Genomic DNA, 41,886 nt, shown 5'->3' on the forward strand with positions numbered 1-41,886 from the left:
TTGCATTTTGGTGCACGTATAAGCATTTGAACGGCGGTCCCGGTTCCGTCGGAGGGCTGTTCATTCACGAAAAGCAGTTTGGCAAAGCGCCAGGCCTAGCCGGATGGTTCGGTTCGAAAAAGGCATCACAATTCGATATGGCACATACAATGGATGCGGCTACAGATGTCGGTGCTTATCAAATTGGTACCCCTCACGTATTGAGTTTAGCTCCCGTGATCGGTTCGCTTGAAATGTTCGAGGAAATTGGCATTGAAGCAATCCGTGAAAAATCATTGAAACTGACAAACTTTATGCTTGCGTTAGTAGAACAAGAGCTAGCAGGTGCAGGTTTTACGATTGGTAATCCTGTTGATGAATCTCGCGGTGGACATCTTTTACTGGAACATGCAGAAGCAGCGCGGATTTGCAAAGCGTTAAAGCAAGATGGCGTTATCCCGGATTTCCGAGCTCCAAACGGCATCCGGCTAGCACCCGTTGCACTGTATAACACATTCGAAGACGTCTGGTATACCGTTCAAAAATTGAAAGTCATCATGGATGAGAAACGCTATGAACAATTTGAAAATAAAAGAGGTGTCGTCGCATGACGGGAAAGTGGATCGATATTTCACAGCCGTTGCATAACGGCATTGCAGAATGGCCAGGGGATACGCCATTTACGTATGAAGTCGCTTTTCCGAAAGCAGTAACCGGTTCGGTCAATATCGGAAAACTGACAACGAGTACGCATATGGGGACGCACATTGATGCGCCGTTTCATTATGATGATCAGGGAAAGAAAGTACATGAATTGCCGCTTGACGTCTATATCGGTCGAGCCAAAATCATTGATGTGACGGGCCTTGAGAGCGTCGGTCGTTCCGATTTGGAAGCGCACGATTTCGGTGGAGCACAACGAATTTTATTAAAAACAGGAAGTCGACCAGATCCAACTATATTTCCAGAAACATTTACAGTGCTACGAGCAGATATTGGTCCGTTTTTGAAAGAACGCGGTGTAAAACTGATTGGTGTAGATACGCCATCCGTTGACCCTGAATCGAGCAAGACACTAGACGCGCATCATGCCCTCCATGACAATGGAGTGCTCATTTTGGAAAATATCGTACTCGATACAATCCACCCAGGCTTTTATGAATTAATCGCATTACCATTGCCAATTGCGGGAGCGGATGGAAGTCCAGTGCGCGCTGTTATAAGGAGACTAGACGATGAGTGAAAAAGGAATTCATACAGATTTTAGAGAGAACATGACATACGGCGAGTACTTGCGCCTGGATAAAGTCTTATCGAGCCAAGAACGGTTATCGGGTCATCATGACGAAATGCTGTTCATCGTCATTCACCAAGTGAGCGAGTTGTGGATGAAGCTCATTTTGCACGAATTAAATACGGCAATTGAGTTGATTGAAGAAGATGAACTACCAGAAGCGTTCAAAATGCTCGCCCGTGTTTCAAAAGTGCAATCACAAATCATCCAGGCATGGGATGTCCTTGCGACAATGACGCCAGCTGAATACATGGAATTCCGTGATAGCCTCGGCCGTGCATCAGGTTTTCAATCGTACCAAAACCGTCTCATCGAATTTGCGTTAGGGTATAAACAGCCACATATCTTGAAAATTTACGAGAAAGACCCTGCGCTCGCACGCGAATTAACAGCAGCCTATGAAGCACCCGGGATTTATGATGTTGCCATTCGTGCCCTCTCACGAGCAGGCTTTGCCATCAATCCAGACTTGTTGAACCGGGATTTCTCGGTTACTTACAAAGGGGATCCAACGGTTGCGGCAGCATGGCTCGACGTCTACCGTGATGTCGACACATACTGGGATTTGTATCAACTCGCCGAAAAACTCGTCGATATCGAAGACAGCCACCAGCAATGGCGCTTCCGCCACATGAAGACGGTGGAGCGTATCATCGGATTCAAAGCCGGCACAGGCGGCTCCTCAGGCGTCAATTATTTGAAGTCTGTACTGGATCATCAGTTTTTCCCTGAACTATGGGACGTACGAACAAAATTATGAGTATCTCAAAGAAGCTGCCGACGTCATCTCGGCAGCTTCTGTTATGTAAGCCTAACAGATAATGATGACAAGGAGATTTCTGTGTTAGAAATTGCGTTGAAATAAAGAGAAGTACAGCATTTGCGTTCTATCGATCACTATGCCAGTTCTATCAATCACTTTCACAATTCTAATAAACAATTTGTTACGAACGGCCTATCCCTCGGAAGCAACCCGTTAAAGTGTGAAAGGCATTTAGCGCGACAATAACAATTTGGTAGAAGCAATTACCCGCGAAACAAGCAAATTTCATCAAGCTAAGCATAACTCTTTATAACGCCGCAAATTTCTTTCAAACGGCTCAAATATCACCGAAACGCGGCATATTTCCCCAGAACTCCGCATAACTCCCCGAAACACCGCAAACTTCTCCAGAACGCCGCATATCCCAGCCAAACGCCGCATACCCCACCAAACAAAAAAACTCCACCAACTCACTCCGTTGGCAGAGCCTCGTCTCTTAACACAATTGTATTACTAAAGATAGCGCAGTTCGCTGTGTGGGCGCTACGAATTACCAATCTACAGAACCACAGCCGGATTGGCCAAAACCTCCATTTTCAGTTTAGTTAGCAATGAACCCGTCGAAATGATTTCTCATCGACTGTAGGAACCCCTCCCCGAACCGTTGTGACTCATTGCCCCAACCTTGGATTGCCCACTATGCACAAAGCCTGCTCGCTCGCACTTACTTCACAAAAAGCAAGGCGAACAATGGACTGCGCCAGTTTGCGGATAAATTCCAACCAGTCTTACTAAATGAGCGTTCCCTACAACCATCTATCAAAAATAAATTGGTCCTCATCACAATATAGTATCGTTTCACCATTATGATGACTGGAAATACTAAATCACCACCATCATTGACGTTGTATACTTAGAATATTCTGCATGCGGCAAGGTGGTGTGTGCACTTAGACTGCATGCCTAGCAATGAAAATCTTCAGTAAATCTTCAGAAATAAGATGCATAAATCTTCATCTTCATTGTAGACAATAAAAACACTACGAAAAAGGTGGGATTCTATGAAAAAACGAGCACTCATTTTAGTAGCCGTTGTGGGAGCGGCATTGTTTTTCTTGAACGATAAAACGTCGAAAAAGGAAGCAGTTCCTTTAAGTTACGATGCAAAGGCTGCAATTGTTATGAATGAATCAGGAAAGGTATTGTATGAAAAAAACAGCAAACAAGCACTTCCTATCGCAAGCATGTCAAAACTGATGACACAATATATTATTTTAGAGGCACTCGCCAATAACGATCTATCTTGGGATGACAAGTACGAGCCATCCGCAGTAGCAATGAACCAAGACCGGCATGCCGTGAAATTAGGGATGGACACAAACTCCACATACACCGTGAGAGAATTATTCACAGCAATGACGGTCATTTCCGCAAATGACGCAACAATAGCACTCGCTGAAATGGTTAGCGGCTCTGAAGAAGCATTTGTCGCTGAGATGAACAAGCGTGCCAAGCAGTTAGGTTTAAAACACACACACTTCGTCAATGCGACAGGGTTGGATGCAGACGAGACCAATCAAGCTACTGCACGAGATGTCGCTGCTATTGCCCGAACAGTACTCAACGAGCATCCGGAGATTCTGGAATTCACACGTATGACCGATTTCACAACTGATGAAGGTGTGAAGAGATGGTCTACAAACCTCATGCTTCCTGGGATGCCTGAAGCAATGCCGGGTTTGGATGGACTTAAAACAGGTTACACGGAAATTGCCGAATCGTGCTTTGCGAGTACCGGAATATTTAATGGAGAGCGCATTATTACCGTCGTCATCGGTGTCGAAGCGGATGGTAAAGACACGACGACACCCCGATTTGATTTAACACGTGAATTAATTGATTCGTATGTGTTGAATAAATAAAAAGTTCGCCGCTGCATGCTATACTGAAACAAATCATTCACATAGCAAAGGGGTCTATAACATGCTACAAACCGAACAATGGATTAAGAAATTGCCGCTTCTTCAACAAATCGTCGATAAAAAGGAAGTCCTTTGGGTAAACCCTTTAAACGGAAACAGTGCGAACGGTATTGAGCAATCCGGCATTTCAATCAAAGACGTCAAAGATGCAAGTGATCGTTTACAACGGTTTGCCCCGTACATACAAGCGATTTTTCCTGAAACAACTGAAGCGAAGGGCATTATTGAATCTCCGTTAACAGAAATTGCAGATATGAAGCAAGCGCTTGCTCGTGCATATAACACAGAAGTACCAGGTACATTACTATTAAAACAAGACAACGCACTACCAATTTCAGGATCCATCAAAGCGCGTGGTGGAATCTACGAAGTATTAAAACATGCTGAAACACTTGCCATAGAATATGGACTGATCACACCGGAAGACGATTACACAAAATTCGCAGAACCCGCATTCCGTAATGTCTTTGCCAAACATAAAATTGCCGTTGGTTCGACAGGTAACCTTGGATTGAGCATCGGTATCATGAGTGCGCAGCTCGGCTTCAATGTCACCGTGCATATGTCCGCAGATGCAAAACAATGGAAGAAGGACTTATTGCGTGAAAAAGGAGTTACAGTTGTTGAATACGCAGACGATTACAGTAAAGCGGTTGAGGAAGGTAGACGCCAAGCGGAATCGGATTCTTTATGTCATTTCGTCGATGATGAGAACTCGCTCGACTTGTTCCTTGGATACGCTGTTGCGGGGGAACGGGTAGCTGCGCAATTAAAAGAACAAGGAAGAGTTGTAGATGCGGATCATCCACTATTCGTCTACTTGCCATGTGGAGTTGGTGGAGGACCTGGCGGCGTTGCCTTCGGATTAAAAGTGCAATTTGGAGACAATGTCCACTGCTTCTTTGCTGAGCCGACAAACGCGCCATGCATGACAATCGGAATGATGACACAGCTTCACGATAAAGTTTCTGTCGCAGATTTCGGATTAGACAATCATACTGCAGCGGATGGACTCGCTGTTGGCACACCGTCAGGATTTGTCGGTAAAAAGATGGAACCGCTTCTTGCAGGATGCTACACCATTTCAGACGACACGATGTTCAAACTTCTGACAATGACGGCAGACACAGAGGGAATCCGCCTAGAACCTTCTGCATTAGCGGGCATGACAGGCCCCATTCACACAATACAAAACGACATACAAAATGCTGCTTCATCATCAGCGACTCACCTTGTGTGGGCAACAGGCGGAAGCATGGTCCCAGAAACCGAAATGGATATATACTACGGAATTGGCAGGAAATAATCGCTATTTCCCGGGAAATCGACAAGATAAGGGAAATAATTTACGGAAAACAAAAATTATTGTCTAACAGTGCCATCAGAAGCTTAACTTTCATCTCTTCCAGCAACGTAAAGAATCTGTAACGAAATTCCGCAATCATTCGTCTACTCATTAAGTACGTATGCTGGAGGTGCTCGTGTGAAAAATGATGTCTTAGCCATACTTTTGTTAAGCTTATGTCTCTTGTCAGCATGTTCAGATGCAAAAACACAAAAGCTAGAAGCGTTCTTTAAAGACGCAAATATCGAACACGTCGATAAAGTCATCATCCAAGACGGTTCGACGGGCTACTCAAAAGAAATGGTTGACGAACAGCAAATTGATGATTTCTTATCCCGAGTAAAATATATTGAGTATTCACCTCAAGAAAACCAAGAAGGCAGCGTTGGCTGGCGTTATGCGATTACGCTTATTGACGGTCAAACAGAATTCAAATTTACTTTACATCAAATTGGGGACACCTACTATGACACCAATCCAGACATTCATCCAATCGTAGACACTTACTACAAAGAGTTGGAACGTGAAGAGAAATAAACGCTGAAAGGACCTCTGCTTTGGGTCCTTTTTAAATGGATTCAAAACGTTTACTTCAATCTGGATAGGGAATAACAGTATGGAGAGAAAAATAGATGTGGAGGATGAAACGATGAGCTCCCCAGTGGAAGATAAATCAGCAACCCAATGCAACACAGAGTATGATGCATTAAAGCGAGTGATCATATGCCAACCAAAATACATGGCAATAGAAGACGTCATCAATGACGTACAAGAAAAGTACAAAGACGAAAACATTGACGTCGAAATTGCGATGAAACAACATAAAGAATTTGAAAAACTGTTACGGGAGCATGGCGTGGAAGTCATTACACTGCCCGCATCCGAAAAATTCCCGGAACAAGTATTCACGCGTGATATCGGATTCACAGTGGGTGATGAAGTGTTCGTTGCCGAGATGGCAAGTGACATCCGAAAAGGCGAAGAGGAAGCGTTAGAAGAGTTTCTGGAAGAAGAAAATATTGACTACCAAACAACAGTCGATCGGGTAGAAGGTGGTGATGTGATTGTTGATGGCGACAAGGTGTACGTAGGTATTAGCAGTCGTACATCTGACCAAGCTGTCCGCAATCTACAACGCGATTTGCCCAATCACCAAATTATCCGCGTACCATTTGATGAAAAATACTTGCATCTGGATTGCGTGTTCAACATTCTATCACCAACGACAGCACTCATTTTCCCTGAAGCCTTGCCAGCAGAAATGGTCGAGATGCTTACGGAGAAATACACATGCATCGAAGTGTCAAAAGAGGAACAGTTTACACTCGGTACAAATGTATTATCCATCGGGGACGGCAAAGTATTTAGCCAACCTCAAAACAAAGAAGTAAACAAAGCGATGCGCACTCACGGATTTGAAGTCATCGAAATTGACTTCTCCGAAATCATCAAATCCGGAGGCTCTTTCCGTTGTTGCTCAATGCCGTTAGAACGGGAATGACAAATGAATCAAATTGTAACCCGCGGAAAGTTGTAGCTTCGCGCGGGTTACAGTATGATGGCGATTATTGATTTACTGCGGAAATGCGTTCGGTATCTTCACAAGTACATAATCACTCGTCCACATTTGAGTCGTGGCGATTAAGCGTTCATCGTCTTTCGTAAAAAATAGACCGCTGCCACCTTTCTCAACGAATTCCCAACCATCTCTTTCAAGCAACGCCTTCACCTCTGCATCGACACCGGCCGTTCCGTTATATCCATTTCGTGTCATATACCAAAAATTAGCTTCATCCTCACCGACCTTCACCAATTGATCTTCAGAGCGTTCAAGTACTTCAATAACCTCTTTTCCTTTCGCTCCTTCAAAAGGGAGAGCTGGAAACCGATTCATATACACAACAACACCAATGACGACGGTTATCAGTGCTAACAATAGTACAATTTTTCTCACGATCAGTCACTCCTTTCATTCACGATCCATTGCATCTAACTGTTCTTTCGCTTTCTCGACAATCCTTCTAATGAGTTCATCTTCCGTCAACTTCTCACTATTATCCCCATAACGGTAATCATCTATGAGTTCGCTCAACGCAAACCAAGTAGCAGAATCAGCATCAGGAAAATCATCACGCAAGACTTGATAGAGCGTGGATGCGTGGTCAAATGCTTTCTCGTTTTCTTCAACAATTTTTGATAATAAACAACGCGTAACCTGAATATTGCATGCTTCAATGGTGGGGCGCTGTATCGCTAATTCACGAACGGCCCGATGAAAGTAGTTTTCCACTTCAAACGGATTAATTCGTGTACGTAAAGAAGCGAGCATAAGTAAAGAGGGAGAAGTTTGGTTGTTTTCAAGCAGACCAATTGCCCAACAAACATAATCATTCGGTTCTGCCGTCATTTTATGTATTTTATAAAAAAGTAGGTCTGTATGTATTTTTCTCACGCCTTCTAAAGGGATTGTCTAATAATTAAAACGATTGCTGCTTGAAAAATGTTTCATTGGAAAGCGTGATTGGGAACTTTCTAGTCGTTTAGTTGCAATGAAGTACTGTAGGAAGAGGAGCGGGAAAGTTGGTGTAAATGTTCGAATCGGTGGTAAAGGGCGGAGAAACGGTGGTAACAGCATCCGAATCGGTGGTAAACGACCAAAAAGGTGATAACTGTATCCGTACCTGTGATGCGAAAAACGAAACATCGACTTTTCTTGTTGATCAACAAAAAAGGGCTACAAACTGATAGCCCTTGCTCATTAAACATCCGATTCCACAATATGATTCGTCTCATGCATGGAACTTTCATAGGCGATTAATGTTACGCCCAATTCATCCTCAAAATCACTCAACAATTTCAACTGCTCAGCATTTAACTCTGCAAGCGGCACACGGTCCGGCATCATCATCCACCACTCTTATCCTGTTTACGGTTAGCGTGTCCAGGACGGTATGGACTATACAAGCTCAAGCAAATAAAATACGCTTTAACTCAATTTTTAAATCAGGGAAAAGGAAGGAACGTAATGTATCCGAATGTCCGAAAACTGCACGCTCACGATAACGGCGTTCAGACAGACCATATACTTCAACTGTTTGATTGTGCGCATCGACTATCCAAAACTCTTGGACACCACTACGTTCAAACAACTTGAATTTTTGATTTCGATCTTTGAGCGCCGTAGAAGGTGAAAGAACTTCAACAAGTAGATCAGGACATCCAATTGCCCGATGCTCACAAATTAGTTCCCTCCTGCAAAATACAGATACATCAGGTTGTACGATTGTATAATCATCTGATTTATCCAATTGTACATCAAAAGGAGCGATAAATACTGCGCATCCATCTGTACCGAAATAACTTCGCAAAGCAAAAAACAACTCGCCCACAATCCGTTGATGTGTCGCTGATGGTGCTGGTGTCATATTGAACGGAACACCATCAATCAGTTCCCATTGTCCATCCCAGTGACTGACTTCCTTAATCATGAATTTATGTGTAGAGTCCGTCTCCGTCATCCAATTCACCACCTCAAGTTTGCCTCCATTTTACCACAAACCAAGCAACCTTTCTGAAATAAACAAAAAATCCACAGGAACAAACGAATGCTCCGTGGATTTCCAATAGCTTGTCCAATCAACCAACTTGCCAAGGCCGATTCATCTTTTTCTTCTTTTTAGGCTGCTTAGGGCCTAACTCGTTCCGTGTCATTCGTTGGGGCTCCATTCCTTTTTCAATTCTAGAACTGACGGCTCTAGAAAGTTTGTGGAGATTTGGTGCGAGAAATACGCGTGTCCCAACAGCATGACAATGAGGGCATTCAGCCGTTTCTTTATTGCCAGACATGGATTTAAAGAATAATGTAAAGTCTCCACAGTCCTCGCATCGGAATGTATAACTAGGCAAGGCTAACCCTCCTCATTCAATCACTTAGGTCGAATGTCTTTATCGAAAATTTGTGTAGGAATCGCAATTGTACAGCACGCATTTGGAATATCCACAATCCCATTAATGCGCCCCTCAACAGGTGCGGTACTCAACAACATGTACGCCTGTTCGCCCGTGTACCCGAGCGTTTTTAAATACTCAATGGCGTTTAAACAAGCATTTCGATAAGCAAGATTGGCATCTAAATAATGTTGGCTGCCATCGCGGTCATCTACAGAAATTCCTTGGAAGACAAGGAAATCATTATAATTTGGTTCAACAGGACCAGGCTGGAATACAGGATTCTCTTCAATCTTGTACTTTTCCATGCCGCCCTTAATAATATCTACTTTTAGCTCAATCCAACCGGACATCTCGATTCCGCCACAGAACGTAATTTCCCCGTCCCCTTGTGAGAAATGAAGATCTCCAACAGATAACTTGGCTCCTTCAACGAAAGTCGGGAAGTAAATTCTCGAACCTTTTGATAGGTTTTTAATATCACAGTTTCCACCGTTTTCCCGTGGTGGCACTGTCCGAGCACCTTCTTTTGCAATTCGATCAAATTCAGCGCCTTTTAAATTTCCGAGTACGACACTTTCAGAAGTAGGTGCGTTTGCTAGAGCAGGAACACGGTTTGGATCTGTATCAATTAACTTCTGCTCGCGATCATTCCATTTCTGCAATAGTTCCATAGAAGGCGCAACTCCAATGAGTCCTGGGTGAATCAACCCTGCAAATTTAACGCCAGGCACATGACGGGAAGTCGTATAAATCCCTTCAAAATCCCAAATCGATTTAGCCGCCTCTGGATAATGATCGACTAAGAAACTACCACCATTCTCCTTTGCGAAAATCCCATTAAAACCCCACTCATACCCCTGATGTGCTCCAATATCCAAAATATCAACAACGAGCAAATCACCAGGCTCTGCACCATTCACATACACCGGACCACTTAATACATGGACACGCGTCAAATTAACGGTTCGTACATCTTCCGCACTATCGTTATTTTGAATTTGTCCATCGGTCCATTCCTTGCAATCCATCCTAAAAGACGTTCCAGGGTCTACAGAAAAAGCTGCGGGTATATCCGGATGCCACCGATTGTGTCCCGGATGTGCCTGCTCCTCCATCGGCTTACTCAAATCCAACGCATACATCGTTTTTGCCATAATCCTTCCCCCAATCCTAGTTTTGAATGCGCTTTCATCCTACCAATAACATAGTAATAAGTCAAATAGATAGGAATTTTCCATAATGTCTAAATAAGGATTTTGGTATATTGAGTTGAATCTTCAAAAGTGCTTAATAAATGATATAAATATTTAGTTAAAGGGATTATATTTCATAAAAATTCAATTGCTTAGAAGTAATGTCAAATGAGTATTCTATTAATCTCAGGTTACTCCATTCTAAAGATTGTGCGGGTCTTGTCCCTTTAGTGAATTTACGTTTACCGAAGATATTTTTGAAGTCTTTTACTTCGTCTGGGAAGTGATTGGCAACAACAAAGGCTTCTATCATATTATAGTCACCGTAACTATATTCTTGGTTGACCCAATCTACATACTTCATCAGTTGGCTTACAGTTTCTTTATCAGCTACTCCTCTTTTTATTTCAATAACAAGATACTTGGATATCGTATTAAAACCTTTGATAAATCTATACCCAAAGACGTCCATTTTGTCCATGTAGTCAATAGGTTTAAACGGCGATGCAATGACTTGATGGGTTAAATAATCCCATTCACCAAAAACACTTGTTTTTTTGTTGTAAATATAATCCAAAACACCAGCTTCTAAAGCCATCTCATGTCCGATACTTCCATCAGAGTTAACACAGCAATTTAGTATATTTTCAGAACGAACAAAATAATTATCATTTACAATATTTATTATTCGGTTTTTTAATGTATCGGTTTCGTGATATATATTGTTGGAGGTTATTAGATTCTCTTCGTTATTTTTAAGTATTATATCGAGCAAAGCTTTATTTTCTTTATGGTCAATTTTAATGAATGAGCGTTTCCAGAATGCTCTAAGCATCTTAAAGCTATCAGGATTTGATGATAGTACTTCATCCATATCTACACCTTTCTTAAAAAAATGAGGGGATCCCTTAAAGGTGCATAACATTCTATTTTTAATGTTCTCGTCAGAGTTACTTAAAATCATCTTGTTGCGTAAAACACTATAGTCAAAGTCAGTAGGTAAATCGGATGAGGGGAAATTAAGGAATTTACTATTTCCTTTTATGTTTATTAGTTCTCCTATGCCATAAATTTTCCTTTGGAAAAAGAAATAAACATTATCTCCTTCTGACATAGTCATGTAATCAGCGAATGTTCCTTCGTGGTTGACTCGCCAGTATGCGGTATCTGGTAATTTCATCAACGTACTATAAACTCCATTCTGCATACTGTATTCCAATGAACTTTCATTGTTTAAGTTGAAAATATAACCAGCCATATACTACACCTCATCGACTTTTAAAATACTAGCTACCCATTCTCTATCTAGCCAAAAGGATTGCTTTGCAATCATTCTCCCGTCAGGAAGAGGGACCCTATCGTTACCGTTTCTCCCTTTTGGTCGAATATGACATAATCCATTCGATTTTGGCTTTGGAAGATTATTAGCTATGATTATTCTTTTACGTTGAATTTTTGGTTCTAGATGTATTCCATTATTAATCAAAATTTGAACGTCTGACCAAAATGTTTTCAAACGCCCATTGATCTCACCTGGAGGCATGTTCCATAGTTTTATACCATTAAAGTAAAGTTTTCGATTCGGGTTTTGCTTTTTTGTTTCTTTATACTGAAAGACAACAAACAATATTTTTGTTTCAGAAAAGTAGTTGTATAACCAGCTGTTTTCCCAATCTTCAACTGCCCATTTCATTAAATCGATATTTTTAAATGACATATGTTGCTCGGGTCTGCCGTTGGGTTCAAGGCGTACAGTCTTCAATTGGATATTAGCTTTTACAAATTCATCAATTTCATCAAGTTTAGTGCCCTTGATACCAAGAAGGTTGCTGACAAATATTTGTAGAAAACTTTTTGATTTATAATTTATACTAATCCCTTGACTATAAGAAAGTTCATTTAGATTTTTACCAATAAAAGGTTTAAATTTATCCTTAAGTATCTGGAGTAATGTTCTCTGTTTTAATTCATGAGGAGATGCAATGGAAATTAATTCTTTATTTAAAATAATTTTTCTAACTAAAGCAGTCATATAACTCTGTTTTAGTGAGTAGGCTCGTTGCATGGCGGGCACTTCGCTAAAAGGCTGTTCTCGTAATGAGCTCCGATTTGCTCCTTTTGTGCAAGCTGCAAGGTAGTTCGTATCCGCTTCAGATAGTTCATGTGCAAGCCCTTTTCTAATCTTCTCATTAATTAGTTGCCAGTCCTGTTTTATGATTTCCAAGTCTTCTTCAGCATATCTATGAAGATAACTTTTAATAATCCTATAATCAGCTCTTCTTATTTCTGGAATCCATTCATAAAACATTAACAATAACTCTTTGTTTTTTCTCCAAAAGCTAGAAGTTTCAAAGGTGGTAGTGGATTCCTCCATATAGTTGATAATGTTCAAAACTAATCTCTCTTTTGCAGACAGAGTCCCATTTTTATTTTTCCTGATTGGGGTGACTTTCAACTCAATACCTAAATCTGCAAAATCAGCTTCGCTATTAGAGTTTACCTGATATCCAAAGAAGCTTTCCTCGATAATCTGACCTAAGTGTCCTTTAGAACGTTCATTTTGAACTCTCCCGCTCTTATCTATTTCACCAAATGTTTTTCCTTCGGCTTGCTGAGCCTTATATAACAATTCTTTTTCACTTTGATATAACAATTCTCATCCCCCCTGTGCTTCTTACCAGTATTCTACCATAAAGAAAAAGCTGATACAGATGTATCAGCTGAAAGAAAAGTTTAATTGTATATCAGTCGGTTGACTTGCTCTTTCAATTTCTTCAATTCGTTGTCCCATAATTTTAATTAAATCTACGACAAGGGCATTCCCCATACAGAAATATCTCATACGATCAGACATTCCGGCGGTCCAATTGTCTGGGAATCCATTCAGCCTTTCGCATTCGATTGGTGTTAGGAAGCGTTTCTTGCCGTTCACTTCGACAATGTGAGTACTTCTATTGATAGAGCCTTCACTTGTTAACATTGTTCTTCCGGGCTTGTCCAAATCATCAGTAGGAGACATTCCACCTTCGGAGAAGTTATATTTATGACCATCTGCAGACGTTCGCTCAATTTTCTTTGGTCCTCTTAAATACTTGAACTTTTCTTCTTCGGCTGGTGTCAGATAATACTTTTCCTCTACAAGTTCTTCATCAATCAAGATATCCCTCAGCACAGTGGGTTTCTTTTGCATGGGTGCGACATGAGCAGTAAATATCTTGCCATCTCTCATGATTCCGGCTGTATGGAAATTGAATGAAAACTCATCAGAGATTTCAATAATATCTTCTGGAAGGAAGTCTGCAGAAATGCGTTCTTTGTAAGGTTCCACTTCCACTGGGAATGACTTTGCGAAAAATCCTTCCTTGAAAATTATTTCATTTTTGTCCAATTCACGTTGGTTGATGTCAAAAGGGATACCATTTTTATAGGCAAAAATGAAAACTCTTCTTCTTCTTTGTGCTAAACCATATTCAGCTGCATTAATTACTCGCCATTCCACGACATATCCTAAATCACGGAATGTTGCAAGCATGACAGCAAAATCTCTTCCTCGTTGTGAAGATGGAGATTTGAGCAGTCTATCAACGTTTTCCAGAAGTACATATTTAGGATTTCCGTTTTCCAGTATTCTTTTGATTTCCCAAAAGAGTACTCCTTTTTTACCTTGTATTCCTTTTTCTCCAGATAATGTTCTGGCTACAGAGTAGTCTTGGCAAGGAAACCCTCCGACAACTAAATCAGGAGAAACGTCTTGAAAAAATTCATTTGGTACTGTTGCTATATCTTGATTGCTGTGTTCACCACTAGAGAAGTTGCCAGCATAACAATTAAATGCATCTTGTGCTTTACGGGAAGGTTCCCATTGATTACCCCAAACGACGTCGAAAAGACGGGAGTTGGCTTGCTCTAATCCTTTTCGAAACCCGCCTACGCCAGCGAATAATTCAATTACCTTTAGAGAATTACTGTCAGACATTTTCGAACACCCTTTCGGTTATTTTCTTTATTATAACCTATTTAGATGAAAAGATCAAGATCTAAATGAAAATATTCCAGATTAAATTGAGTTATTTTCTTGGGATTTTACTGCGTTTATGAATTCCATAGTATTCTGAACTGCTTTATCGATATTTCCTCTAATCTCATGTTCCCATACTCTTTTTACATGCCAGTTCATACTCGAATAATAATCCGAAATTTCCGAATCCCTTTCGACGTTTCGTTTGAATTTCTTGTCCCAAAACTCCTCATTGCTTTTAGGGCGCTTGAAATGTTCTGGACAAACGTGCCAGAAGCAAGAATCGACGAATATGACAATTTTGTATTTCTTTATAGCTATATCGGGTGTTCCTTTCAAAGACCTGACATTACGGCGGAAACGTAGGCCTTTTCTCCATAAGGCACTTGCAAACATATCCTCAAGTTTGGATTTTGCTTTGATTTTACTCATCGTCTTGCTCCGCTGCTCTTTGGACATGATGTCAGCCATGATTTTCATCCTTTTTCAATTAGGATTCCCGATATGGAAGAAAGCAAACAATATGAAGTTCGAATATTTACAAATAATAGAAGTTATTTGGAACTAAAAATACAATACTGTTATAATAAAATTGCACTGGTTAATAAGTATCTAAACTAGCGAATATAAATAGAGACATAACCTGTAAGGGGGATTTTTATATGAATTCATTTTGGAATTTTCCTGCTACTTCAGGGGGATTAATTAATTCAATCAACAATGCGGGTATTGAAACATTTCGTGGTAATGAACTTGATTCATTAACTCGTGAGATATGTCAAAATTCATTGGATGCATTAAAGGATGAAACAAAGCCTGTAATTATTGAATTCAAATCTTTTGATATTCCTTCTGAGATGTTTCCGCAGCAGACGGAGTTAGTCGAAGTATATAAAAAATGTGAGCGAACGTGGACTGGTAAAAATGATAAAAGTGAACAATTTATCAAACAAGCACAACAAATTATGGAACAGCCTGAGATTCAATTTTTACGAATTAGTGATTTCAATACAAAAGGATTGGAAGGAGCAAGGCGAGGAGAATTAGGATCGCCTTGGAGCTCACTGATTCGCGAGGCGGGTTCATCCAATAAAGGTGATAGTTCTGGTGGTAGTTTTGGAATTGGAAAATCTGCTCCATTCGCAAATTCAAAGCTTCGCACCCTTTTCTACGAATCTTTAGATTCGACAAACTACAAATCACATATTGGTGTTGCAAACATCATGTCGTTTGAGAAAGAACCGGGGCTAACAACCATAGGTTCCGGCTATTACACAAACGACGAAAACTCCAAAGCAATTCCTGGGTTCTTAAATCTAGACCCAAATTATGAGCGAACAGAAACTGGGACAGATATATATATTGCAGGATTTAAACCAAAACCTAATTGGGTAAATGAGATTCGAAATTCAGTGTTATTTAATTTCTTCATTACTATTCATCAGAAGAAATTGGTTGTAAGAATCGAGGATGAGGTAATCTCTCATGAAAATCTTGGGGAGTTAATTCAATCGCTTGATGAGACAAAGGAAGAATATCGTCACGTGAAATCCTATTATGAGGTTCTTATTTCTAATAAGTCATTAAAAACACCTTCGCCCAAAAGGGAATACAAAACTATTGGGACATTTGAAGAAGGAGAGGCTACCCTTTACATAATGAAAGGTGACGATTTGAATCGACGTGTTCTTATGACTAGAAAAGTGGGAATGCGTCTATTCGAACAAAACCGGATTAGTGGAAGCATTTCATTCACAGGAATTTTAATTATTACCGGTCGACATATGAATCAGGTATTCAAGAAAATGGAAAACCCAGCACATACATTATGGGAACCAAACCGCTATGAACCAAGCCCTAAAGAAGCGGAAAGGGCATTCAGTGATTTGCGAAAGTTCGTGCGGGAAACGGTCCAGCAAACGTTTCAAGTTGAAACTACAGACACAATGGATGCTATTGGCTTAAGCGACTTTTTACCGGATTCACCTATTTTAGGAGAAGGTGAAGAGAAGCGGGAATCACTTACGGTGAAGATTAAAGAATTGAAACAAAAGAAAAAAGCAAAGCAGAAGAAAAAAACAATGAAAAGAACCGGAGGAGAGAGTTTCTTAGACGAATTAGTATCTGCAGGACTATCTACTGAAGGTGATGAATCAGGTCATTCCCCTGAAATCAAAGGAGACGGCACTGGTCAAGGTGGAGGCTCTGGAAATAACAATGGCCAGCAAGGAAGTGTTGATGAGGGAACCGGTACGGAAAAAGAAGGTAAGGAAAAGAAAGAGAAGAACAGGCCTATTGAAATAGAAACGCGATACATTTGTTTGGATAAAGAAGAGGGTTTATATAGGATAAATGTTAAACCGAAGAAAAAATTCGATAGAGGAAGGCTCGAATTTAAAGTGTTAGGGGAGCAAGGCGAGTTTAAACTACCAGTTAAAGACATTGAATCATCCCAAATTGATAACATCACTATCTCGGGCAATATGGTCCGTTTCAAGAATAAAGTCGGCAAAAAGGACATTTTTGTTATGGTGAAAGTTGATTATGAACACTACTGTGTATTGGAGGTGGATTTGTATGAGGTTTAACAGTAACCTTCCATATCCAGTGCTAAATAAAGAAAATGATAACTATCTAGCTTCTCGATTCGAAGTGGAGGTTAAAGCCGAAAAGTCCTTCGGCCAGGTCAAGCTTGAAATGTTTTGCACATTAGAAAACGAAGGTATCAAAAAGCTGATAGAAGAGGGAAATGCGGCATTTGTAATGCATATTGAATGTCCTCAAACGAGTTATCGTTCTATTGTTAAATCAAATATGCCGAGTTTATCTGCACACATTGACGATCAACGACTGCGGGGGAAGATGGAAATTCGTCCGTTTATCATTGCAACCACTACTATTGAAAACTATACAAATATCCAGCTGAATGACTTTTATCGTGACTTACCATTAACATTTGAAAAGGGTAATATGTTGGCAATTGCAGAAGCGATAGATATTATTTTGCACGAAGAGTCTACAGAGACTCAAAATTTACCATCAATAATAACTGTTCGCCGTGTGGAGAAATCGGAACATATGAACATTCAAATGAGCTCTGATCAAATTCTGATAGAATTGCCAAAAGGAATATATGACAAGTATGCTGAATATGCGGGTTCGAGATTAAAAGACACAATTTTAGCTACTGTCTTCACGCCTTGTTTAGTAGATGTCTTTCACACATTGAAAGAGGATACGTCAGGATATGAAGACTATAAGTGGTACCAAGTTCTTGTGCAGATTTTTGATAATAATAATATACCGTTTTCACAAGTGTTAGACGGAACCGTCCCTGTTATCCAGGCGGTACAACTTGTCCTAAGAAATCCTCTCGAAAAATCATTTAAAGAAATTGAAAAACTAATCAAAGAGGAGGACTAGTTGATGAAAATTAAATTCTTATCCGAAAATACATTACAAGACTTACGTGTCAATTATGATACTTATAAGGAACATTACTATAGTAAAGATAACACATGGTTTAATGGTTATTTTGCTCAAGAAGGCGCTACTTTTGAGTCTGATATTGACTACAAGCAACCAAATTTCAATTTTAATAGCGATTATTTGGTGAGCGACTTTGAGAATGTGAAGATTGTATACGAAGCTTTACAGCACTTGACTGTGGCAGAAGCTACTCATGAACGTTTGTGGGCTGGATTAGCTCATATGCAAATGCGGGAATTTAGCTATTACCGCCTATCTATGGACTTGGAAAAGAAGAATGACAAACGAATTCAATCGGCGCTCTTCTTTACCCATGGTGCAAAACGATCTCTATATGTTCATTTGTTAGCACGCCTATGGTGGGTAGGTTATATGACTGATGATGAAGCAAATAAAGAGGATCCGTACTGGCTAACAGAGTTTTTCTCATCGGCGGATTTTTCAGCTAGGTGTGTTGTCTTTTTCTCTAGTAACTTCACTTCAAATCGTAATATTACAAAAGGAGTTTTACGTGCCCTTATAACACTTAAAAACGAAGGCTTTCAAATCAAACGAGAGCATTTTGTAGAGGCGAACCGGTACCTTAACATCTTAGGCGGTGCAATGATTCTTGATATGCTGAAGGAAGATGAAGTATTAGAGATAATTATGGCTAGAATTAAGAAAGTTTATAATCTTGATAAGGTCGCAGTCTTGATTTGAATAGAAAAAAACAGAATATATCAGCCGGCTTCTGTTCGGTTCAAATAACATGAACGGCAGAGCACGAATCATTGGGGCCCTGCCGTTCATTAAGATCTTATATTAAAAAGGAATTTCCTTAAGTATGAATGTTGTTAAAGACTTACTTGCTCGTATTTCTGCATGTCTTTGAATAACTAATGTCGTATTTACATTCAGAGCAAGGAAGACAGTCTAAGAGATCGACGTCCTGTCGCAACGACAGCATAACCTACTTAGTGCAGGCTTCCTTATTGTCATTCAACCATAAAAAATAACCCATCCTTGAGTTAGCGGCTCAGTTAGGATAGGTTATTTCCTCATCTGCCGATCCCCTTTTGGGAACCTGCTATTACATTGACCGTTCAATGTAACAGCATTGGACGGTCTCTTTTATTTTATTCAATACCTATTCTTAGTATACAGGGGCAAACGTGATTATTCAAGTCGTTGGAAAGAACTTGTAGTCTCAGGATAGTTGTATTTCAATATAGCTAGTTGTTATATATACATACAACGGCATGAGTTTTCCTGTAAAGAACTATCCAACTTTGAGGATCGACCCGTCTCTCTCAGTTCATACATTTTCCCCTTTTTCCAACAAACTCTCTCCCTGATTCCCCGCAGCATCCACAACCGTTACCCTTACACTTTCCGGCACATCCAACTCAACTTCAAACGTACCATCTTCATTCAACAAAAACGGTACAGGCTTACCAGGTTTGCCATCCTTCATCAATTGATAAGACGCATTCAACTTTTCATTCACATCAAATCCTTCATTGAGTTCATCCATCAATTTCGCAAAATCAATATACTGGTCGGTTACTTGTCCAGTAACTGTCGCCCCTTGGATTGCTCCAGTGATTACAGGCTTTGTCGATTTCACGAAAATCGGCCCGATGCTTGCGGTTAGTGGCTCGGCGTTTGCCATTCCGGTGAAGTCGATGGAATAGATGCCGTCCGCTAGCGTTGCTTCTTCGTTTGTCCAACTGGACGTGTACTTGTGAAGAAGTGGGAATTTGCGTGTGCCTAGGCTTAATCCGTTGTCATAGAACAAGCTGTCTACTGGTGCTTTTGACAAGTAGTCGGTAATTTCTAGGGTTGGGTAGGACAAGTCACTGTTAATGGACAATGTGATTTCAGTTGGAGGTGCTTGTTCTTCATTGCCAAACGATAGATCTTTTTGAGTTATGCTCAGTTCCTCAATGGCTGGCGTGACGGTTGCGCCGTTGCTAAAGTCTGCGGCAAAGGGCAGTGATACGTCCACCGATTGCTCGCGGTCCGTAATATGGATATAGCCTAGAATCTCATCTCGGTATTTCGTCTGTTCGTTTTTGGCAGCTGTTAAGGTGACATGGAGCAGTTGCTCGCCGTCTAGTGTGAATGAAGGCGGTTCGACAGTTATTGTTGCACCGTCAAACGGTTGCGTGACGTGTACGGTGACGTCGTAATGCCCACCAGTTCCTTTTATATCCTTCACAAGCATAGGTTTTGTAAGGGTGATCGCCTCTGATAATGTTACAGCTCCGAACGTCACAGCCCCTTTTTGATTCTCAACGAGTTCTCCCTCGCCGGTTGCATCGATTTCCTCAAGGGCATAAGCGAGAATGGTAGGGTGAACCGCTGCATATGGTCGAATACGGCCAGCCCCTTGATCAAATACGTTGTACACAGTCGTATCGAGTACTTTTGCAGTGTTTGCCATGGCCACTTTAATATCAAATGGCGTCCAATCAGGATGGGCTTGTTTTAAGAGTGCAGCGACGCCTGTGATATAGGGTGCTGCTTGGGATGTACCTGTCTCGCGTTTAAACGCGTCTGTATAATCGTCAGCTTGACGGTATCTTGGCATCGTGGAAAGGATGTCTGTTCCAGGTGCTAAAATATCAGGCTTAATGTCAAAATTCGGTCGTGAAGGTCCTCGTGAGCTGGAGCTGTCAATTTCGTCATGGATGGTTGAGTTGCCGACAGCAATTCCGAGACGGGCAGTTCCTGGCGCACGGACGGACCCACGAACTGATCCGGTATTGCCGGCTGTACTAATGACAACGACGCCAGCGAGGACTGCGTTGTTTACGGCAATCGACAATGCGTGGTTTTCCATGTCGCTATTATCGCTTAATGAAAGATTAATTATATCCATTCTTTGTGCGACTGCTTCTTCAATTGCTCGTAAGATGGTTGATGTGTCACCGCTCGTGTAGGATCCAAAAATACGGTAGGCGTACAAGTCGATTTTCGGTGCAACCCCTTTTACGCCAAATGCATTTTTACCTGCAATAATGCCTGCAATGTGCGTTCCGTGATACGTCTCAAAGCGTGCGCCAGACGTCGATGCTTTTTCAGGAGCGCCTGTAGGACGTTCGTCTGGGAATGTTTCGGAAGGGTCATTTTCATCTCTCGTTCGTGCGTATTTTTCAGGATCTGATTGATCAACAAAGTTCATCCCGCCACGATAGGCATGTTGAATGGCAGGATGGTGTCTGTCAATCCCTGAATCCAGCACAGCCACTTTGACCCCTTGTCCTTCTATCCCTTCCGCCCAAAGTGCTTTTACTTCTGAATAAATGGCGTCCATTTCATGTTCCGAGGATGCCTCAACGTCTGTCGAAGTCGCACCTGATGCCAAAACCTTGAAGTTTGATTCAATCAATTGGATGTCTTGTATGTTACAAAGTTTCTTTACATCTTTTGATGGAATGGTTGTCGCAATTGCATTTAACAAGGTGTTAAATGAATGGAACTTTTTAAAGGGAATGTTCATAGACTTCATTGCGTTGAACACTTGCTGTTGTTGGACGTGCACAGTAGCTTCAATTTGCATTGCGTTTTCCGTTGTGAAAGGGGTGCCGTTCATTTCCGCCATCCGTTTTTGTACAACTACGGGTTCTTCCGTTAAGTGAAGAATGATGTCAATTTCTTCGTTATCCAATGCCGTTTCATATAAGTTGTGCATAATCCGCTCTCCTTTTATTCCCGAGACATGGTAATTCGCTACTTGTAACATACGTACTTTTCACATAATTTTCAATGGGATGTGACAATCATGGAGGTTTTTGTGTCTTGGTGGTCAAGAGGATGTAGGGAATGGAGAAATTAGCTTGTTCTGGCGGATAGAGTCGATTGCTTCAATACTAAATGTTGTGCGGATTCACTTGCTTGTTTTTTCGTTGTCTAGTACACTACATTCAAACGGCCGTTTGAATGTAGTGTTTATCTAAAATTGGGGGAATAACATATGGAAATATATGATGTAGTCATCATAGGAGCAGGTCAGGCGGGGATTGCGGCGGGGTATTATGTAAAACAGACCGGACTTTCATTTGTTTTGATTGATGGGCACAAAGAGATTGGGATGTCGTGGAGAAATCGCTATGATTCGTTAGTGTTATTTACACCTAGAAAGTATAGTGCGTTGCCTGGTTTGAGGATGAATGGACGGCCGAAAGGGTTTCCTACGAAGAGCGAAATGGCTACCTATTTACAGCAATACGTCAATCAAAATGACTTACCGATTAAGTTGAATACGACAGTTAGCAGTGTGAGTAAACGTCGAGGTATCTACCTAATTGAAACGAATCAAGGAATCATCCAAGCGAAACGAGTTGTCATTGCTTCGGGTGCTTTCCAAAAACCGTTTATACCGCCAGTCGTTGTGCGTGCAGAAGACAAACCGTTTCAACTGCATTCATCAACTTATCGCTCTCCAGATCAATTACCAGAAGGCCCGGTGTTAGTTGTAGGTGGCGGGAATTCAGGTGCTCAAATAGCGGTTGAACTAGCTGGTGAGAGAGAGGTGACGCTCGCAGTCAGTCAGCCGCTGAAATTTATGCCGATTCAATTTCTAGGTAGACCGATATTTCACTGGCTCGATGTAATCGGGTTGCTGCATGCTGGAAGAGATACCGTAAAAGGTAGATGGTTTAGAAAGCGCAAGGACCCGATTTTTGGGAAGGAATTAAAGGTGTTCATTGATAATAAGAGAGTGGATCTTAAACCTAGAGTAGTTAAAGTTGTAGGCGATAAGGTGCTTTTTAGTGACAACAGTGAACGCAATTTTGAAACCATTGTTTGGTGTACAGGTTTTGTTCCTGCCTACGATTGGATTCAAATTGAAGGTGCACTTTCGTCGAATGGATCTCCTCTGCATGATAGGGGAGTGAGTCCGATTGCAGGATTGTATTACATTGGGTTACCGTGGCAGCATCAGCGGGGTTCTGCTTTGGTTTGTGGCGTTGGTATGGATGCAGCTTATATCGTTTCACATATGAATGAGAGTGGTTCGTGAAGTGAAGATGTGTTATTAATTCTAAAAATTCAATTGAATTCCGTTGTGTTGTTGGATAAGATTGTATGAAGTGGTATTTCGTGTGGTGAGTCTAAGTAGAGTGATAGAGAGAAAATATGGGGGTATGTCGGTGAATTCATTCAATTTGATTGCCTTGATAGCAAGTTGTATTGGTTGGCTTGCCATTTTGTCCATCGCGCTTCGCGTATATAAGCGACAGGTGGAGAAGCCTAAACGCTGGTACGTTGTATTATTCATATTAGGAGGTCTTTTATCGTTCTCATTCAACGTGGTTTTATGGGGAGAGTTGGTGAGGTTCGCGTTTTTACCCCTTGGTGTGTGGATTTTGTATGCTTTTTTGCGGCGAAAGGAAGGGCGTTGGAAGCTGTATCGGCCCTATGCTTGGCTAGGGTTTTGGGGGAATTATATTTTTCTGGTGACTACGTTGCTCGCCATTCCGATTCACGCTGCAATTTACCCTGCAGATGATCCGTCCACGTATATTTCAAATGTGAAGAATGCATCACTTATTCACTTGCATCCTTCTGCTCGTGGAGAGGGGATTCAGAAAGAGCATCTGTTAAGTCAATTGGAGTCGATGAAGCCGGAGATGTTTTTTACGGAAGAGTGGTATGAGGCGACGTATTTGAATCGAGAGGAGAATGAGCGTGAAAGAATGCCTTATCAACTTATTGGAGTAGCGCCCAAATGGGGAAGTGGACGAAGCGCGGTACTATTCATTGAAGAGGATGGAAAAGGAATCCTGCTAACGACTGAGGAAAAGCAGTATTACTATCGGCTAGATGCTTCTGTTATTGAGGGGGTGGAGAGACATGATGAAAGGAAGACGCAAAATCTTTACAATAGTGGGCTCGTTTCTCGTCGTGTCCTTTGCGCTCGTCATCTATCTGGTTTATTTTTCTAAACCGGGAGTTCTACCGAATGAAAAGCAAATGGTTGAGTTGATACAGAAGGACGTTCCACGAGTAGGTATTAAAACCGTTCAAGATACGCTTACGTTGGATGAACGGCACGTAGTCGTTCCTTTTATTACAAATAAGGATGAGTATTGGCTAAGTTACTGGGAGTGGAAGCGTAATAAATGGACGGTATTGGCTGCGGATACAGGGAACGAACCGAAGTTATGGAAAATCGATAAGAACGATCCATCGTCGTATTGGTTCGTGTGGAATTTCAGACCTGAAAACGATGCAACTTCCCTTTCCTTTTATTTGCTGAATCAGAGAAGATACGGGCAATCGAATGGAGAGGAATATTATTATCCTCAGGTGCAACTTGAGGAGAGCGTTGTACTGACAACGAGTCCCTTTGGCGTAATGCAAATACCTAAAGAGTGGCAACAGCATCACACAGAACTTCAACGCATACAGCCTAAATCCCACACTCCTATGTATTATCCATTTTCTAATATAGGATACGAGTTGAATTTAGGATGGATTGCCTATGATGAAGCGCATGAAGAAATCTTTTTATCGAATGGTTCGAGCGGAAATACCTCTTACATCAATCACAACGTGAACGTTGAGTATATCTGGCGGTTGTCTGCAGACCAACTTGAACGAGGGGAGTAAGGCATGGATATCCAAACGTTGAAAGAAGAACTTGCTGCGCTAACAGAGACGATTTATTTTGACGAACAGAATTTTTTACGTGAGCATTCCTCTGATCCGTTACAGTTGCGTCGTGTCATCGACCTTGCAGAACAAGCGGTAAAGTCGAATGAAGACGAACGCTTTTTTCTATACGGGACACTAGGAAACTTATATCGGATACTTGGAGAGCCGAAGATGTCTATTCATTATTTGAAATTGAATCTACTGGATGCTGAGAATTCTCGATCTGCTCCTAGAGAAATTGTCACGTTAATTCGCCTTGGAGAGGCTTTGAAATACGATGGGCGGCATGAGGAAGCAATGGAAATGTTCAATCGTGCATCGTTACGATGTGAAGAAACGGATGATACGATTTATAGGGATTTTGTTTTGCAACATAAAGGCAAGTGCTTGTTGGAAATGCATAAGGTTGACGAAGCGATGGAGTGCTTTCGGCGAGCGTTGACGTTAAGGATGGAGAAAGGGGATGTGGCTTTGATTCATTCGACGGAGCGGGCATTGGTGTTTGCAAGAAAGTTACTAGCGAGTGATGGGAATGAATAAAGGTAACCATACTGCGCTTCAGCGATTCATTCACTATGGAACAATCATTGGTATTTTTGCATTGATCATTCCTGCTACTTTTAATAATGCGTTTTTCTATCTTATATTCTTGCTCATGGGTGTGAACTTGTTTAATAGTTTTGTTCGGATGGTGAAAGGAAAGTGGATGGTCGTTGGATTAGTTGCTGTAAGTGTGTTGCCGTTAGGTTTGTATTTGTTGATTAGTGGGATGAACTAACGTGTGTAGTTTCCGAGGAAATGAAGTTGATAAGGAGGGGTTCTCGTGGCGACAATGCTGACATTAGGTGTACTCATCGTAATTAATTTCATCTTATGTAGCTTTATAAGTTTCCTCTTTCGTAAAAGACGTAAGGTGGATTGGGGCATTGCCTTCGTATTCAGTTTTGTCATTGCACTTTTTTCGATTTGGTTGTTGGACGGGTGACGGAAGTTAAACTGAGCAAGGCCAATTTTTAGTGTATAAACGAAAAATAACCCATCGGAGAGTAGCTCTGATGGGTTATTCCGATTACCTCTATTTCTTTTATCCGCTGCCCCTTAGGGAAGCTAAACCGTAAATCTACTCATATCACTTTGCAAGTTCTCGGCCAATTGAGAGAGCGTTTGTGCATTTGAAGAAATTTCTTCATTTGCCGCAAGTTGTTCTTCAGTAGCTGCGCTCGTAGATTGAGCTTCCGATGCAGCTTGTATAGCAAGTTCTTGCACTTGTTTAGCACCACCGGATACCTCGTCAGTCATCACGCGAATCTGTTCAATCGCGGCAGAAACTGTTGTCACTTTCGTACTCACTTCAGTGGAGGCGCATTCGATTTTCTCAAATACATCTCTCGTCTGTTCTGTCACGACACGACCTGCTTCTACACGTTCATTGCCATCTGTCGTACTTGTAACGACTTTTCCTACGTTTTGAATCATCATGTCAATCACTTGGCCAATTTCGACGGCTGATTGTTTAGATTGCTCTGCAAGGTTCCGAACTTCTTCAGCAACAACTGCAAATCCTTTTCCGTGTTCACCTGCGCGTGCAGCTTCAATTGCCGCATTCAATGCTAGTAAATTCGTTTGTTCTGCGATAGCCGTAATGACAGATGTTACGCGACGAATTTGCTCTGAGTGAGTCGCCAAGTCACCGATAATTTCCGAGGAATGTTCCATTGATTTGCTAATTAAGAGCATTTGTTCAGAGAAGTCTTTCATTAACGTCGCCCCCTCATGAACGAGCTTCGTAACTTTCTCAGTAGATTGCATCATTTCTGCGTTCTCTTCGTTAATGCGCAAGATCCCTGATGTCATTTCTCCCATTGCGGTCGTCGATTCATTAACAATGCTTACTTGCAAATCACTAGCAGTTAAGTTTTTCTCCGCAATTTCAGCAACCATTTCCGAAGCGGCTAGGCTTTCTTCTGAACTCGCTGAAAGTTCCTCAGCTTGAACAGCAAGTTGTGTCGCTGAATTTCGTGTATTTGTAATGATTGCACGCAAATCCATTACCATTTCATTAAAAGCGTTGGCCATGTCACCAATCTCATCTCGATTTTTAATCGTGACAGGTTCAATCGCGAAATTCCCGTCTGCAATTTGTCGCAATGAAGTTGTCATCGTACTGACTGGGCGAGCGATACTACGGCTAATGAGACGAGCAATAACGATGCTCAAGATAACAGCAAAAATCATTAATCCTATCGTAATCATTCGGATTGTAGACAATAAGTTCTGTAAATCTTGCTCAGTAACGGCTTGTTGGCTAACTTGATGTTGGATGAGTTCTTCAATATTATTTGAGATCTGATTTTGATAAACCGCGGATTCTTTTGCAATTACCAATGCTTCTTCTTGATTACCATTTTGAAATTCTTGAATCATTCTTTTGGTTGTTTCATTGTAACTTTCTCTACCTTGTACAATCTCGGAAAGTGTGACGCGTGCGGATTCCGTGCGGACTAGTTGATCCAGTTCACTTAGAATCTCGTCACCTGTAGTAAGAATCTTATCTTTGCCTTCCAGATACGTTACGTCATCATACAACATGTATGCTCTAAGAAAGCTAGCGATCTGATTTTGATTAGCAGACAATTGTTCAAACAACAGTACCTTTTTTATTTTATCATTAATTAAATATTGGTATTCTTTATCAATAGATGATTGTGCGAATAATCCAGAAATGCCTATCAACATCATGATAATTAAAGTGGATGTGAAGCCAATCCATAATTTTTTTCCTACGTTAAATTTCATAAAATGTAGTATCCTCCTATGATGTTAATGTTTAATCTACTAATTATAGTTTATTATTTAATAGGATAATAGAGGTATTATTTTACAGTAGGTAGAAAGTTGTGTTGAGACTAATCGGTTCATAGATTACTTGTTGTTCTAAATGAGTTGAATTCGTGTACTGCCAATGTCTACTTACTCCGAGTTCGCCCCATACTATCTCTGAGGTGGTCATATGACGATTGTACGACTTGGGTATGTGGCGATGAGCATGGAGTTGAAAAATGCATCACCATCCAAAACAATGACATTTGCGCAGTTTCAAAAAATTGGTGACCGGGAAGCGGCCATTCGCAAATTGGAACGCATTGCGCTCGCAAACTTAGAAAACACACATCGGTTGCTTAAGCATAATGTGTTCAATGCAATTCATTTTTATCGGTTAACCTCTCGTCTCATTCCGTTGGCAAATCATGAGGAGCTGAGCGATTGGGACTATATGGAGCCGTTAACTGAAAAGTTGGCGGAAATCGGCGAGTTTGTAAAGAAGCACAACATGCGGATCGATTTTCATCCAGACCATTTTGTCGTCCTCAATTCCATGAAAAAAGATGTCTTGCATAATTCCTTAACCACTTTACGGATGCATGAAGAACTGCTTCTAGGAATGAACATGGACGCGACCCATCGTTGTGTCTTACACGTCGGTGGAAATTATAAAGATACGGAAAAGTCGTTGGAGCGTTTCGCTACAAATTGGCATGAAGTCCCCCGTTCTGTACAACAACTCATTATGCTCGAAAATGATGATACATCGTTCACACTGGAAGACACACTTTACCTTTGTGAGAAGCTCAGCATTCCTCTAGTCTTTGATTACCATCATCATTTGGCGCATCATCGTAACGAAAACTGGGTTGAGGATTGGGGGAGGGTTGTTGCGACTTGGGACACTTCGCCGCTACCCATTAAAATGCACATTTCCAGTCCGAAAAGTGAATTCGCTTTCCGCCACCACGCCGATACGGTGGACGTCGATATGTTCTTTCAGTTTCTGAATGAAATCAAAGGGACTGTTCCTCAAATCGATTGCATGATTGAGGCAAAATTGAAGGACGCAGCACTCTTTCAGCTGATGAAGGAAGTAGGGCGGAGAGCGGACGTGGAAGTGATTGATAGCTCGTCGTTTTATTTGAAATAAGTATGTGGAATAAACAAGCGATTTCCTAGTATCGGGAGGTCGTTTTTTTGATTAGCGAAAAGAGTGGGTCGGTGTTGCTTTATACAGTGTGAAAGATTGAATGGAGTGGAGTTGGGGAGATGTCTACTTGAATAGAGGCGGATTTGTCGTGATGTTTGATTATCTAGGGTAAGTTAAGATCCATTATATGGTAAGTGGTGATGAAGTGATGTTGAGCGGTGATAAAGTGCGCACGAGCGGTGATAAAAGGCGAATAAGCGGTGATAAAGAGCCGACAAGCGGTGATAAACTGTAGCTAAGCGGTGATAAACGAAAATCCTGCACGGGTGACCGTTTGGAATGCTAGGGAAAATAGGTGAAAAGGAGCGAATCGGTGGTAAAGTGCTCAGAAACGGTGGTAACACCCTCCGAATCGGTGGTAACGTCGAAGTTCTACAATGGCACCCGCTGTTTCACACTTGAGATGATGTACATGTAAAGAATTTAGGCGGAAAAGAGAGAATCGGTGATAACGGCCAGCGAATCGGTGATAACCTCCTCAGAAACGGTGATAACGGCCAGCGAAACGGTGATAACCCCACTCGAATCGGTGATAACCTCCTCCAAATCGATGATCCCTCCACTCCTCCTGATCAGTACGCACACAACTACATCTCATTTCTGCCAATTAACCCTCCACCTTGAACCTGAATAGTGCTGAAAAATGCCAAAATAGCCAGAACGTATTGAGTTCTACGTCTAAAAAAGGTACATTCGCTTCAGTGAATGCTTATCAATTGATAAGACTGAAAATTCTACAATAAAGGTGGTACCCGATATGAAGAACGATAAAATTTCATCCATATTAGAAAAAGAACTTGTCATTGCACTTGGTTGTACAGAACCGGTTGCGATTGCGTATGCAGCGGCGACTGCGAGAAGTCATGCGCCTGGGATGATTGAGGAGCTCGTTGTAAGTGCGAGTGGCAATATTATTAAGAACGCGAAGTCCGTTGGGATTCCTGGGATGTCTGGTAAAGGGTTGGATTTCTCTGCTGCGATCGGAGCGGTTGCGGGGAATGCGAGTTATGGTTTGGAAGTGTTGAAAGGGCTTACAGCGGAGGACGAGCGTTTGGCGGAGGAGTTGCTTGAAGCAGGTAAAGTGAAAGCGAGTCAGGCGGATACACCGAAGTTGCTCTTTATTGAAGTGATCGTCAAAACGGATCTTCATACAGCGCGTGTTATTATTGCGGATAACCATAGTAATATTACGTTGATTGAAGTGGACGGGGAAGCGGTGTTCAAGGGCGGTTGCGAGAACATCGGCATGAAATCTTCCAAAGAAGAGTTGGATGAATTGTCTATTGACGAGATCTATGACTGGGTTTGTAAAGTCGATATTGAAGAGCTCGGGTTAATTAAGAAAAGTATTGAACTGAATCGCATCATTGGAATTGAAGGACTTTCTGGGAATTATGGTTTAAATGTCGGGAAGACGATCCGCCAAAATGTGGAGAGAGGTCTGTTATCGGATGATTTGGCAACTGCAGCGATGTCGTTAGCAGCGGCGGGATCTGATGCGAGGATGGCTGGTTCGACGTTACCGGTGATGGCCAACACAGGAAGTGGGAATCAAGGAATTGCGGTTACATTACCGGTAGTCGGTGTAGCAGAAAAGTTGCAAGTCGCTGATGAAAAAATGATCCGTGCAGTGGCACTCAGCCATTTGGTGACCATTCATATTAAGTCGAAGTTTGGTCGGTTATCAGCATTATGTGGCGTAACAACAGCGGGTATGGGCGCGAGTGCGGCGATTGTGTACTTGTTGGACGGAACGTTAGAGCAAGTGAAAGCGGCAATTCAAAACACGATCGGCAATGTGTCCGGTATGATTTGCGACGGTGCAAAAGCAGGATGCGCCATGAAAGTTTCCACGAATTCGAACGTCGCGGTCCAATCTGCATTATTGGCGTTGTCCGATCATGGCATTCAATCGACGGATGGCTTCATTCATGATGACGTCGAAAAATCCATTGACGCTTTCTGTACACTTGGCAATGAAGGTACACGCCAAACAGATGAATGGATTTTGAAACTGATGATGGATAAATAAATACTTGAATAAGGGGACAGGCACCAAAACAATTCCGAATTGTTTTGGTGCCTGTCCCCGTTTTATTTCATATCTTGTCCGCCTTATTAATACAATGTAGAAAGGGTTGGAAAGGATGAGGTGTTGAAGAGAGGCTTATTGTTTGCGGGTGCAATTGTGGTAGGAATGGTTTTAGGGATTCTGGTGACAGTGTTGATGGAATCGTTATGAATCATTGAGTAAAGCAAAGAAAAGCAGAGCCTTTAATAATGGGGCTCTGCTTTTTATTCAAATAAGACCGAGCAGTACGCCGCCAATCGCGCCGGTTACGACAACAATCCAAGGCGGTAGTTTCCAGTACGCCAGCATAGTAAATAACACGGCGGCGAGTGCAAAGTCAATCGGTGCCGCGATGGAGCTTGTCCAAATTGGGAAATAGAAAGCGGAAATGAGAATACCAACGACTGCCGCGTTAATACCCATAATTGCTCCTTTAATGTTCGGGTTCGAGCGTAATTGATCCCAAAAAGGCAATGCACCGAGTATAAGTAGGAATGCGGGTAGGAAAATTGCCACTGTGGCGACTAGGCCTCCTAACCAACCATTCATGACCGTTCCTAAATACGCCGCAAAGGTGAATAAAGGTCCGGGGACGGCCTGTGTTGCACCATATCCTGCTAAAAAGGCTTCTTCGTCGATCCATCCAGTCGGCACGAAGGCTTGTTCAAGTAGTGGTAGTACGACGTGTCCGCCACCGAACACTAATGAGCCGGATCTGTAAAAGCTATCAAACATTGCGACCCAATAGGAACCTGTTATTTCTCGTATGACCGGCAATGCAAAAAGTAACGTGAAAAAGAGTCCCAAACAGATGGTGGCCACTTTCTTCGATATGGGAAAGTGTGAACTTGTTTCTTGTTCCGCATCGTGCCGTTTGTATAGCATGAAGCCGAGCAGGGCGGCGATTAGGATGACGCCGATTTGGGTCATGGCGGATTGCCAAATGAGTGTCCCGATAAGTGCAAGGAGTGCAATCTTTTTTCGTTTATTGTCAGGAGTCAGGTTTTTAGCCATTCCCATGATTGCGTGGGCAACGACAGCGACAGCGACAATTTTTAATCCATGAATCCATCCTGCATTTGTTGCATCAAATTCATGTAACAGCATGGCGAAAATCATAAGTGCAATTACAGATGGAAGTGTAAACCCGATGAAAGAAACAATCCCACCTACTACACCCGCTCGCATTACCCCAATACCGATGCCGACTTGGCTACTCGCCGGTCCAGGTAAAAATTGTGCGAGGGCGACTAAATCTGCATAGTTTTTTTCGCTCATCCACTTGCGTCTACGGATATACTCTTCGTGGAAATAGCCTAAATGCGCTATCGGTCCACCGAATGAAGTTAAACCAAGTCGAGTTGAAACGAACAGAATTTCTAAAAGTGATCGGAAACCTCTTTTTTCGTTTTGTTGATTCATCATGAACTCCTTTGTTAGTAGTCTTTGATTTCTTTGAACAGCTCGTATGCCTTTACACGGGCTTCAGTTAGAATGTAAGCCCCTTTTTCGGTTGTCGTGTAATATTTTCGGATTTTCCCATCAACATTCCGATCTTCCCGGACGAGCAAACCATCTGCCTCCATTGAATGAAGAATGGGGTAAAGTGTTCCTGAACTGATGGAATACCCATGTTCTTTCAGTTCCTCTACCATCCACGCGCCGTAAACAGGGTGCTCTTTTGCGTGGTGAAGGATATGGATGTGAATGAAACCGAGAAAAAGCTTACGCAATACTTTGTCTTCCACAGTAGACACCTCCTTGATAACGAAAACCGATATTGCGTTACGATACTAAAAATATAACATGATGTAAGTGTGATTTCTGTGAATTTACATATTCTTAACATGGTAGTCGTATCTCTTTGCGGGTGGACGATGCGAAAATGATTACCAAAAATACCCCAAGTTCTCGCGTCTTGTAAGTTCTGATAGGCCTTGGTATGATGTGAAATATTAGAAAGAAGGATTTTGCTTCAGTAGGAGATTACAGATGAAAAAAGAAACAATTACATTGGTATTATTGTTAACCAATTTGTTTATTGCGTTTTTAGGGATTGGGCTCGTTATTCCGGTGTTGCCAACGTTGATGAATGAACTGGACATATCGGGCTCTGTTGTCGGATACATGGTAGCGTTTTTTGCAATTGCACAGCTTATTGTTTCGCCGATTGCTGGGAAATTGATTGATACAATCGGGCGGAAAATAATGATTGTCATCGGGTTATTCATTTTTAGTGCATCTGAATTGCTGTTTGCAGTTGGACAGGATTTACTTGTGTTGTTTATATCCCGAATTTTAGGTGGGGTAAGTGCAGCGTTCATTATGCCTGCGGTGACGGCGTTCATTGCAGATGTGACGACCAATGAGACACGTTCGAAAGCGTTAGGGTATATGTCAGCAGCCATCTCTACAGGGTTCATCATCGGACCGGGAATTGGCGGGTTTCTTGCAGGTTACGGTACGCGGATGCCGTTCTTCTTCGCGGCTGGGCTTGCCTGTTTTGCGGCGATATTCTCTTTGATTATGCTGAGGGAACCGAAACGGCAATATGAAGAAACAGCGAGTGGAAAGAAGCCTGGGTTCATGCGGATTTTTGCGCCGATGTATTTTATCGTTTTCGTCATTATTTTTGTGCTGTCATTCGGATTGGCTTCCTTTGAAGCGGTGTTCAGTCTATTCGTCGACCACAAGTTTGGCTTTACGCCAACCGATATTGCCATCATCATCACGGGTAGTGGGCTTGTTGGGGCATTGGCACAAGTGTTGTTATTTGATCGGTTAACAAAATTGATGGGTGAAAAGAAATTAATTTTAGTCAGTTTGGTATTTTCGTCCGTGATGGTCGGTGCGATGACGCTTGTGAATTCGTACTTTAGCGTGCTTTTTGTAACGATTATCGTCTTTGTCGGCTTTGACCTCATTCGACCAGCGGCAACATCGTATTTATCGAAAATCGCTGGCAACGAACAAGGATTTGTCGGCGGCATGAATTCCATGTTCACGAGTATTGGTACGGTGTTTGGCCCGATTTTAGGCGGATACTTATTTGACTTCGATGTAGACTACCCGTTCTACTTCGCCACTATCGTCCTGATCGCCGGCTCCATCCTCACATTCTTCTGGGCAAAAACAAAGCCGGTCCAACCATGACCAAAAGCCAACGAGCAATCCTTCGTTGGCTTTTTGAATACAGCGGATAATGTTCAGAATTGTTTTGGTGCCTGTCCCCCGATTAATTCTGGCGATTCCCAATTGTTTTGGGGACAGGCACCCGATTAATTATGATTATTCAAAATTGTTTCAGTCGGCATTTCGCTTTTATTGAGTCCGTTTGCTGAAGTATTCGTTTGTGAGGTCGCCGTTTATGCCGATGGCTGCGGCGCTTCCGGTTCCGGCGGCGATAATGAGTTGGGCGGGCACGATGTGGGCTGCATCACCTGCTGCGTACACATTCCAGACAGTTGTTCTTCCGTATGTATCAGTTAGTAGCCCGCCATTTTCATTGATCTCACAGCCGAGTTCTTTGCCGAATGCATTTGAATGGCTCCAGAGCGGGGTGACAAACCCGCCTGTTCGGGGTACGAGTGTGCCGTCTTCCAACCGGATGCTTTGCAGCTGACCGTTTTCACCTTCCAATCCGGCAATGATGTCTTCGTAAACTTGAATGCCGTGAGCGAGCAGCTGGTTACGTTCATCCTCTTCCAATCGTCCTTCACCATTCGTAAAGACGGCTACATCTTGGCTCCACGTATACACTTCTTTTGCTAGCTTGTATACATTTTTGTCCGCGATGACCGCGAGTGGTCGGTCTCGCATTTCCCAGCCATCACAATACGGACAACTGAAGAGGCTTGTGCCGTAAAACCGCTCGATTGAAGGAATGTTTGGTTGAGCATCTTTTAAACCGGTAGCTAATAGGAGTTTGTTGCTAGTAAACAGGGTGCCGTCCTCTGTCGCCAATTCAAAATGGGTATTATCTTTTTTCCGAATGACTTCGATACGTTCATTTCGAATGTCTACTGAATCGTATTGGGCGAGATCACGAAGTGCCAGTCGCTTAAACTCTGTTTGTGATATGCCATCTCTCGTAATAAATCCATGGGTTTCCCGAATCACTCGATTTCTCGGTTGATTGTCATCGAAGACAATCACTTTTCTCCGAGCCCTGCCAAGAACGAGTGCCGCACTTAACCCGGCCGGCCCACCGCCAATAATTGCACAATCATAGATCATTACTTGCATACATCCTTTTTAACCGTAGTCTACCCGTAATTTCCTCATGTGGAACATCTTTTTTTAAGGGAAATAGCGGTAAACACAACAAAAACGGCTAGCACCTCAACATAACTGCCATGCATCACTCATTCTCTCAAAAAAACATCATTACCCCTTGCCAAGTCTAGCAGCTTAGGTATTGGGCTTTCGCCGATTTCCTATGGCGACAAGGAGTATGGTTAGCGAGAGGATAATCATGCAGATGATGACGGTCAATGAGATGGCGGGATATTGATTGTTGAACCCGCTTTCTGATGTGTGTTTAGAATAGATGCCGAAATAAGCCCATAATATCGCCAAACCATATGCAGGGTTGTGTAAGCGAAGCATGGTACCCACACTAATGACCGTTCCGATAATCAAAATTAGAATTGTCCACGTCACGTCAGAGAGACCAAATCCGTCCCATCCAATGGAGACAAGGAAAGCAGTAATGTTAGCAATGGTCGCGACTGTTATCCAGCCAAAATAAATACTAAACGGAAGTTTGATAAAAAAGCTCTCTTTTAAAGAGAGGGTAGCCTCTGCGGTCAATTTGTTGATTTTGATTAGGCATAGTAGCAATCCGACCATGAGAATAACGGATAGGAATAGCCTTTCATAATGCCATGCGAGTATCCAAAGGGTATTCAGTATTGAAGAAATTGAAAAGTAGATGCCGACTTGTGTTAATAGACGTGCTGTAGAAGGTTTTAGCTTTTTGTGAAAGAAACCGAGTTGGTAGAAGACATGTAATAAAAGTAAGACATAGATGACGCTCCATATGGAGAATGTAAACCCTGCAGGAGCAAATAAATTACCGTATTTCGCTGAAACTTCCCCCGTCGTTTGGCCATTAATGGGTAAGACGTTCGCTAAAACATTGGTGCCGATCATTAAGACATATGTAAGAACGATTACTGTATTCAACCATACTCGTTTACTTGTGGATTTCATCAAATCCTCCTTTCTCGAACTATATTCTTTCGGTCATTCCACTATTCCTGCTTTCTTGTGATGTAAACGAGTTTTATACATTTTCATTCACACTACGTTGATAGATGAGAAAAATTGCTACTCCGTAAAGGATAGAAACTGGAAATAATGCTGGATAGGCGACTGATAATGCGAATGCATACAAAGCGAAAAAGATGAGCGGCCGCATTGCCTCTTTAAAAATACAAAAGTAAAAAGCCACCCATTTCAATAGTTCAATAATGGTGATGACAATTAAGAACACGATGACCTGAAAAGTCGCTCCTTCAAGTGAAGCGCTTGTCATCAGATACACTGCAATGCATATGGGGATTGTTGTAAGTAAGTTCAGTAAAACGAGTAGAATGGTTCCTATTTTCCCCATGATACCCCCCTTTTTATTGACAGCTACCTAGTTTGCAAATAGCAATCGATAGCTGTCAAACCCTCATTTGCTCAGTTTTTGAACAATCATTTCATCTTTTGCGATCGGGTTGATGGGTAGTGTGTCAAACGTTTGGAGATTAATGTGGCAATACCCATTTGGATTTTTCACGAGATAGTCTTGGTGATACTCCTCTGCTAGGTAAAAGTTTTGCAATGGCTCCGCTTCCGTGACAATCGGTTTGTCGTACTGCTGTTGCTCCTTCTTTATAGCTTCCTCCACAGTAGTGGCATCCATTGCTTCGTCGTAATAAATACCGGATCGATACTGGATGCCGACATCGTTTCCTTGTTTGTTTTTAGAAGTCGGATCAATGACTGAAAAGAGGTGTTCGATTAATTCATCCAGCGACACGCGTTCAGGGTCGTACGTCACTTTCACTGTCTCAACAAATGCTTTGTCACCTTGAATGACTTCTTCGTAGCTAGGGTTTTCACCTGTTCCGTTTGCATAACCTGACACGGTGTCCGCTACGCCGTAAATCCTCGCAAAATACGCTTCCACACCCCAGAAACAACCGCCTGCAAAGTAAATCGTCTTTAGTTCGCTCGCTGTATAATCGAGATGTTCATTAATATTTTTCACATCATCTTGCAATAAATAACCCTCTACTTCCTCTGGATTCACGACAGGCGTATCTGCTGTTGTTGTAGAAGGTTGAGAATTGCAAGCAGCAAGCAAACAGGTGATTAGGATAAGTAAGATGGATCGTTTCATGTCTAGCGGCCTCCTTGCCAATTGTATGGTAATCAAATTCTATCATTTTTGTTCTCTAAGCGACAGATGCATGGGCGTGATTCCACTTCGCTCAGTTTGTTTTTGCTAGAGTCGCGCCGTGCTGAATTTGTCCATTGGCTCATGATTGTGCCGAGCTTTTTGTTTTTCTTGTGGAATCCACTGTGGGCGGCATGGCTAAATGTCTTGTATGCCGTTCTATTCAATGTGCCCCTCATTATTATCCAACGATACAATCGCCCCCGACTAGAACGGATAATTTCATCTCAATAAAAACGGTAGAATTATGAAACGTGAATCCTCGCAAGATGTAGTGTACACTGGAGTGCAACTGGAACACAAAAGGAGCGAGGGAGAATGACGAAGAACGGTAGTGGCTGGCAATTTGACAATAGTTATACGCGCTTACCTGACGTGTTTTACGCAACTGTCCTGCCTGAAAAAGCCCCATCCCCAGCGTTGATTATTTGCAATGACGCATTGGCGAAATCGATCGGTTTACACGTAGATGCATTGCAAAGCGAACAAGGGATTGACGAGCTTGCGGGCAATAAAATCCCTGACGGCGCGCATCCGATTGCACAAGCATACGCGGGTCATCAGTTCGGACATTTCACGATGCTTGGGGACGGCCGAGCGGTGTTGCTCGGTGAACAGTTGACACCAACCGGCGAGCGTTTGGATATACAGCTAAAAGGTGGCGGTCCAACGCCATTTTCACGTGGTGGAGATGGTCGTGCAGGACTCGGACCGATGCTGAGGGAATACATTATGAGTGAAGCGATGCATGGGTTAGGCATTCCGACAACACGCAGTTTAGCGGTTGTTGTAACTGGATCGCCTGTATATCGCGAAGAAATTTTGGCAGGTGCTGTGTTGACGAGAGTGGCGGCAAGCCATATCCGAGTCGGCACGTTTCAATATGCAGCGGCACGGCAAGTTGTTGAAGATTTGCAAGCACTTGCTGATTATACAATTGAGCGGCATTACCCAACTGTTGCAAGTCAGGCGAATCCATACGTTGCGTTTTTTGAAGAAGTGATGGATCGCCAAGCGCAGTTGCTTGCAAAATGGCAATGTGTTGGATTTATTCACGGTGTCATGAATACCGATAACATGGCGGTTAGCGGAGAGACGATTGACTATGGTCCGTGCGCGTTTATGGATACGTATGATCCCGCAACTGTCTTTAGTTCCATTGATCGTCAAAGCCGCTATGCATTTGGCAACCAACCCGGCATAGCGGAGTGGAATCTCGCGCGATTTGCGGAAACGCTCTTGCCACTTTTTGATACGGACACGGAAAAGGCTGTTGGCATTGCCGAACAGTTGCTGTCCCAATTTGGCGAACGGTTCCATCATCATTGGCTAGCCGGCATGCGAAACAAGCTCGGTTTGTTCAATGAAGAGCAAGCTGACGGTCAACTCATAAAAGAGCTATTGCAACTCATGCAGGCGCACAAAGCGGACTTCACCAATACGTTCCGTGCTTTAACACTTGGTGAGTTCAGTGAATTGCAAATGGCCTCAAGTGAAGAATTTAAAACGTGGCACAGTCGTTGGAAAGAAAGACGTGCACGACAAGAGCAATCAGAAGAAGCAGTGTTGCAATTAATGAAAAACAACAACCCAAACATCATCCCGCGAAATCATCGCATGGAAGAAGCGTTGGACGCTGCCACAAAAGGCGACTTATCGGTCATGGAACACTTCTTGGCAGCCTTGAAAAATCCATACGCCTACACCGAAGACCAAAAACCATACATCCAACCCGCAGACCCGGAAACTCCCTATTTCACCTACTGCGGCACATAAAATTCACGGTGCCTGTCACCGACACGATTCGGAATTGCCGAAATTGAGTTGGTGACAGGCACCCATTTTTTAGTCCATAAGTCGCATGAATTCCCGCATGAGCCCTGGTAGATCTGGCCAAGCATGTCCGGAAACGAGATTGCGATCCGTATGAAGGTCTTTTTCGATATACGTTGCACCCGTTGCCGAGACGTCTGGTTTGCAAGCGATGTATGCCGTATACTCGCGATCTTTCATGAGATCTGGCAAGACGGATAACACTTGAGCAGCATGGCAAACGACCGCAACCGGTTTGTCTTCTTCAAAGAAATGACGCACAATGCCCGGCAACGATTCATCCAATCGGATATACTCCGGCGCACGTCCCCCAGGAATGATCAAGCCGTCATAATCAGCAGGATTCACATCCGCAAACGCAACGTTTGAATCCAGCCCATACGCAGGTTTTTCTACATACGTCTCTATTCCATCGATAAAGTCATGACTCACCGTCTGTAACTTTTTCACGGAAGGCGAAGCGATCGTCGTCTCAAATCCTGCCTCTAAACAACGATAATACGGATAGAAAATCTCCAAAGCTTCAACTGCATCCCCAGCTACAATCAACACTTTCTTACTCATATCCATTCTCCCTTCAACTGTCTGAATTTACCTACTACTCGCTTCTATTCGACACGAAGGGGAAAAATCCTCCTCGCAACTAAAAAGAGAAGGGGACGGAATATTCGTAATCGTTTTGGTGCCTGTCCCCAAAAAAATTCAGAAAAATACCGGTTCATCTAATATGAACCGGTAGGTGGTATTATTCTTTTCGCATGATAAAGCTTAAATGGCGACCGGCTTTCTTATCTTGTCGGTAGGAGAAGCCATCTTCGCTTACGTATGTGCATGTTTGATCGACTGTAATTCGTTCAGCTGGTACGCCTGCAAGCTCCAATTGTTTTTTCACAGTACACTGATTATCAATATGGTATTTATTTGTAGAATCATTAAAATACATGAATTCATCCGCATAGCCGAGCGCCTGAAATTTACTATACACATCTTCATCCACTTCGAATTTTTCCTGACTAAGTGCCATACCGATGTGTACATGCCAATCTGCAGGGGAACATTGCTCTTCGTTCGCAAGCTGTTCAAACACTTTTCGTGTAATCTCTTTGACAGTACCTTGCCAACCTGAGTGAATAACGCCGATGATACCGTTGTTTTCATTGTAGAAAATGACGGGAACACAATCTGCTGTAAACGTACATAGCAACAAATTCGGCTCATCAGTATACAATGCATCGACGTCGGGAATTGCGGTATGTGCTTGCGTAGCGCCGCGGCCTTTGTCTGCGTGCGTCACTTTATAAACGTTCGCGCTATGTGTTTGATGCGCGCAAACAAAATCAGTAAGTGCACAATCCACCTGGGTCGCTAAATTTCCTCGGTTTTCAATTACTGCGTCATGGTTAACACAAGCGTGAAGCGCCATATTATTGTCTTCCGCTTGTCCTCTATCCCGCAATGTCGTCCCTGCGATAATGTTTTCGTTCGTCTTGTATCGTTTCATTTTCATATCATCACCTGCTTTTACTATACGCAACGTTCCGCAGTCTGTATAGGACAACACATAAGTCGCGATAGCTAATCTTACTGCGCGTTAATAAAACGCAATAGGCACCTATCCTCAGTTTGGTCTTTCTATTAATCACGTTTGCTGTATTAACGATCAGTTTATCCAGTCTACCAATCACTTTTCCAGTCCTATCCATCACTATTCACAATCTATCGACCAATTTCGTCTTTTGTGCTACGAAAATTTTTCTCTGTTCGCGAATAAAATATAAAAAAACGACCATAATTATGAAGAGCCATAAACGATTTCGACTCCCCCTGCAATCGTTTGTGGCTTTACCTATTTCTCCGGATAGACCACTGTGCCGTCCAATTGTAATTCAGGAGGCGCACCCCATTTACCTGGTTCGTGTTGTTCGATAAGTGTCTTTCCTTTTGGACCGTCTACTATATGGCACACTGTCCAACCGTTCAGAGCGAGCCAATTGCTAATTAACAAACGATGACAACGTGCAGGATGCCGCTCGGAACAGCAAATCGCAACGCGGTTCGTACAAGCGAATTCTTTCAGACAATCAAGCCCTTCTTGAAAAGCCGGTTGCAACGTGTAGTCTGCATAATTGTGGAAGGATTGATTAGTCCAAGCGTCATTCACTTCATCATCAACCTCTTTCGATTTGTTCCGTCGTCCACCCAATTTCTTTATATGTACATAGTCTACACCCGCTTTCGGCAACCATTCTCTCATACGATCTTCATGAAAATGCGGAAATTTGCGGCTCCCTGGAAATGCACGAACATCCGCCACCATCTCAATTTCAGCATCCTTCAACAACTTGATAAATTCTTCTTGTGTGTGTGTAGAGTGCCCGATTGTAAAGAGTTCCATGCTACTCATCCTCTCTTATTGTTGGAGTACCCTAACGGTCGAGTTTATTAAACGTAAAAGCTTTTTGTTTGGATTACTAGCACTCGGGAATACTATATGTAAAGGCAAAGGGGTGAAACGGTATGACAAAAAGCTACGCTGGCGATAAAGATGAAAATCGTAAAGTAAGCGAAGGAGATTCAGCAGTAGCAAACGATGCTGCAAAACGAGCTGAACAACAAGTTGAAGAAATAAAAAAAGAAGCCCAAGACGCAGTAAAAAAACAACAATAGATAATAAACCGTCATCCAACAAGGTTGACGGTTTTTTGGTGCCCACTAGCGTTGCATAGTTTACACTAAATACATTAAAATCTATATTTTTACATTATGGTACTCCGGTAAAATTTAAAAAAGGGAACAGGGGTCTACAATTAAATCAGTTCCCTTTTTTTGTAAT

44 protein-coding genes (1 of these 44 running past the window's edge) are annotated in these 41,886 nt (G+C 42.3%); 22 read left to right on the forward strand and 22 right to left on the reverse strand.

What is annotated here, in order from left to right:
• The 7 genes from kynU to QT711_RS08685 form a co-directional block, all read left to right on the forward strand.
• Positions 1 to 590, forward strand: partial view of a kynureninase gene (kynU, locus tag QT711_RS08655; RefSeq protein ID WP_317943470.1) — the final stretch only. Its footprint begins 682 nt before the window's first position; only the last 590 of its 1,272 coding nucleotides appear in the window; its start codon lies beyond the left edge, outside the window; it ends in the stop codon at positions 588 to 590.
• Positions 587 to 1,222: an arylformamidase gene (gene kynB, locus QT711_RS08660; protein WP_317943471.1), complete on the forward strand. Its 636-nt coding sequence runs from the start codon at positions 587 to 589 to the stop codon at positions 1,220 to 1,222. The genes kynU and kynB overlap by 4 nt, the downstream gene beginning before the upstream one ends.
• On the forward strand, positions 1,215 to 2,033 hold the full coding sequence (gene kynA / locus QT711_RS08665; protein WP_317943473.1) for a tryptophan 2,3-dioxygenase: 819 nt from the start codon (positions 1,215 to 1,217) through the stop codon (positions 2,031 to 2,033). Before kynB ends, kynA begins: the two co-directional genes overlap by 8 nt.
• Before the next feature lie 1,064 nt (positions 2,034 to 3,097).
• On the forward strand, positions 3,098 to 3,958 hold the full coding sequence (locus tag QT711_RS08670; protein WP_317943475.1) for a D-alanyl-D-alanine carboxypeptidase family protein: 861 nt from the start codon (positions 3,098 to 3,100) through the stop codon (positions 3,956 to 3,958).
• Between the two features lie 61 nt (positions 3,959 to 4,019).
• Positions 4,020 to 5,324 (forward strand): D-serine ammonia-lyase, encoded by a 1,305-nt coding sequence (locus QT711_RS08675; RefSeq protein WP_317943477.1) that lies wholly within the window; start codon positions 4,020 to 4,022, stop codon positions 5,322 to 5,324.
• 177 nt (positions 5,325 to 5,501) lie between these two features.
• Complete coding sequence (locus QT711_RS08680) at positions 5,502 to 5,900, forward strand: hypothetical protein (RefSeq protein WP_317943479.1); 399 nt, start codon at positions 5,502 to 5,504, stop codon at positions 5,898 to 5,900.
• 112 nt (positions 5,901 to 6,012) lie between these two features.
• A complete protein-coding gene (locus QT711_RS08685) occupies positions 6,013 to 6,864 on the forward strand; it encodes a dimethylarginine dimethylaminohydrolase family protein (protein ID WP_317943556.1) in 852 nt (283 codons plus the stop codon).
• Between the two features lie 72 nt (positions 6,865 to 6,936).
• Here the strand turns inward: QT711_RS08685 and QT711_RS08690 are convergent, their stop codons facing one another.
• The 10 genes from QT711_RS08690 to QT711_RS08735 all read right to left on the reverse strand — a co-directional run bounded on the left by QT711_RS08690 (position 6,937) and on the right by QT711_RS08735 (position 14,996).
• Positions 6,937 to 7,317, reverse strand: a complete 381-nt coding sequence (locus tag QT711_RS08690) for a type II toxin-antitoxin system HicA family toxin (protein ID WP_317943481.1) — start codon at positions 7,315 to 7,317, stop codon at positions 6,937 to 6,939.
• 15 nt (positions 7,318 to 7,332) lie between these two features.
• A complete protein-coding gene (locus tag QT711_RS08695; RefSeq protein WP_317943483.1) occupies positions 7,333 to 7,770 on the reverse strand; it encodes a hypothetical protein in 438 nt (145 codons plus the stop codon).
• Between the two features lie 351 nt (positions 7,771 to 8,121).
• Positions 8,122 to 8,268 (reverse strand): hypothetical protein, encoded by a 147-nt coding sequence (locus QT711_RS08700; protein ID WP_317943484.1) that lies wholly within the window; start codon positions 8,266 to 8,268, stop codon positions 8,122 to 8,124.
• 61 nt (positions 8,269 to 8,329) lie between these two features.
• A complete protein-coding gene (locus QT711_RS08705) occupies positions 8,330 to 8,881 on the reverse strand; it encodes a Uma2 family endonuclease (protein WP_317943485.1) in 552 nt (183 codons plus the stop codon).
• A 118-nt stretch (positions 8,882 to 8,999) separates the two neighbouring features.
• Positions 9,000 to 9,269 (reverse strand): zinc ribbon domain-containing protein, encoded by a 270-nt coding sequence (locus tag QT711_RS08710; protein WP_317943487.1) that lies wholly within the window; start codon positions 9,267 to 9,269, stop codon positions 9,000 to 9,002.
• Positions 9,270 to 9,289: 20 nt separating this feature from the next.
• Entirely contained in the window at positions 9,290 to 10,468 is a 1,179-nt protein-coding gene (fmdA, locus tag QT711_RS08715; protein ID WP_317943489.1) for a formamidase, read from the reverse strand.
• Positions 10,469 to 10,634: 166 nt separating this feature from the next.
• Complete coding sequence (locus tag QT711_RS08720; RefSeq protein ID WP_317943491.1) at positions 10,635 to 11,765, reverse strand: PDDEXK family nuclease; 1,131 nt, start codon at positions 11,763 to 11,765, stop codon at positions 10,635 to 10,637.
• 3 nt (positions 11,766 to 11,768) lie between these two features.
• On the reverse strand, positions 11,769 to 13,160 hold the full coding sequence (locus QT711_RS08725) for a Sau3AI family type II restriction endonuclease (protein WP_317943492.1): 1,392 nt from the start codon (positions 13,158 to 13,160) through the stop codon (positions 11,769 to 11,771).
• A 63-nt stretch (positions 13,161 to 13,223) separates the two neighbouring features.
• Complete coding sequence (gene dcm, locus QT711_RS08730) at positions 13,224 to 14,483, reverse strand: DNA (cytosine-5-)-methyltransferase (protein ID WP_317943494.1); 1,260 nt, start codon at positions 14,481 to 14,483, stop codon at positions 13,224 to 13,226.
• A gap of 81 nt (positions 14,484 to 14,564) precedes the next feature.
• Positions 14,565 to 14,996: a very short patch repair endonuclease gene (locus tag QT711_RS08735; protein ID WP_317943495.1), complete on the reverse strand. Its 432-nt coding sequence runs from the start codon at positions 14,994 to 14,996 to the stop codon at positions 14,565 to 14,567.
• A gap of 191 nt (positions 14,997 to 15,187) precedes the next feature.
• On the opposite strand from QT711_RS08735, the gene QT711_RS08740 reads away from it, so the two are divergent.
• Genes QT711_RS08740 through QT711_RS08750 form a run of 3 tightly spaced genes read left to right on the forward strand, consistent with a single transcriptional unit; the run spans position 15,188 to position 18,716 of the window.
• Positions 15,188 to 17,113, forward strand: coding sequence for a hypothetical protein (locus QT711_RS08740; protein WP_317943497.1), 1,926 nt, complete (start codon positions 15,188 to 15,190; stop codon positions 17,111 to 17,113).
• Positions 17,103 to 17,948, forward strand: coding sequence for a hypothetical protein (locus QT711_RS08745; protein ID WP_317943499.1), 846 nt, complete (start codon positions 17,103 to 17,105; stop codon positions 17,946 to 17,948). The genes QT711_RS08740 and QT711_RS08745 overlap by 11 nt, the downstream gene beginning before the upstream one ends.
• A 3-nt stretch (positions 17,949 to 17,951) precedes the next feature.
• Positions 17,952 to 18,716 carry a DUF6339 family protein gene (locus QT711_RS08750; protein ID WP_317943501.1) on the forward strand — a complete coding sequence of 255 codons (765 nt, stop codon included), beginning with the start codon at positions 17,952 to 17,954 and terminating at the stop codon, positions 18,714 to 18,716.
• A 595-nt stretch (positions 18,717 to 19,311) separates the two neighbouring features.
• On the opposite strand, the gene QT711_RS08755 is transcribed toward QT711_RS08750, so the two are convergent.
• A complete protein-coding gene (locus QT711_RS08755; protein WP_317943503.1) occupies positions 19,312 to 21,693 on the reverse strand; it encodes a S8 family peptidase in 2,382 nt (793 codons plus the stop codon).
• 288 nt (positions 21,694 to 21,981) lie between these two features.
• Here QT711_RS08755 and QT711_RS08760 point away from each other — a divergent pair, with 288 nt between their 5' ends.
• The 6 genes from QT711_RS08760 to QT711_RS08785 all read left to right on the forward strand — a co-directional run bounded on the left by QT711_RS08760 (position 21,982) and on the right by QT711_RS08785 (position 25,647).
• Entirely contained in the window at positions 21,982 to 23,025 is a 1,044-nt protein-coding gene (locus QT711_RS08760; protein WP_317943558.1) for a flavin-containing monooxygenase, read from the forward strand.
• Between the two features lie 130 nt (positions 23,026 to 23,155).
• Complete coding sequence (locus QT711_RS08765; RefSeq protein ID WP_317943505.1) at positions 23,156 to 23,950, forward strand: hypothetical protein; 795 nt, start codon at positions 23,156 to 23,158, stop codon at positions 23,948 to 23,950.
• Positions 23,859 to 24,617: a hypothetical protein gene (locus QT711_RS08770; protein ID WP_317943507.1), complete on the forward strand. Its 759-nt coding sequence runs from the start codon at positions 23,859 to 23,861 to the stop codon at positions 24,615 to 24,617. The genes QT711_RS08765 and QT711_RS08770 overlap by 92 nt, the downstream gene beginning before the upstream one ends.
• A 3-nt stretch (positions 24,618 to 24,620) precedes the next feature.
• Entirely contained in the window at positions 24,621 to 25,202 is a 582-nt protein-coding gene (locus tag QT711_RS08775) for a tetratricopeptide repeat protein (protein WP_317943509.1), read from the forward strand.
• Positions 25,195 to 25,440 carry a hypothetical protein gene (locus QT711_RS08780; RefSeq protein ID WP_317943511.1) on the forward strand — a complete coding sequence of 82 codons (246 nt, stop codon included), beginning with the start codon at positions 25,195 to 25,197 and terminating at the stop codon, positions 25,438 to 25,440. The genes QT711_RS08775 and QT711_RS08780 overlap by 8 nt, the downstream gene beginning before the upstream one ends.
• A gap of 45 nt (positions 25,441 to 25,485) precedes the next feature.
• The gene (locus QT711_RS08785; protein ID WP_317943512.1) at positions 25,486 to 25,647 is read left to right on the forward strand and encodes a hypothetical protein; all 162 of its coding nucleotides are present in this window, start codon (positions 25,486 to 25,488) and stop codon (positions 25,645 to 25,647) included.
• Between the two features lie 122 nt (positions 25,648 to 25,769).
• On the opposite strand, the gene QT711_RS08790 is transcribed toward QT711_RS08785, so the two are convergent.
• The gene (locus QT711_RS08790) at positions 25,770 to 27,458 is read right to left on the reverse strand and encodes a methyl-accepting chemotaxis protein (protein WP_317943514.1); all 1,689 of its coding nucleotides are present in this window, start codon (positions 27,456 to 27,458) and stop codon (positions 25,770 to 25,772) included.
• A gap of 214 nt (positions 27,459 to 27,672) precedes the next feature.
• On the opposite strand from QT711_RS08790, the gene uvsE reads away from it, so the two are divergent.
• Positions 27,673 to 28,638, forward strand: coding sequence for a UV DNA damage repair endonuclease UvsE (gene uvsE / locus QT711_RS08795; protein WP_317943515.1), 966 nt, complete (start codon positions 27,673 to 27,675; stop codon positions 28,636 to 28,638).
• A gap of 483 nt (positions 28,639 to 29,121) precedes the next feature.
• Here the strand turns inward: uvsE and QT711_RS08800 are convergent, their stop codons facing one another.
• Positions 29,122 to 29,244, reverse strand: a complete 123-nt coding sequence (locus QT711_RS08800) for a hypothetical protein (protein WP_317943516.1) — start codon at positions 29,242 to 29,244, stop codon at positions 29,122 to 29,124.
• Between the two features lie 211 nt (positions 29,245 to 29,455).
• On the opposite strand from QT711_RS08800, the gene QT711_RS08805 reads away from it, so the two are divergent.
• Entirely contained in the window at positions 29,456 to 30,730 is a 1,275-nt protein-coding gene (locus QT711_RS08805) for an L-cysteine desulfidase family protein (RefSeq protein ID WP_317943518.1), read from the forward strand.
• Between the two features lie 267 nt (positions 30,731 to 30,997).
• On the opposite strand, the gene QT711_RS08810 is transcribed toward QT711_RS08805, so the two are convergent.
• Positions 30,998 to 32,191 (reverse strand): chromate transporter, encoded by a 1,194-nt coding sequence (locus QT711_RS08810; RefSeq protein WP_317943520.1) that lies wholly within the window; start codon positions 32,189 to 32,191, stop codon positions 30,998 to 31,000.
• 14 nt (positions 32,192 to 32,205) lie between these two features.
• Positions 32,206 to 32,517, reverse strand: a complete 312-nt coding sequence (locus QT711_RS08815) for a PadR family transcriptional regulator (protein ID WP_317943522.1) — start codon at positions 32,515 to 32,517, stop codon at positions 32,206 to 32,208.
• Between the two features lie 244 nt (positions 32,518 to 32,761).
• Between QT711_RS08815 and QT711_RS08820 the strand changes: the two genes are divergently transcribed.
• Positions 32,762 to 33,922, forward strand: a complete 1,161-nt coding sequence (locus tag QT711_RS08820) for an MFS transporter (RefSeq protein ID WP_317943524.1) — start codon at positions 32,762 to 32,764, stop codon at positions 33,920 to 33,922.
• A gap of 168 nt (positions 33,923 to 34,090) precedes the next feature.
• Here QT711_RS08820 and QT711_RS08825 read toward each other — a convergent pair whose 3' ends face one another.
• From QT711_RS08825 to msrA, 4 genes are all read right to left on the reverse strand, one after another.
• Positions 34,091 to 35,005, reverse strand: a complete 915-nt coding sequence (locus QT711_RS08825) for an NAD(P)/FAD-dependent oxidoreductase (protein ID WP_317943526.1) — start codon at positions 35,003 to 35,005, stop codon at positions 34,091 to 34,093.
• Between the two features lie 174 nt (positions 35,006 to 35,179).
• Positions 35,180 to 35,983 carry a tryptophan-rich sensory protein gene (locus QT711_RS08830; RefSeq protein WP_317943527.1) on the reverse strand — a complete coding sequence of 268 codons (804 nt, stop codon included), beginning with the start codon at positions 35,981 to 35,983 and terminating at the stop codon, positions 35,180 to 35,182.
• A 73-nt stretch (positions 35,984 to 36,056) separates the two neighbouring features.
• Positions 36,057 to 36,386, reverse strand: a complete 330-nt coding sequence (locus QT711_RS08835; protein ID WP_317943529.1) for a hypothetical protein — start codon at positions 36,384 to 36,386, stop codon at positions 36,057 to 36,059.
• Between the two features lie 63 nt (positions 36,387 to 36,449).
• Positions 36,450 to 37,163 (reverse strand): peptide-methionine (S)-S-oxide reductase MsrA, encoded by a 714-nt coding sequence (msrA, locus tag QT711_RS08840; protein ID WP_317943531.1) that lies wholly within the window; start codon positions 37,161 to 37,163, stop codon positions 36,450 to 36,452.
• 48 nt (positions 37,164 to 37,211) lie between these two features.
• Here msrA and QT711_RS08845 point away from each other — a divergent pair, with 48 nt between their 5' ends.
• Positions 37,212 to 37,454 (forward strand): glycosyl-4,4'-diaponeurosporenoate acyltransferase CrtO family protein, encoded by a 243-nt coding sequence (locus QT711_RS08845; RefSeq protein WP_317943559.1) that lies wholly within the window; start codon positions 37,212 to 37,214, stop codon positions 37,452 to 37,454.
• 84 nt (positions 37,455 to 37,538) lie between these two features.
• Positions 37,539 to 38,996: a protein adenylyltransferase SelO gene (locus QT711_RS08850; protein ID WP_317943533.1), complete on the forward strand. Its 1,458-nt coding sequence runs from the start codon at positions 37,539 to 37,541 to the stop codon at positions 38,994 to 38,996.
• Between the two features lie 69 nt (positions 38,997 to 39,065).
• Here the strand turns inward: QT711_RS08850 and QT711_RS08855 are convergent, their stop codons facing one another.
• From QT711_RS08855 to QT711_RS08865, 3 genes are all read right to left on the reverse strand, one after another.
• Entirely contained in the window at positions 39,066 to 39,617 is a 552-nt protein-coding gene (locus QT711_RS08855; protein WP_317943535.1) for a DJ-1/PfpI family protein, read from the reverse strand.
• Between the two features lie 181 nt (positions 39,618 to 39,798).
• Positions 39,799 to 40,560 (reverse strand): peptidoglycan editing factor PgeF, encoded by a 762-nt coding sequence (pgeF, locus tag QT711_RS08860; protein WP_317943561.1) that lies wholly within the window; start codon positions 40,558 to 40,560, stop codon positions 39,799 to 39,801.
• Between the two features lie 339 nt (positions 40,561 to 40,899).
• Complete coding sequence (locus QT711_RS08865; protein WP_317943537.1) at positions 40,900 to 41,448, reverse strand: DUF488 domain-containing protein; 549 nt, start codon at positions 41,446 to 41,448, stop codon at positions 40,900 to 40,902.
• Positions 41,449 to 41,570: 122 nt separating this feature from the next.
• Here QT711_RS08865 and QT711_RS08870 point away from each other — a divergent pair, with 122 nt between their 5' ends.
• Complete coding sequence (locus QT711_RS08870; RefSeq protein ID WP_317943539.1) at positions 41,571 to 41,720, forward strand: hypothetical protein; 150 nt, start codon at positions 41,571 to 41,573, stop codon at positions 41,718 to 41,720.
• The last annotated feature ends 166 nt before the right edge of the window (positions 41,721 to 41,886 follow it).

The sequence above is a fragment of the Sporosarcina saromensis genome, from assembly GCF_033253735.1.
Taxonomy (GTDB): domain Bacteria; phylum Bacillota; class Bacilli; order Bacillales_A; family Planococcaceae; genus Sporosarcina; species Sporosarcina saromensis.

Coding starts and splice junctions, on each gene's coding strand:
- kynB (WP_317943471.1), top strand. CDS start 587: ATGACGGGAAAGTGGATCGATATTTCACAGCCGTTGCATAACGGCATT.
- kynA (WP_317943473.1), top strand. CDS start 1,215: ATGAGTGAAAAAGGAATTCATACAGATTTTAGAGAGAACATGACATAC.
- QT711_RS08670 (WP_317943475.1), top strand. CDS start 3,098: ATGAAAAAACGAGCACTCATTTTAGTAGCCGTTGTGGGAGCGGCATTG.
- QT711_RS08675 (WP_317943477.1), top strand. CDS start 4,020: ATGCTACAAACCGAACAATGGATTAAGAAATTGCCGCTTCTTCAACAA.
- QT711_RS08685 (WP_317943556.1), top strand. CDS start 6,013: ATGAGCTCCCCAGTGGAAGATAAATCAGCAACCCAATGCAACACAGAG.
- QT711_RS08695 (WP_317943483.1), bottom strand. CDS start 7,770: ATGACGGCAGAACCGAATGATTATGTTTGTTGGGCAATTGGTCTGCTT.
- QT711_RS08700 (WP_317943484.1), bottom strand. CDS start 8,268: ATGATGCCGGACCGTGTGCCGCTTGCAGAGTTAAATGCTGAGCAGTTG.
- QT711_RS08705 (WP_317943485.1), bottom strand. CDS start 8,881: ATGACGGAGACGGACTCTACACATAAATTCATGATTAAGGAAGTCAGT.
- fmdA (WP_317943489.1), bottom strand. CDS start 10,468: ATGGCAAAAACGATGTATGCGTTGGATTTGAGTAAGCCGATGGAGGAG.
- QT711_RS08720 (WP_317943491.1), bottom strand. CDS start 11,765: ATGGCTGGTTATATTTTCAACTTAAACAATGAAAGTTCATTGGAATAC.
- dcm (WP_317943494.1), bottom strand. CDS start 14,483: ATGTCTGACAGTAATTCTCTAAAGGTAATTGAATTATTCGCTGGCGTA.
- QT711_RS08735 (WP_317943495.1), bottom strand. CDS start 14,996: ATGGCTGACATCATGTCCAAAGAGCAGCGGAGCAAGACGATGAGTAAA.
- QT711_RS08740 (WP_317943497.1), top strand. CDS start 15,188: ATGAATTCATTTTGGAATTTTCCTGCTACTTCAGGGGGATTAATTAAT.
- QT711_RS08745 (WP_317943499.1), top strand. CDS start 17,103: ATGAGGTTTAACAGTAACCTTCCATATCCAGTGCTAAATAAAGAAAAT.
- QT711_RS08750 (WP_317943501.1), top strand. CDS start 17,952: ATGAAAATTAAATTCTTATCCGAAAATACATTACAAGACTTACGTGTC.
- QT711_RS08755 (WP_317943503.1), bottom strand. CDS start 21,693: ATGCACAACTTATATGAAACGGCATTGGATAACGAAGAAATTGACATC.
- QT711_RS08770 (WP_317943507.1), top strand. CDS start 23,859: ATGATGAAAGGAAGACGCAAAATCTTTACAATAGTGGGCTCGTTTCTC.
- QT711_RS08775 (WP_317943509.1), top strand. CDS start 24,621: ATGGATATCCAAACGTTGAAAGAAGAACTTGCTGCGCTAACAGAGACG.
- QT711_RS08780 (WP_317943511.1), top strand. CDS start 25,195: ATGAATAAAGGTAACCATACTGCGCTTCAGCGATTCATTCACTATGGA.
- QT711_RS08790 (WP_317943514.1), bottom strand. CDS start 27,458: ATGAAATTTAACGTAGGAAAAAAATTATGGATTGGCTTCACATCCACT.
- uvsE (WP_317943515.1), top strand. CDS start 27,673: ATGACGATTGTACGACTTGGGTATGTGGCGATGAGCATGGAGTTGAAA.
- QT711_RS08805 (WP_317943518.1), top strand. CDS start 29,456: ATGAAGAACGATAAAATTTCATCCATATTAGAAAAAGAACTTGTCATT.
- QT711_RS08810 (WP_317943520.1), bottom strand. CDS start 32,191: ATGAATCAACAAAACGAAAAAAGAGGTTTCCGATCACTTTTAGAAATT.
- QT711_RS08820 (WP_317943524.1), top strand. CDS start 32,762: ATGAAAAAAGAAACAATTACATTGGTATTATTGTTAACCAATTTGTTT.
- QT711_RS08825 (WP_317943526.1), bottom strand. CDS start 35,005: ATGATCTATGATTGTGCAATTATTGGCGGTGGGCCGGCCGGGTTAAGT.
- QT711_RS08830 (WP_317943527.1), bottom strand. CDS start 35,983: ATGAAATCCACAAGTAAACGAGTATGGTTGAATACAGTAATCGTTCTT.
- QT711_RS08835 (WP_317943529.1), bottom strand. CDS start 36,386: ATGGGGAAAATAGGAACCATTCTACTCGTTTTACTGAACTTACTTACA.
- msrA (WP_317943531.1), bottom strand. CDS start 37,163: ATGAAACGATCCATCTTACTTATCCTAATCACCTGTTTGCTTGCTGCT.
- QT711_RS08850 (WP_317943533.1), top strand. CDS start 37,539: ATGACGAAGAACGGTAGTGGCTGGCAATTTGACAATAGTTATACGCGC.
- QT711_RS08855 (WP_317943535.1), bottom strand. CDS start 39,617: ATGAGTAAGAAAGTGTTGATTGTAGCTGGGGATGCAGTTGAAGCTTTG.
- pgeF (WP_317943561.1), bottom strand. CDS start 40,560: ATGAAAATGAAACGATACAAGACGAACGAAAACATTATCGCAGGGACG.
- QT711_RS08865 (WP_317943537.1), bottom strand. CDS start 41,448: ATGGAACTCTTTACAATCGGGCACTCTACACACACACAAGAAGAATTT.
- QT711_RS08870 (WP_317943539.1), top strand. CDS start 41,571: ATGACAAAAAGCTACGCTGGCGATAAAGATGAAAATCGTAAAGTAAGC.